Below are 57,671 nucleotides of genomic sequence, written 5' to 3'. Positions count from 1 at the left end.
GGAATTTGGGTTCGCCAGCGGCTGTACGTGCGCGGGAGACGACGTTGCCGATGACGAACATGTCCGGCTTGAGCTCGAGCTGTTCGGCCGAGAAGCCTTCGATGAGTTCGATGCCGAGGCCGCGCAACTGGTCGCTCATCGGCGGGTAGACGCCAGCATCGCAACCGGTGACGCGATGGCCGGCTTCCCGCGCCAGCGCCGCCAGGCCACCCATGAAGGTGCCGCAGATACCCAGGATATGAATGTGCATGCCGCGATTTTAGGGGCCGTGCCGATGGCAACCGGCGAGCCGCAAAGCGTGCAAAAATCCGGAAATGAATCCGTCTCCACGCTCATCGCTTCGCGTATCGCTGCCCCCCGAGGGGGCGCGGCAGTGGCTTCGGGCGGCCGGGCGCCACTGACATGGACACGCTCACATCAGAGATCGCCGCGACCGCGGCCCGCATGGTGGTCGAGGAGGGGCTGGAGTACGGCCCGGCCAAGCGGCGCGCCGTCAAGCAGATGGGCCTGCCCGCGCGCACCAAGCTGCCGGGCAACGACGTGGTCGAGGATGCCGTGCGCGAATATGTCGAATTGTTCTGCGCCGATACGCAGCCGGGCGAATTGCAGGCGTTGCGTGCGTTGGCGCTGACCTGGATGGAGCGCATGGCGGTGTTCCGCCCACACTTGGGCGGCTCGGTCTGGCACGGCACGGCCACGCGGCTTTCCGATATTTACATCCAGATGTTTTGCGATGATCCGAAATCCGCGGAGATCGCGCTGATCGACCGGCGAGTCGACTACCAGCCGACCACGGTGCAAGGCCTGCACGGCGAACCGGTGGAGGCGCTTAGCTTCAGCAGCCTGTGTCCGGCCCTGCGTGAACACGTGGGCGTGCACCTGATGGTGTACGATCTGGACGACCTGCGGGGCGCCTTGCGCGTCGACGCCAAAGGCCGCACGCCGCGCGGTGACATCGCCGCCGTGCGTCGCTTGCTGCATGATGCGCCCCCATGAATTCAACTTCAGCCATTTCAAGCGCCTCGCCTTTGCGCCGCCGTCTTCTGATCGGCGGGGTGGCCGTGGCCGCCGCCGCCGCCGGTGTGGCCTGGTACCGCCCGCGGCCTGCGTCGACGCAACTTGCCGAGCCCACCGGGCCGGAAGCGGCGCTGTGGGCGCTGAACCTGGAGTCACCGACCGGCGCGCCGGTGGCCATGACCGGGTTCCGGGGCAAGCCGCTGGCGGTGAATTTCTGGGCGACGTGGTGCCCGCCGTGCGTCGAGGAATTGCCGTTATTGGATCGCTTCTATCGTGAAAATGCTGCCAAAGGCTGGCAAGTCGTCGGCATGGCGATCGATCAGCCCAGCGCTGTACGCACCTTCCTGCAGAAGACGCCGGTGACTTTTCCGATCGCTATGGCCGGCCTGGGCGGCACCGACCTCGTCAAATCGCTCGGCAATCTGAGCGGCGGGCTGCCGTTCACGGTCGTGCTTGGATCGGACGGCACGGTGCGGCATCGTAAAATGGGGCAGATCAGCCCCACCGATCTGCAGATGTGGACCTCGCTGACTTGACAGCCACCGCACCTTGTTGCGCGTCGGATTTGTTACATTTGGACGCGCCGTTGAATTTAATTAGTCAAAATAAGCGGCCGTTTTGTGAAATTAGAGTAGATTTCACGTCTTTTCGTAAGACGTGGCGGGAGATTTTATGGATTTGCGCAAACTCAAGACCCTGATCGACCTGGTGTCCGATTCCAACGTGTCCGAGCTGGAAATCACCGAGGCCGAAGGCAAGGTTCGCATCGTCAAGGGCGGCACGGCCGTGTACCAGCAAGCCGTGCCGATGACCGTGGCCCAGCCGGCTGCGGCCGACGCGGCGCCACGTGCCGCTGTCGCCGCGCCGGCGGCCCCCGCCGTGGTGGAGGCCACGGGCCACACGGTGAAGTCGCCGATGGTCGGCACCTTCTACCGTTCTTCCAGCCCTGGCGCCAAGGCCTTCGTCGAGGTGGGCAGCCAGGTCAAGGAGGGAGAGACCATCTGCATCATCGAAGCCATGAAGATCCTCAATGAGATCGAAGCCGACAAGGCGGGCACGGTGACCCAGATCCTGACCGAGAACGGCCAGGCCGTTGAGTACGGGCAGCCGCTGTTCATCATCGAGTGACCGGAAAGGTCCCGGTTTGTCTATGTTTAAAAAGATATTGATCGCCAATCGCGGCGAGATCGCTCTCCGCATCCAGCGCGCCTGCCGCGAGATGGGCATCAAGGCGGTGATGGTCTATTCCGAAGCCGACCGCGAGGCCAAGTACGTGAAGCTGGCCGAGGAGGCGGTGTGCATCGGCCCCGCACCCTCGGGCCTGAGCTACCTCAACATGCCGGCCATCATCTCGGCCGCGGAGGTGACCGATGCCGAAGCCATCCATCCGGGCTACGGCTTCCTGAGCGAAAACGCCGACTTCGCCGAACGCGTGGAAAAGAGCGGCTTCCAGTTCATCGGCCCGACGCCGGAGAACATCCGCACCATGGGCGACAAGGTGTCCGCCAAGCAGGCGATGATCAAGGCCGGCGTGCCCTGCGTGCCGGGGTCCGAGGGCGAATTGCCCGATGACCCGGTGCAGATCCGGCGCATCGCCAAGGCGGTGGGCTATCCGGTCATCATCAAGGCCGCCGGCGGCGGCGGCGGGCGCGGCATGCGCGTGGTGCACACCGAGGCGGCGCTGGTCAATGCCGTGCAGATGACCAAGGCCGAGGCCGGGGCCGCGTTCAACAACGCCGCGGTCTACATGGAAAAATACCTGCAGAACCCGCGCCACATCGAAATCCAGGTGCTGGCCGACAAGTACAAGAACGCGGTCTACCTCGGCGAACGCGACTGCTCCATGCAGCGCCGCCACCAGAAGGTCATCGAGGAAGCGCCGGCGCCGGGCATTCCGCGCAAGCTGATCGAACGCATCGGCGAACGCTGCGTGGCCGCCTGCAAGAAGATCGGCTACCGCGGCGCGGGCACGTTTGAGTTCCTCTACGAGAACGGCGAGTTCTACTTCATCGAGATGAACACGCGGGTGCAGGTGGAGCATCCGGTGACCGAGATGATCACCGGCGTCGACGTGGTGCGCACGCAGATTATGGTCGCCGCCGGCGAGAAGCTGCCGTTTACGCAGCGCCAGATCGAGATCCGCGGCCACGCCATCGAGTGCCGCGTCAACGCGGAAGACCCGTACAAGTTCATTCCTTCGCCGGGCCGGGTCACCCTGTGGCACCCGCCGGGCGGGCCGGGCGTGCGGGTCGATTCGCACATCTACTCCAACTACTTCGTGCCGCCGAACTACGACTCCATGGTCGGCAAGATCATCGTGCACGGCGACACGCGCGAGCAGGCCCTGGCGCGCATGCGCACGGCCCTGCTGGAGACGGTGATCGAAGGCATCAACACCAACATCCCGCTGCACCGCGAGCTGATGGTGGACGCGAAATTCATGGCCGGCGGCACCAACATCCATTACCTGGAAGAGTGGCTGTCGCAGCACAAGCGCTGAGCGCCGGGCAACGCATGTTCGAGATCACCCTGCTGTGCCCGCAAGACCGGGTCGAGACCCTGAGTGACGCATTGGATGCGCTGGATGCGCTGAGCGTCAGCGTGGAAGACGCGGACGCGCAGACCGATGCCGAACGAGCCCTGTTCGGTGAGCCCGGCATGCCGCCGCCGCAGGACGGCTGGCAGCGTTCGCGCATCCAGGCCTTGTTTGCCGAGGAGGCGCAGGCGCGCGAGGCCGCGGCACTGCTGCAGGCGCAGGACTTCTTCAACGGCTGCAGGATTCTGGGCGTGGCCGCGGTGCCCGACCAGGACTGGGTGCGGCTCACGCAGGCGCAATTCGCGCCGGTGGAGATCACGCCGAGCTTCTGGATCGTGCCGACCTGGCACGAGCCGCCGGCCCAGGCGGAACGCTTGATCCGGCTCGATCCCGGATTGGCCTTCGGCACCGGCACGCATCCGACCACGCGCATGTGCCTGCGCTGGATCGCCCGCCAGGGCGAGAACGCATCGGCGGCCGATCCGCTGGGCCGCACACTCGACTACGGCTGCGGCTCGGGCATCCTGGCCATCGGCGCGGCCAAGCACGGCGCGGTGGACATCGACGCGGTGGACATCGACGACGCGGCGGTGCAATCCACCGTCCTGAACGCCGAAGCCAACCATGTGCAGCTCAACGCCGGCCTGCCCGAGCGGGCGCAGGGCCGTTACCAGACCGTGCTGGCCAACATCCTGGCCACGCCGCTGAAGGTGCTCGCGCCGCTGCTGTGTGCCTATGTTGCGCCGGGCGGCTCGCTCGTGCTGGCCGGCATCCTGGAGCGCCAGGAAGACGAGCTCAAGGCCGCCTATGCGCCCTATGCGGCGCTGCAGGTGGCCGACCGCGAGGACGGCTGGATCCTCATGACGGCACAGCGCTAGCCTGGACGAGGACCGGGTGTTTCGCTCCATGATCGGCTCCGCATGGCTTTGATCACGCGCTGCCCGGTCTGCGGCACCCGCTTCAAGGTGGTGCCGGATCAGCTTCGGATCTCGGACGGCTGGGTGCGTTGCGGCGAATGTGCCGAAGTCTTTGACGCTTCGATGGATCTCACGCAGAGCGAAGCCGAGCCGGTGCTGGCCAGGACATCCGGCGACGTCGGGCCATCGGGTGGGCTGCAGTCGGTGGACGCGCCCGCGCCGCCGGAAGAGCCGCCCATCGGCGGCACCGGATTCGGCACCGGCTATGTGTGGTCCGTGCCGCCCCCGCCGGAGCCCGTGGTGCAGCCACGCTTCGATGCCCCGTTCCAGCCGCCGCTGGCGAAACCCTCTCTCCCGTCCGTCGCCCCGCAGGTCTCGGTCGATGATCGCCCGGTGCCGGGTATCGAAGGTGCGACGCCGGTGGACGACCCGGGCCCCGCCCTGGCGCCGTGGGACCCCACGCTGGACGATCCTGTCGATGAAGTACCGGAGAAACCCGAGCCGACGGCGCTTGGTGACGGCGACGAAGAGGTTTCCCAGTCGCTGACCGAATTCCCCGCCGACATGTCAACCCTGCCCGAGGAGTCGGCCTACATCGCGCCACCCGCCGCGGCCGAGGTCGATGCGGCGCTGGAGGAGCCGCGCCCGGTGTCCTTCCTCAAGGTGCAGTCCGCACCCGAGAGGGACGTCTGGCAGCGGCCGTGGGTGCGGCGCAGCCTGGCCGCCATGGCCGGGTTGCTGGTGTTGACGCTTGGCGTCCAGGCCGCGGTGCAGCAGCGCGACCAGATCGCCGCCCGGCTGCCCGGCGCGACGCCGCTGCTGCGCGGGCTGTGCGTGCCGCTTGGCTGCACGGTGCAGGCGCTGCGCCAGATCGATGCCATCGTCATCGACAGCTCGACCTTCACCACGGTGCGCCACGGCGTGTACCGGCTGAACCTGGTGCTGAAAAACCGCGCCGCCACCGAGATCGCGCTGCCTGCGATCGAACTGGCGCTGACCGACACGCAGGAGCAACCCGTGCTGCGACGCGTGTTGCAGGCCGCGGACATGGTCCCCGTGTCGGGCAGCCTGGCAGCCGACACCATACCGCCCAACGCCGAATGGACCGCGTCGATGGAGCTTGCGGTGGTCGACGAGCCCAGCGTCGCGCGCATCGTCGGCTACCGGCTGCTGGCTTTTTATCCCTGACATCACCCACCCTAGAGAACATCACATGGCAAGCATCATTTGCGGCTCCCTGGCCTTCGACACCATCATGAACTTCGAGGGGCAGTTTTCCGACCAGATCCTGCCCACCCAGTTGCACAACCTCAACGTGTCGTTTCTCGTGCCGACGCTGCGCCGCGACTTCGGCGGTTGTGCCGGCAACATCGCCTACAGCCTGAACCTGCTCGGCGGCGTGGCGTTGCCGATGGCCACGGTGGGCAGCGATGGTGACGACTACCTGCAGCGGCTGCGCACGCTGGGCATCAGCACCGAATACGTGAAGAAGGTCGACGACACCTACACCGCCCAGGCGATGATCATGACCGACAAGGCCAACAATCAGATCACCGCCTTCCACCCCGGTGCGATGATGCAGGCGCACCTCACGCGGATCGAGGCGCGCACCGACGTCGGGCTCGGCATCATCTCGCCCGACGGCCGCGATGCCATGCTGCAGCACGCCGAGCAGTTCAACGCGGCGGGCATTCCCTTCGTCTTCGATCCCGGCCAGGGACTGCCGATGTTCGACGGCCAGGAACTTGCACGCTTCGTCGACCAGTCCACCTGGGTCACGGTGAACGATTACGAGGGCAAGATGCTCAGCGACCGGACCGGGCTGAGTTCGGAAGAGATCTCGCGCCGCGTCGAGGGGCTGGTGGTCACGCTCGGCAGCGAAGGCTGCGAGGTCTGGGTGGATGGCATCAAGACACTGGTCGCGCCCGAGCGAGCGGTGGAGGTGGTGGACCCGACCGGCTGCGGCGATGCCTTTCGCGGAGCCTTGTTGTTCGGCCTGGAGCAGGGCTGGCCGCTGGCACGCTGTGCGGCGCTAGGGAACCGCCTGGGCGCGCTCAAGATCGCGCAGCGCGGCCCGCAGAACTACCAGTTCGAGCGCGCCGAACTCGGGCTTTGAGCGGTCGGCTGCGGCCATGAAAAAACCCGGCATCTTGCGATGCCGGGTTGGTAGCGGCTGGTTTGAACCGTACCGAACTCAGGGCTTGGTGGCCGTCGGGAACGGCCAGGCTGCCTGCGGGTTCAGCGTGGTCTGAGCCGCTGCCGCAGCGGGTGCCGGGGCGGGAGCAGGCTTGGCAGCGGGTGTCTTCGCGGCTTTCTTCGCAGCTGTCTTAGCGGCTTTCTTGGCGGCGGGCTTCTTGGCAGCGGCAGCTTTCTTCGCTGGCGCAGCCTTCTTGGCGACGGCTGCCTTCTTGGCGGGTGCCGCCTTCTTCGCAGCGGCCTTCTTCGCCGGTGCAGCCTTCTTGGCCGGTGCCGCCTTCTTCGCCGGAGCCTTCACCGCGACCTTTTTCGCCGGTGCGGCCTTCTTGGCCGGAGCTGCCTTCTTCGCAGCAACCTTCTTCGCAGGCGCCTTCACGGCCGCCTTCTTAGCGGGTGCGGCCTTCTTGGCCGGCGCCTTCACGGCAGCCTTCTTGGCTGGTGCCGCCTTCTTCGCTGGAGCTGCCTTCACGGGTGCAGCTTTTTTCGCAGGGGCCTTTTTTGCGGCCGTTTTTTTTGCAGTTGCCATTATTTTCTCCTTGATCGATTTACAAAGAGCACTTCAAGCCGGTTGGGTGGCCGGAAGCGATGCATGGCGTTGGGCCACAAGGGCCCAGCGCCATGTACTCGGGAACACAAACCCGGCCGCGCTCTGCGGCGCCGTCCATGGTTTGTGGGAATCTGGTTTTCATTTTTCTAGTTTTTTACGACACGCAGTGCGCAACCTGGGGATGTTCCACATTCAATCCCAGGAAAGAGCGCCACCCGATTGGTACTCGATCACACGGGTCTCGAAGAAGTTGCGCTCCTTTTTCAGGTCGATCATCTCGCTCATCCACGGGAACGGGTTTTCCTCGTTCGGGAACAGCGTCTCCAGGCCGATCTGCGTGGCGCGGCGGTTGGCGATGTAGCGCAGGTAGCCCTTGAACATCGAGGCGTTCATGCCGAGCACGCCGCGCGGCATGGTGTCTTCGGCGTACTGGTATTCGAGTTCCACCGCATGCATGAACAGGTCCTTGATCTCGGCCTTGAACTCGGCATTCCACAGGTGTGGATTCTCGAGCTTCAACTGGTTGATCAGGTCGATGCCGAAATTGCAGTGCATCGATTCGTCGCGCAGGATGTACTGGTACTGCTCGGCCGCGCCGGTCATCTTGTTCTGCCGACCCAGCGCCAGGATCTGCGTGAAGCCGACGTAGAAGAACAGGCCTTCCATGAGGCAGGCGAACACGATGAGCGACTTGAGCAGCGTGCGGTCGTTCTCGGGCGTGCCGGTGTGGAAGTTCGGGTCCATGATCGCCTCGATGAAGGGGATCAGGAACTCGTCCTTGTTGCGGATCGACGGCACCTCGTTGTAGGCGTTGAAGATCTCGCTCTCGTCCAGGCCCAGCGACTCGACAATGTACTGGTAGGCGTGCGTGTGGATGGCTTCCTCGAAGGCCTGGCGCAGCAGGAACTGGCGGCATTCGGGAGCGGTGATGTGGCGGTACGTGCCGAGCACGATGTTGTTGGCGGCCAGCGAATCGGCGGTGACGAAGAAGCCGAGGTTGCGCTTGACGATGCGGCGTTCGTCTTCGGTCAGCCCGTTCGGGTCTTTCCAGAGCGCGATGTCGCGCGTCATGTTCACTTCCTGCGGCATCCAGTGGTTGGAGCAGGAGGCCAGGTACTTTTCCCAGGCCCACTTGTACTTGAACGGCACAAGCTGGTTGACGTCGGTCTGGCCGTTGATGATGCGCTTGTCGGCGGCGTTCACGCGGCGCGCAACCGGTGCCACAGGTGCAGAAGAGGACACTGCATTCGGCGTGGATGCGGCTGCAGATGGAGAGTGCTGCACCCCACGGTTGATGGCTAAACCGTTTTGCGCTGCAGGTGGCAGTGAGGGCTTGACTTCTTCGTCCCAGGTCAACATAGATTTTCCAATGTGCGGATTATGAAAGCGGCCGTGCGAAATGAAAAGGGTTCATTTTTTTCACGGCCGTTTTGTGTGGCTTGTGTTGCTCGATTGCATCGTGAAAGCCGAAGCCTTCGCGATGCCATGAAGCCCGGATGGAGCGTGTTGCCAATCCTTATTGGCAAGCCTCGCAACCCGGGTCGTCGATCGCGCAGAACTTGATGTCGGTGGCCGGCGTGGCCATCGTGGTCTGAGCTTCGATCTGCTGGCGTGCGGCGGCCGCGGCGGCTTCCACCGAGCGGCTCGCGGCGGCCGGTGCCATCGATGCCGAAGGCGCTGCGTTGCCCGAGGACACGGCATTCATGCGGCCTGCGGTCACGGTCGATTTCTCGGCGTGCGTGGCGCCGCGGGTGCGCAGGTAGTAGGTGGTCTTCAAGCCACGCGTCCAGGCCAGCTTGTAGGTGTCGTCGAGCTTTTTGCCCGAGGCGCCGGCCATGTAGATGTTCAGCGACTGTGCCTGGTCGATCCACTTCTGGCGACGGGCCGCGGCCTCGACAAGCCAGGTGGTTTCGATCTCGAATGCCGTGGCGTACAGCGCCTTGATCTCCTGCGGCACGCGGTCGATCGGTTGCAGCGAACCGTCGAAGTGCTTGAGGTCCATGACCATCACGTCGTCCCACAGGCCCAGGCGCTTCAGGTCGTTCACCAGGTAGCTGTTGATGACGGTGAATTCACCCGACAGGTTCGACTTGACCGAGAGGTTGCCGAAGCTCGGCTCGATGGATGCGTCCACGCCGATGATGTTGGAGATGGTGGCGGTCGGCGCGATGGCCACGCAATTCGAATTGCGCATGCCGTCGACGGCGATCTTCTTGCGCAGCGCGTCCCAGTCGAGCGTGGCCGAGCGGTCCACTTCCACGTAGCCACCGCGTGCTTCGGCCAGCAGGTTCAATGTGTCGAGCGGCAGCACGCCCTGGTCCCACAGCGAGCCCTTGTAGCTCGAATAGCGGCCGCGTTCCTTGGCCAGCTCGGTGGAGGCCCAGTAGGCGTGGTAGCAGATGGCTTCCATCGAGGTGTCGGCGAAGGCCACGGCGGCGTCGCTGCCGTAGGGAATGCGCAATTCGTACAGGCTGTCCTGGAAGCCCATCAAGCCCAGGCCCACCGGACGGTGGCGCAGGTTGGAGTCGCGCGCCTTCTTGACGGCGTAGTAGTTGATGTCGATCACGTTGTCGAGCATGCGCATCGCGGTCGAGATCGTCTTCTTGAGCTTGACCTGGTCGAGCTGGCCGTCCTTCAAGTGTTGCAGCAGGTTCACCGAGCCGAGGTTGCAGACGGCGGTTTCGGTGTCGCTGGTGTTCAGCGTGATCTCGGTGCACAGGTTGGACGAGTGCACCACGCCGCAATGCTGCTGCGGGGAGCGCACGTTGCAGGCATCCTTGAACGTGATCCAGGGGTGGCCGGTCTCGAACAGCATGGTCAGCATCTTGCGCCACAGGTCGGCCGCGGGCACGGTCTTGCTTGGCTTGATCTCGCCGCGGCTGGCCTTCTCTTCGTAGGCCACGTAGGCCTTCTCGAAGGCGGCGCCGAACAGGTCGTGCAGGTCAGGTGTGTTGGAGGGCGAGAACAGCGTCCACGAACCCTTCTCCATCACGCGGCGCATGAAAAGGTCGGGGATCCAGTTGGCGGTGTTCATGTCGTGCGTGCGGCGGCGGTCATCACCCGTGTTTTTACGGAGTTCCAGGAACTCTTCAATGTCCAGATGCCACGTTTCCAGGTAGGTGCAGACCGCGCCCTTGCGCTTGCCGCCCTGGTTCACGGCCACGGCCGTGTCGTTGACGACTTTCAGGAAGGGCACCACGCCCTGCGATTCGCCATTCGTGCCCTTGATGTGCGAGCCGAGCGCGCGCACGCGGGTCCAGTCGTTGCCCAGGCCGCCGGCGAACTTGGACAGCAGCGCGTTTTCCTTAATGGATTCGTAGATGCCGTCGAGGTCGTCGGGCACGGTGGTCAGGTAGCAGCTCGAGAGTTGCGGGCGCAGCGTGCCGGCGTTGAACAGCGTCGGCGTGCTCGACATGAAGTCGAACGAGGACAGCACTTCGTAGAACTCGATGGCCCGACTTTCGCGGTCGATTTCGTTCACGGCCAGGCCCATGGCCACCCGCATGAAGAAGGCCTGCGGCAGTTCGATGCGGGTCTTGCGCACGTGCAGGAAGTAGCGGTCGTACAGGGTCTGCAGGCCCAGGTAGTCGAACTGCAGGTCGCGCGATGCCTTGAGCGCGGCGCCGAGCTTCTTCAGGTCGTACTGCAGCAGCTTCTCGTCGAGCAACTCGTTCTCGACGCCCTTCTTCACGTACTGCGGGAAGTAATCGGCATACGCGTCGGCGAGTTCGGCCTGGGTGACTTCGGTGCCCAGCACTTCCTTGGCGATGGTCAGCAGCAGCAGGCGGGCGGTGGCATAGGTGTAGTCGGGGTCTTTTTCGATCAGCGTGCGGGCGGCCAGGATCGCGGCCTTGTACACCTCTTCGATCGGCACGCCGTCGTACAGGTTGCGCATGGTTTCGGCCACGATGGGATCGGGCAGCACGGTGGCGGAAAGGCCGGCGCAGGCTTCGGTGATGAGTTGCTTCAGACGTGCCACGTCGAGCGCGACGCGTTTGCCGCCGTCGATCACGTGCAGCGTCGGCATGGCGGGCGCGGCCTGCTCGACCTGCTTGGCACGCTCCTGCGTACGGCGCTCACGGTACAGCACATAGGCGCGCGCGATTTCATGGTGGCCGCCGCGCATGAGGCCGAGTTCGACCTGATCCTGCACGTCCTCGATGTGGAACGTGCCGCCGCCCGGACGCGAGCGCACCATGGCCCGGATCACGCCCTGGGTCAGCGCATCGACCACTTCGCGCACGCTGGCCGAAGCCGCGCCCTGGGTGCCGTGCACGGCCAGGAAGGCCTTCATCATCGCCACGGCGATCTTGTTCGGCTCGAAAGGCACGACGGCGCCGTTGCGACGGATGATCTGGTAGTGCGACAGCATGTCGGAGGCCGGGGAATGCGCCGGGGCCTGCGCCAGGCCGGTGGCGGCAGGCGCCAGGCCCGATGCAGCGGAAGAGGGGGCGTTCAAGACGGTTTGCATGATTTCCTTTTCTTTGACGTGATCGACTGAATCTGAACGGATCCGGTGGCTTCGAGGACGTGATCGGGTCTGTCGGGCCACCTGGAAAGAGCGAGGGAACGGTGTGTCGTACGGTGGGCCAAGGCGCTTCGCAAACCGGTGGCGCCAAGGCTGGAATCCAGCCACGAAACCATGGAGAAAAAGCGCCGAATCGACGATGGACCTTGTCGCGCCGACACACTATATATGGGGTCTGAATTGAATTCAACCCACTACCCGTAGTGTACCTTCCATCGAGGCCAGTTGCTTCAAGCGCGCCTTTTCGACACCACCGGCGGTGCGGTATTCGAGGCAGCCGAAAATCCCCGCCGAATCAAGCTGCAAAGATGCGCAGCCAGCAAACATGCGGCCTGCGGGCGCATTTGCGCCGCATGACGGCTTGGCGTCTGGCGCGTGCCGCCGTGGTCCGCTTCGATGCCGGCGCGAGACGCGCTGCAAATTTTTTTCAGGCGCCGTCGGGCGTGTGCGTCGCAGGCGGGAAAAAGGCCGCGCTCCAGCCCGTGCCGCGCTGCAGCACGGTCCAGTCGAAACCCGCGCCGGGATCATGCTTGCGTCCCGGTGCAATGTGTTCATGGCCCGCGACGAAGCGGATCGGACAGTCCTGCGCCAGCGCCGCGCACAGGCTGATCAGCGTCTCGTACTGCGCCGGCTCGAACGCGCCGCCTTCCAGGCCTTCGAGCTCGATGCCGACCGAGTCGTCATTGCAGTTGTCCAGGCCGCGCCAGCGGGACGCACCGGCATGCCAGGCGCGGTCGCGCGTGCTCACGAACTGCCACAGGGCGCCATCGCGTCGGACGTAGAAGTGCGACGACACCTTGAGTCCGCGGATGCCTTCGTAATATGGGTGGGCGTCCCAGTCGAGCCGGTTGCCGAACAGCGCCATCACCGCGTCGCCGCCGTAGACGCCCGGCGGCAGGCTGATCGAATGCACCACGATCAGGTCGGTGCGCGCATGCGCCGGCCGCGGGCCGAAGTTGGGCGAAGGCTCGTGCCGCGCGAAGCGGTACCAGCCGTCTTGCCACAGCGCCTGGGGTGGCGCTTCATTCGTCCTGGGCTTCATCGTCCTGCGGTGCGTTGATGTTGAGCCGCTCGATGCGGTAGCGGATCTGGCGCAGGCTCAGGCCCAACCGGGCCGCGGTGGCGGTTCGGTTGAAGTTGGTCTCGCGCAGCACCTTGATCAGGATTTCGCGCTCCTGCTGGTCGAGGTAAGCCTGCAGGTCGGTCGGGATCGGCGCGCGCGCCCGGGCCGGCGGCTGGGCCGATCCGGCGTCGCCGGCCGCGGTCGGCTGCCCCGGTTCCTCGGCCAGTGGGGCCAGCGCGGTCAGTGCTTGCGTCACCTCGAAGTCCACATGCAGGGCTTCGCCGTCGCTCATGGCCACGGCGCGGTGCAGCAGATTCTCGAGTTCGCGCACATTGCCGACCAGCGGATGGCCGGCGAGTTGCTCGAGCAGCGCCGGCGACAGCACGGGCACCGGCATGTGCGACTCCTGGGCGATGCGCTCAAGCAAGGCTTCGCACAGGGCCGGCAGGTCGCCGCGGCGCTCGCGCAGCGGCGGAATCGCGATCTCGATCACGTTGAGCCGGTAGTACAGGTCCTGCCGGAAGCGCCCGGCCTTGACCTCCGCGGCCAGGTCCTTGTGCGTGGCGCTGATGATGCGTACGTCCACCGATTCCTCGCTGGTCGAACCCAGCGAACGCACGCTGCGCTCCTGGATCGCGCGCAGCAGCTTGGACTGCATCGCCAGCGGCAGGTCGCCGATCTCGTCGAGGAACAGGCTGCCGCCGCGCGCCGCCTGGAAGTAGCCGAGCCGGTCCTGCAGCGCGCCGGTGTAGGAGCCCTTCTTCGCGCCGAAGAACTCGGCCTCCAGCAGCGCTTCGGGGATGGCGCTGCAGTTGACCGCCACCAGCGGGCCCATGGCGCGGTGGCTGTTGGCGTGCAGGGCCTGGGCCACCAGTTCCTTGCCGGTGCCGGACTCGCCGCGCACCAGCACCGGCGCCATGCTGCGTGCGACCTTGGTGATGCGTTGCTTCACCGCCAGCATCGCGTCGGAGTCGCCCACGAGCTTCTGCAATGCGTGGTGGCCGGCGGCAGAGCGGGGCGTGGCGGCTTCAGGCCTGGGCGCCGGGGCGGCTGGCGCGAGCGGGGCCTGCGTGGATGCGCCGGACAAGGCCGCGGGCGCGGTGGCGGCGCCCACCAGCGCAGAAGCCACCACGGCGCGGAACTGCTTCAGGTCCACGGGTTTCGTCAGGTAATCGAAGGCACCGGCCTTCAAGGCTTCCACGGCGTTCTCGGCCGAGCCATAGGCCGTCATCACGATGCAGCGCTCGGACCGCTGCTGCGCCTTCAGGTTCAGCAGCAGTTCCAGGCCCAGGCCGTCGGGCAGCCGCATGTCGGTGATCACCGCGTCGAAGCGCTTTTCCTGCAGCAACTGGCGCGCCTCGTGCAGGTCGGCCGCGGTATCGATGCGGTAGCCTTCGCGCAGTAGCGTGAGTTCGTAGAGCGTGCGCAGGTCCGGCTCGTCGTCGACGACCAGGATGGCTGCAGCGGTGGAAGTGGAGGCCATGCCCTTTTCTCTGTCTCTGTGTGTGTATCGGTGTCTGTCGGCGATCAGGTCTGCGCGGCGCCGAACAGGTCGCCGGTCACGGCGCTCGGTTTGGGCGGCCTGAAATTCACGTAGAACTCGTTGCCTTGTACCACGCGGCCGTCACGCTCACGCGTGGCGCGCTGGTAGCCGATCACCGCACGATGCCGCTCGCACAATTCGCGGCAGATGTACAGGCCCAGCCCGCTGGAGCGGCTTTCCGACGAGAAGAACGGTTCGAACAGGTGCTGCTCCACGGCCTGCTCCATCGGCGGCCCATCGCTCCAGACCTGCAGGCTCGACTGCCGCGAGGGTGCGAGCCGCGTCGACACCTGGATCGCGCCGGCCTCGTTGTTGACATACCGCAGGGCATTGTCGAGCAGGTTGATCAGTACGCGCTGCAGGTGGTCCGGGTCGAAATCCACCGGCAGGCCCAGCGTGCCCAGCGTCAGCACCAGTTGCCCATGGCGCGAGGCCGCATCCTGTGCCGACCAGTCCCGGCACACCGCGTCCACCGTTTCGTCGAGCACCAGTTGCACCGGCGATGAACGCTTCACACCGGGATGCTGCACACGCGCGATGCCGAGCACCTCGTCGACGATCTTCGACAGCCGCTGCGCGTTTTGCCGCACCATGCCGGTCAGGCGCTTGTGGCCTGCGTCGGTGAGGTCTTCCTCGAGCAGCGCATTGGCCTGCGAGATGGCCGCCAGCGGATTGCGTATTTCGTGCGCCACCGCGGCCGACATGCGGCCCATGGCGGCCATCTTCTCGGTGCGCAGCCGCGCCTCCATTTCGCGCAGGTCGTGCAGGAACATCACGCACAGGCTCTCGGCGCGGACTTCATGGGCGATGGTCAGCCGGGTGCGCGCCCGCACGCGGCGCGGGCTCTTGCCGGGGTGCACGATGGTGATGTCGGCCGCTTGCGCGCTCTCCTGCTCGAAGGTCTGCTGGGCGAGCTTGAGTAGCGGCTGCCAGGCCGGCCGGCTGGCCAGCACCAATGGCGTGCGGCTGTCGGACTCGCCCGAGCCCAGCAGCAGCCGCGCTGCGGGGTTGAGCGTGCGGGTGATGCCGCCGGCGTCGATCACCACCACGCCATCGGCCAGGGTCTCGATGACCAGCTCGTTCACGTGCGTCTGCAGCCGCGCCGTCATCTGGCTGCGTAGCGCGATCTGCTGCTCCCTCACCAGGCGCGCGGCGAGCTGGTTGACGAGGAAGGCGGCGACGAAGTAGCCCAGCCCGGTCAGGCCGCTCTGCAGCAGGCGCGAGGCGCCGTCGGGTGCGCCCTGCGTGTTCATCCACCAGGCTTCGAGCAGCAACAGCAACGTCATGCCGGCGGCCGTGCCCAGCGCCATCGCGCGCGAGCCCAGCACCGCTGCCAGCAGCACCGGCACGCCGAGCAGCGGTGCGTAGTTGATGTTGCCCGACTGCAGGATCTGCAGCGTGCAGAACACCACGGCATCGACGCCGATGGTCCAGCCCCAGAATGGCGCCAGCCTTTCGCTGGCCTGCTCGGGCCGTGCCAGGAAACGTACGCCGAGCGTGCTTGCGAAATAGGCGCCGCAGCCCAGCACCAGCCAGACCGGCACCGCCTGGCCCAGCGCGAACAGCGAGCCCTGCAGCGCCAGGATGGCCAGCGCGATGGTGACCCGCGCCGTCATGAAGCCGTACCAGACCCGCACCAGTGGCAGATGGTCGGGGTCGGCGCCGGTCATGGAGACCGGGGTGGTGCCTGATGCCGGGTCCGGTGCCATCGCAAAAGGCGAGCGAGCGTTCATTCCGCCTGGCGCTGGTGCTCGACGCTGCAGAAGCTGACGCGGCCATTGCTGACGGCTTCGGTGGCGGGCAGGTGCAAGCCACACACGGCGCAGCGCACCATTTCGTTGGGCAGCGCGGGTGGCTTGCGCGGCGTTGGTGGTTTTGTGTCGGCGCGGTCGGCCAAACGCCCCTGGCGCCACAGCCAGACGCCGAACAGCACCACCAGGAACACCACGAGCAGCTTCAACCCAGCCCCCGGCCAAGCACCACTTCGAGCACGAAGCGCGATCCGACATAGGCCAGCAGCAGCAGCCCCGCGCCCATGTAGAGCACCCGCACCGCCTTGCGGCCGCGCCAGCCGAAGCGCGCGCGGCCGAGCAGCAGCACCGCGAACGTGAGCCAGGCCAGCACCGAGAAGATCGTCTTGTGGCTCCAAGTCCAGCTCGAGCCGTACAGCTGTTCGCCGAACAGCCAGCCCGCGAGCAACGTGGCCGACAGCAGGACGAAACCCGCACTGACGAGCCGGAAGGTGATGCGTTCCAGCGTCAGCAGCGGCATGCCGCTGAACGAGCCCGCGGCCTGGCGCATCTGCTGCTCGGCGCGCGTCATGAGCCAGGCATGGACTACCGCCGCCGCGAAAAGCCCGTAGGAAGCGATGCCCAGCGCAGAATGCAGCGGCAGCCACGGCGAGGCACTCACATGCAGCGGGCTGCCCGGGAAGAAGAGCGCCAACAACACGGCCACCGCACCCAGGCCGGCCAAAGTCCAGCGCGCCTTGAGTTGCGGAAACAGGTGGCTCTCGACCGCGTAGACGGTGAGTACCAGCCAGGCCGTGACCGACAGCGCCGGCGCGAAGCCGAAGCGCGGCGTGCCGTCGAACAGGCTGCTGCACAGCACCACGCCGTGCAGCAGCCAGGCCACCAGCAGCGCGGCACGGGCCGCAGGCATGCTGAGCCGGGCCGCGCCGGCTGCGGGCACCGCGTAGGCCACGGCGGCGGCGGCGGACAGCAGCACACTCGCGACAGGCACACTCGTTAAAATCATGGGCACAGTTTAGCGGTTCGTACGCTCTACAAATCGCTCCCGATTCCCCTTTCACCAACCCTGGCACCGCACCCGCGGAATATCCCCATGGCCTCCGCCCTCACCGAAAAACTCTCCCGCCTCGTCAAAGAAATGCGCGGCCAGGCCCGCATCACCGAGGGCAACGTCGCCGACATGCTGCGTGAAGTGCGCATGGCCCTGCTCGAGGCCGACGTGGCGCTGCCGGTGGTGCGCGACTTCGTGGCCCGCGTCAAGGAAAAGGCGCTCGGCCAGGAAGTGATGGGCTCGCTGTCGCCGGGCCAGGCGCTGGTGGGCATCGTGAACCGTGAACTGGCCGCCACCATGGGCCAGGGTGTGAGCGACATCAACCTCGCCGCGCAGCCGCCGGCGGTGATCCTGATGGCCGGCCTGCAGGGCGCGGGCAAGACCACCACCACCGCCAAGCTGGCCAAGCTGCTCATCGAGAAGCGCAAGAAGAAGGTTCTCACCGTGTCGGGCGACGTGTACCGCCCGGCGGCTATCGAACAGCTCAAGACCGTGACCAAACAGGCTGGTGCCGAATGGTTCCCGAGCACGCCCGAGCAGAAGCCGGCCGACATCGCCCGCGCCGCCCTCGACTACGCGCGCAAACATTATTTCGACGTGTTGCTGGTCGACACCGCCGGCCGCCTGGCCATCGATGAAGCGCTGATGCGCGAAATCAAGGACCTGCACGCCATCCTGAACCCCGTGGAAACGCTGTTCGTGGTCGATGCGATGCAGGGCCAGGATGCGGTGAACACCGCCAAGGCGTTCTCCGATGCCCTGCCGCTGACGGGCATCGTACTGACCAAGACCGATGGCGACTCGCGCGGCGGCGCGGCGCTGTCGGTGCGGCACATCACGGGCGCACCGATCAAGTTCGCCGGCACCAGCGAAAAAATTGATGGCCTGGAGGTCTTCGACGCCGAACGGCATGCAGGGCGCGTGCTCGGCATGGGCGACATCGTGGCCCTGGTGGAGCAGGTCACGGCCGGTGTCGACATGGCCGCAGCGCAGAAGCTCGCCGCCAAGGTGAAGAGCGGCGAAACCTTCGACCTGAACGACTTCCTGGCCCAGATCCAGCAGATGAAGCAGATGGGCGGCCTCTCCAGCCTGATGGACAAGCTGCCCACGCAGATGGCCGCCAAGGCCGGCCAGATGGACATGGACAAGGCCGAACGTGACATCCGCAGGAAGGAAGGCATCATCCACAGCATGACCCCGCTGGAGCGCCGCAAGCCCGACCTGATCAAGGCCACGCGCAAGCGCCGCATCGCTGCCGGTGCCGGCGTTCAGGTGCAGGAGGTCAACCGCATGCTCAACGAGTTCGGGCAGATGCAGGACATGATGAAAAAGATGAAGGGCGGCGGCATGATGAAGATGCTCAAGCGCATGGGCGGCATGAAAGGCATGGGCGGTATGCCAAAAATGCCTTTCTGAGAAAAATTTCTCACGTGTACACAAAAATATTAGAATTGTTTACAATGTAACTTAGAATCCCGCTCGCGTCGTGAGGCGACGCGGCGTGATCGGGCCAACGGCCCGGCAGGGAGACTGCCTTCTCAGGCATGCGATGCATGCTGGCTCGCCGCGTCGAGCGGTGCGTGATGTCACACGCATCCAGACGGAGGAAGCCAGATCCATGTCATCGAGTTCATTCAGCCCCCTGCAGGCGCTGTCCTGCAGTTTCATTTTGCTCGGGCTGGTCTCCTGCGGCGGAGGCACGACCGAGGGGAACGCCTCGTCCGAGTTCGACCAGGCGCGCGCGGCCATCGTGCAACAAAAAGCCCAACAGGTTTCGCTGGCACGCTGGTCGCCCGTGGTGAAGTTGCCGCTGGTACCCGCCGCCGGGATGCAGCAGGCCGACGGCAAGCTGCTGCTCTGGGCCGCCAACGCCAATTACAGCTTCAACGTCAGCGGCTCCACCATGACGGCGGAGTTCGATCCGCTGACCCAGGGGGTCACCAGCCGCAGGGTGAGCGAGACTTCGCATGACATGTTCTGCCCTGGCACGGCGCGGTTGCCCGATGGCCGCCTGCTCGTGGTCGGCGGCTACGACAACACGCGAACCAGCGTTTTCGACCCGTCCAAGGGCACCTGGAGCGCGGCACCCTCCACACAGATCGCGCGCGGTTACACCGCCAGTACGCCGCTTGCCGATGGCTCGGTGCTGACGCTGGGCGGCTCCTGGGGTTTGGGCAGCGGCGGGCGCGACGCCGAAATCTTCACCGCGGCCAGCGGCTGGCGTCGCCTCACAGGAATCCCGGCGGCCCCGTTTCTGCTCGACGGCACCTATGGGGGCTGGCAGAGCGACGCGCATTTCAACATGCTGTCCACCGGCAATGGCAAGGTCCTGGTGGCCGGGCCCACGGTCGAGATGGGCTGGCTCGACACCGGTGGTGCGGGCAGCTACGTTTCTGCCGGTCCACGTGGGGACGACACGCCGAGCTTCGCTGGCAACACGGTGATGTACGACGCTGGCCTGATCCTGAAAGTGGGGGGCGCTACCTGGAACAACAACGCACCGGCAAACGCCAAGGCCTACCGCATCGACACGACGAGCGGGACGGCGCAGGTCACGAAGCTGCCGTCGATGGCTTATCCCCGGGTCTTTTCCAACAGCGTGGTGATGCCCGACGGGCAGGTGATGGTCCTTGGCGGCCAGACCACGTCCAAGGAGTTCTCCGATGACTTCGCCGTGCTGCCGCCCGAGTTGTACGACCCCAAGACAGAGACCTTCAGCGTGCTGCCGGCGATGGCGGTGCCGCGCAATTACCACAGCATCGCGTTGCTGCTGCCGGACGCCCGCATCGTATCCGCCGGCGGCGGCCTGTGTGCCTGCGCGGCCGACCATGCCGACTTGCAGATTCTTTCGCCGCCGTACCTGTTCAACGCGGACGGCAGCGCCGCCACCCGGCCGGTGATTTCCAGCGCGCCGACCAAGCTCGGCTATGGCGGCACCGCCGAGGTCCAGACCGACTCGGCCGTCACCGGCTTCGCGCTGGTACGCCTGGGCGCCGTGACGCACACCGTCAACAACGACCAGCGCCGCGTGGCGCTCGCCTTCGAGTCAATGGGCGCCAACCGCTACCGCCTCGCCATTCCTGCAAACCCAGGCATCCTGTTGCCGGGCCAATGGATGTTGTTCGCGTTGAATGCCCAGGGCACACCCTCGGTGGCGACCATGCTGACGGTGAATGCCGAAGAGGCACCGGCGATCGTGAACCCCGGCAGCCTGAGCGTGGTGGCTGGCCAAAACCTGGCGCAGCAGATCACGGGCACCTCGCCCACCGGTACGCTGGCTTACAGCGCGTCGGGCCTGCCGCCGGGCGTGAGCATCGACCGGGCCAGTGGCTTGATCAGCGGGGTGCCCAGTGCAGCGGGCAGCTACCTGGTCACCGTCAGCGTGTCCAACGGCACGCAGACCGTCGCCACCGACATGCTGATCGACGTGACCACGCTCGGCTCGGGCACGGGCTTGCTGGCGCAATACTTCGGCACCGTCCTGGGTGAAGGCAAGCCGGTGGTGCAGCGGACGGAAGTTCCCGACTTTGACTGGGGCGCCGCATCTCCAGCGGCCGGGGTGCCGGTCGACAATTTCTCGGTGCGTTGGAGCGGTGCCATCGAAGCCCCGGTGAGCGGCGGCGTGCAGTTGCGTACCTACAGCGATGACGGAGTGCGCCTGTGGATCGCAGGCCGGCTTGCCATCGACAACTGGCGGGCCCATGGGGCGACGTACGACACCGCCTCGGTGTCCATGGTGGCGGGCCAGCGCTATCCCGTCATGCTGGACTTCTATGAGGTCGGTGGCAGCGCCCGGATGAGGCTGGAGTGGAAGTTGCCCGGCGCGACCAACTGGACGACGGTGCCCGCCGCGCGTCTTTATCCTGCGTTGGTACCTTCGACCGTCAACCTGGCGCTGGGCCAACCCGCAACGCAGTCGTCTCAAGACGGGGCAAGACCCGCCTCCCGGGCCGTCGACGGCAATACGGTCGGCGCCGGCGAGCAGTTCGTGACCCATACGCTGCAGGAGGCCATGCCCTGGTGGCAGGTCGACCTCGGCCAGTCGAGTCGCATCGACTTCATCCAGTTGTGGAACCGCACCGATTGCTGCGGGGACCGCCTGCGCAATTTCACCGTCTTCATCTCGCCGACCGACATGACCGGCCGCACCATGGCCAATCTGGAAGCGGACCCGGCCGTGCTCAAGCGCAGCGTGGGCGCCACAGCGGCCGACCGCGTCATCGCCGTGCCGGTCGGCGGCGTGGGCCGCCATGTGCGGGTCCAACTGGCGGGTACGGGCATTCTTTCTCTTGCGGAGGTCTCGGTCTTCGGCGGGCCGGCGACGTATCCGACCCCCACATTGCAGGCCATCGCCGCGCAAAAGACCAACGTGGGCATGCCCACGAGCGTGACGCCTGTGGCCAGCGATCCGGGTGGCAACGCCTTGACATTCGGCGCCACCGGCCTGCCGCCGGGTTTGGCGGTGAACACCGACACCGGCGTCATCGCGGGCACCCCGACCACGGCAGGCAGCTACAGCGTGACGCTGACCGTGCGCAACGCGGGCGACAAGATGGCCAGCATCCAGTTCGCGTGGGACGTGTTGGCGACAGTGCCCAGCGTGACCTCATTGCCCGCGCCGGTGGCGAGCAGTGGCGCCATGGTGCAGTACGCGCCGAGCATCTCGGCCGGGGCTGCGGCGCAGTACAGCTGGAACTTCGGTGACGGCACGGGCGACAGCGCGCCGTCTTCCAGTGCCAACGTTCAACATCGCTATGCCGCTGCGGGCGTCTACGAGGTCACGCTCACCATCCAGGCGCTCGATGGCCGGACCGCGACCTACCGCTTCGTCCAGGCCGTGACCGGACCCGGTTCGGGCGGCCCCGGCACGAGCGCGCGCGCATCGTCCGCTTTGCTGGTGGAGCCTCGCGCGGGGGTGTCGTCCAGGCTGTGGATCGTCAACCCGGACGGCAACACGGTCAGCGTGTTCGACACGGCCACCAACGCGCGGGTGGCCGAGATCCCCGTCGGTGCGGCGCCGCGCAGCCTGACACGGGCGGCAGACGGCCGCATCTGGGTGGCCAACCGCGATAGCGCAACGCTCAGCGTCCTGAACCCCACCACGTTGAGCGTGGTCCAGACGGTGAACATGCCAAGGGCTTCGCAACCCTATGGCGTGGTTGCATCGCCGGTGGACGGCTCGCTTTTCGTCACGCTGGAAGCCAGCGGCGCGCTGCTCAAGCTCAATGGCAGCACCGGCGCGCAGATCTCCGCCCTGCAGCTCGGCGCCAACCCGCGCCATCTGGCCATCTCGGCGGATGGCACCCGGCTGCTGGTGTCGCGCTTCATCACGCCGCCGTTGCCCGGCGAGGGGACGGCCCAGGTCAGGACCACCAACGCGGCTGGCGCGCCGGTCGGGGGCGAGGTGCTGATGATCGATCCGGCGTCGCTCGCGCTGCAGCGCACCATCGTGCTGGCGCACAGTGACCGAACGGACAGCGAGAACCAGGGCCGTGGCATTCCGAACTACCTCGGCGCCGCGGCGATCGCACCGGATGGCCGCTCCGCCTGGGTGCCGTCCAAGCAGGACAACGTGCGCCGCGGCAAGTTGCGCGACGGCCTCGACTTGACGTTCGACAATACGGTGAGGGCCATCAGTTCCCGCATCGACCTGACCTCCGGCACGGAAGACCCGCGCTATCGGGTGGACCATGACAACGCCAGCCTCGCCAGTGCCGCCCTGTTCCATCCGGCCGGTGCGTACCTGTTCGTAGCGCTCGAGACCAGTCGCCAGGTGGCGGTGGTCGACGTCGCCGGGCGGCGGGAACTGATGCGCTATGAAGTGGGCATCGCGCCGCAGAGCCTGGCCCTGTCGGCCGACGGCCTGAAACTCTATGTGCACAACGCGATCGGGCGCACGCTCAGTGTGATCGATCTCGCGCCGCTGGTGAACCTCGGGCAGGCGTCGCCCACCGTCGCCTTGACCCTGGGCGGCATCGGGACGGAAAAACTGTCCGCCATCGTGCTCAAGGGCAAGCAGTTGTTCTACGACGCACGGGATCCTCGGCTGGCCCGCGACAACTACATGAGCTGCGCGAGTTGCCACAACGATGGCGGTGCGGATGGCCGCGTCTGGGATTTGACCGGCCTCGGCGAGGGCCTGCGCCGCACGATCATCCTGCGCGGGCCGCGCCGGCATGGGCCATGGTCCGCTGCACTGGAGCGGCAACTTCGACGAGGTTCAGGATTTCGAGGGCCAGATCCGGCGCCTGTCGGGCGGACTCGGGCTGATGGACGATGCCAGCTTCAACACCGGCACCCGCGCGCAGCCGTTGGGCCTGCCCAAGGCTGGCATCAGCGCCGACCTGGACGCGCTGGCCGCCTATGTGAGCTCGCTCAACACGTTCGATGCCAGCCCGTACCGGAACGCCGCCGGTGAGTTGACGGCGGCCGCGGCCAATGGCAAGACGCTGTTCATCGATCGCAATTGCGTGAGCTGCCACGCGGGCACGACGTTCGCGGGCACCATGCTGCAGAACATCGGCACCATCAAGCCGAGCAGCGGTTCACGGCTCGGGGGGGCGTTGACGGGCATCGACATTCCAACGCTGCGCGACGTCTGGCGCGCATCGAGCTACCTGCACGACGGCTCCGCCGCCACGCTGGATGTGGCCGTGCAGGCCCACGGCGCCAGCATCCCCGGTGCGGCGCTGACGGCCGGAGAGCTCGCCGATCTGAGCGCCTACCTGCAGCAGATCGGCAGCGAGGAACCGATGGCGCTCGGCAAGCTGATGGCATCGCCGCTCTTCGGCTCGGCCAATGGAACGGTCTTCGCCGACATGCTGCCGGCCGGATTCGTCCTGACGGGTGTGAACCTGCGCTCGGGCTGGTGGCTGGACGCGATCCAGGGCGTGGGCAGTCCGTCGAACCTCGCCTTCCATGGTGGCAACGGTGGCACCTTGCGTGCGATCACATGGCCGGCCGACGAGTACCTGGTTCGCGTCTACGGCAAGTCCGGCACCCGGGGCGCGGTGGCCCAACTCGGCTTCGTGACGAATACCGGGCGCAACTTCGGCCCCTACGGCACGGGCCAAGGCCAGGGCACGCTGACCAGCTTCGACTACACCGTGCCCGCAGGGCGCAAGGTCTACGGCTTCGTGGGGCGCAGCAGCGACGGGTTGAATGCCGTCGGCGTGCTGCACGGCCCGCTGTGATGCGGCGAGGGCGGTATCTGGTGGTGCTGGCCGTCGTCGCGGCGCTGGCGGCGGCGTGGCTGGCGATGCGCCAGGCAGGCAACGAGGCCGCGGTGAAGCGCGGGCAGGCGCTGTTCCTGGGCGAAGCGGGCCTGCCCGGGCGGCTGGCCGGACACGTCCGGACCCTGCCGGCCAGCACCACGCGGTGCGTCAATTGCCATGGCGCATCCATCGACGAGGCGGCTACGGCCCGCGCCGCCGGCAACACCGGTTGGTCTGGCGCCTTGACACGTTCGGCCCCGATCCTCGGACACGCCAATCTGGCGCTGCCGCGAGGCCGGCGCGGCGGCCCGGCCACCGCCTACGACGCCCGGGCCCTGTGCACCTTGCTGCGTACCGGCGTCGATCCCGCACGGATCGTCATCTCGGGCGCGATGCCGCGTTATGAACCCAGCGACGCGCAATGCGCAGAGCTCTGGGCTTACCTCTCGATCCAGAATTGAGGCTGCCTCGATGCAACAACTTCCTGAAACCTCTGCGCGTTCAATCCAGGCGCCCTTCATGCCGCGGCGTCGTCTGATGGGCGTCGCACTCGGCTGGACGGCGATGGTCGCTACCTCGGCGATCGCCAAGTCCTCCGCCGCCCTCGGCCCCTCGACGCCAGCGCCGGCTTCGGCCGCGGGCGGAGCGGCGCATTTTCCTTTCGGGGCGGTGCAGCCGCCGCGGCCGATACCGGCGGCCAAGGTCAGCACGCACCTGGGGCAGGCCACCGATCTGCGCACGTTGCTGGCCGGCAAGATCACCGCGGTCCAGTTGATGTTCACCGGCTGCAGCGCCATCTGCCCGATCCAGGGCGCCCTGTTCGGCCAGTTGCAACAAGCCCTGAACCAGCGCAAGCTGCCGGTGCAGTTGTTGTCCCTCAGCATCGACCCGCTGGGTGACAGCCCGGCCGCCCTGGCCGGCTGGCTCCGCAAGTTCGAGGCCGGCCCAGGCTGGCTGGCCGTGGCGCCGCAAGTGGCGGATGTGGCGCGGCTGTCGCAGTTGCTCGCCGGTGACGGCGAAGATCCACGGCAGAGCGCGGACGTCCATACCGCCCAGGTATTCGTGATCAATCGCAGCGCTGCCATGTCCTACCGCACGGCGACGATGCCGGCGGTCGAACCGCTGGTGGACACGCTGACCCGGATCGTCCAGGAAGCCTGAACCGGCGTACTTGCTTCAGCCATGAAAAAAGCCGGCGACGGCCGGCTTTTCGGAGGACGGCGGCTCGCCTTATGCGGCAGCCAGCGCGGGGCGCGACAGGCGCCGTGCATGCAGCCAGGCGCGGCGCAGTACGGCGGGCGACCAGCTCTCTTCGGGGATCAGCAGGAAGCGGCGGTTGCGGAAGGCGGTGCCGAGTTCGATCTGGCTGGTCAGCACGGCCATCGGGATGGCCAGCAGCAACGGCAAACCGACGGGGATCAGCCAGATCAGCGCACGGGCGTCGATGGCCGCGATACCGAGGGCCAGTGCGGCGATGACGGCGGTCATTGGGGCCAGGCTGCGTGCCGTGTCCTTCCAGCCCAGGGCAATGGCCTCACGCGGAGGCGACTTCCAGTCGAGCTTGATGCCGGTGATGGCGACCAGCACGAACAGCGAGTGGGCCAGCATGCGCACAGGGGACTGCAGCAGGGCCAGCGCGCTTTCCAGCAGCGAGCTCTTCAAGAGGCTGAGCGTGCCGCCGTATTGGCGTTGTTCGCCCTTCATCAGCACTGCGGTGATGCCGAGGATGCGCGGCAGGAACAGCATGCTGAGGGTCCAGGCCCACAGGCCCAGCAATTCGGCAGGCAGCACATTCCACTCGCCAGCAGCGAGCAACTGGGTCGTGGCGGCGCTTTGCGCACCGGACAGCCACAGGGCCGTGCCCAGCGTCAGGAAGGCCAGCCACAGCGGGGCCGACAGGTAGGACAGAGTGCCGGTCACGAACATGGCGCGGTGCACGGGGTGGATGCCAGGCTCGGCCATCAGGCGGGCGTTCTGCAGGTTGCCCTGGCACCAGCGGCGGTCACGCGTGAGTTCGGACAGGAGGTCCGGCGGTTGTTGTTCGTAGCTGCCGACCAGGTCGGACACCAGCCATACGTGGTAGCCGGCACGGCGCATCAGCGCGGCCTCGACGAAGTCGTGCGACATGATGCCGCCGGACATGCCGCCGGTGCCCTTGATCGGTGCCAGCGCGCAATGGTCCATGAAAGGCTTGACGCGGATGATGGCGTTGTGGCCCCAGTAGTGCGATTCGCCGAGCTGCCAGAACTGCATGCCCAGGGTGAACAGACGGCCGGTCATGCGCGAGGCGAATTGCTGGGCGCGGGCGTGCAGGGTCACGTGGCCGATGGCTTGCGTGGCGGTCTGGATCACACCGGCTTGAGGATGCTTTTCCATCAGCTTGACCATGGAGGTCAGGCAGTCGCCGCTCATCACGGAATCGGCGTCGAGCACGACCATGTAACGGTAGTCCTTGCCCCAGCGGCGGCAAAAGTCGGCCACGTTGCCGGCCTTGCGGTGGCTGCGGCGGGTGCGCAAGCGGTAGTAGACCTCGACCTGTACCTGGTCGGTGTGCGATGCCAGCGCGGCGCGCAGTTCTTCCCAGGCGGCGCGTTCGGCGCGGATGGTGGCCGGGTCGTAGCTGTCGGACAGCACGAACACGTCGAAGGCCTTGCTGTGGCCGGTGGAAGCGACCGATTCGCAGGTGGCGCGCAGGCCGGCGAACACGGTGGAGACGTCTTCGTTGCAGATCGGCATGATGATCGCGGTGCGCGCATCGGCCGATGTCGGCATCGCCTCGTTCACGACTTCCTTGACGGACAAGGCGTGCTTGTCGCCCTTGAGCGTGACGTAGAAGCCCATGAGCGCGGTGACGAAACCGGTGACGACCCAGGCCGACAGCAGCGCAAACAGGCCCATCTGGCCGTATTCGAGCCAGGCGTTGTCGTAGTCGGGCTGTACGCCCGCGAACAAGGCGGTGGCCATGGCCGTGCTCAGCACGGTGATCAAAAGGAAGACCTGCCGGCGACGGCTGGCGGCGAGCTGCCAGGCTTCGGGCGCGTCCGGGCCTTCGGCGGCACGGATCGCCTTGCGGCCCGATGCCTTCATCAGCACGCTGGTGAACAGGCTGTTCCAGAAACCGCGCCATGGCAGCGGCGTCATGCTGCCGCGGTGTACTGGAGGCGCCGTGACGGCGTTGGGATGGCGTTCTTCGCGCACGGTGCTGCGCAGGCTGACCACCTTGCCGCGGTTGGCGCGGGGTGGGTTGGCCGGGATCTGGCGGCCGATGCGGGCGAAATGCTGTTGTGGCATGGTGGACTCGCTGTTGGGTTGCCGGGATTCGGTGATGCTGGAAATGGAGGCGGGCGAAGCCGTTGTCGCCGTTTTCGCGCCGCGGCCCCAGGGGCCGGCGTTGGCGCTATCGGCCAGCGTGCGCCGGTCGGTGGCGCGCGCCTGCCGCCGCCGTGCAGGCACGGTGGAAACAGGGGCCGAGGCGCCCGTGGGAGGCAGGAAGGAGGAGTGCGACGAGGGCTTCATATGCACTGACTAGTGCAAACCCTGTGCCACATGGGAAATGTCTTTTTAAATCAAAGACTTAGAGTGAAATTTTGGGTGTTTTCCAGCCGGTTTGGCCCGAAGGCGGAGGAAACCCGCCGTTTTTGTCGCTATCCGGCGACAACACCTCGGTGCGAGAGGTGCCATTCCATATGAATCAAGGACTTAGGCCTGTCGCTAGTCGGCGACAGGCTCCGCGGCGGTCGTTCCGCCGTCGGCCTTGAAGTGGCCGGGCGTGAGTTCGTGCTTCTGCAGCAGCCGGTAGAACTCGGTGCGGTTGCGGTCGGCGAGGCGGGCCGCGTCGGCCACGTTGCCGTCGGTCAACTTGAGCAGGCCGACCAGGTATTCGCGTTCGAAACGCTGCTTGGCATCGGCGTAGTTCAGCACCTCGACCGAGGGCGAGCGCAATGCGCGCTGCACCAGTGCCAGCGGGATCAGCGGCGTGGAAGACAGGGCGCACACCTGTTCCACCACGTTGTAGAGCTGTCGCACATTGCCCGGCCAGGCGGCGATGGTCAGCGCCTTCAGCGCCTCGGGCGCGAAACCGCTCAAGCGCTTGCCGTATTTGCCGGCCAGCTTGGTGAGGAAATGGTTGGCCAGCAGCGGGATGTCTTCGCGGCGTTCGCCCAGCGTGGGCAGCGTGAGCGTGACGACGTTGAGCCGGTAATAGAGGTCTTCCCGGAACTGGCCGGTGGCCATGGCCGCGTCCAGGTCGCGGTGCGTGGCGGAGATGATGCGCACGTCCACCGGGATCGACTGGCTCGAGCCCAGCGGCCGCACCGCGCGCTCCTGCAGCACGCGCAGCAGCTTGACCTGCAGCGCCGGCGGCATGTCGCCGATTTCGTCGAGCAGCAGGCTGCCGCCGTCGGCCGCCTGGAACAGGCCCTTGTGGTTGGCCACGGCGTCGGTGAACGCGCCCTTCATGTGGCCGAACAGTTCGGACTCGAGCAAGGCTTCGGGAATCGCGCCGCAGTTCACCGCCACGAAAGGCTTCTTGGCGCGCGGGCTGGCGCGGTGGATGGCGCGGGCCAGCAGTTCCTTGCCGGCGCCGCTGTCGCCGCGCAGCAGCACGCTCGCGTCCGACTGCGCCACCATGCGTGCCTCGGCCAGGATCTCGGCCATGCGGCTGGAGCGGCTCACGATCTCGTCGCGCCAGGCCTCGTCGCCGCGCGCGGCCGGTAGCGCCGGGGCGCTCAGCGACAGCGCCTGGGCGATCTTGTCGAGCAACTCCTTGCCTTCGAACGGCTTCGTCAGGTAGGTGAACACGCCGCGCGCGGTGGCTTCCACCGCATCGGGAATCGTGCCGTGGGCGGTCAGCAGGATGACCGGCAGGGAAGGGTGGCGCAGCCGCACTTCGTCGAACAGCGCCAGGCCGTCGCGGCCGGGCAATTGCACGTCGCTCAGGACGAGTTGCGGACGTTCGATGTCGAGTTGGTTCAGCGCGGCTTCGGCGGAAGTGACGGCGCTCACGCGGTAGCCGGCGCCGGTCAGCCGCATCGACAGCAGGCGCAGCATGTCGGCATCGTCGTCGACGACCAGGATATGGGTCTTGCCAGCGGTGCTCATCGTGTGATCATGGCGCCGGCACGCGCAGGCCATTGGCGGCACCGCCGGTGCCGCCACCGTTGTGCGCCGCGCCGGGTGTGCGCGAGGTCAGGCTGCGTTCGATGGCGCGCATGGCTTCCAGCCGGTCGTTGAGCTGGTCGATGCGGCGCTGGCTGTCACGCAGTTGCTGGTTCTGCTTTTCCAGCAGGTCCTCGACCCGCTTCTGCTCGGCATAACGCGCCGACAGCAGGCGCGCCAGCGGCTGCAACTGGCGCATTTCTTCCTGTGGATTGCTGAGCACGCGCTGCAGCAGGGTCTGGGCCCTGGCCAGGTCCGCCGGCACGCGGGTCTGGCCGAGGGCCATGGCCAGTTGCAGGTCCGCCGCCGGCGGCCGCGAGGCGTCCGCCGGGTCGCCCAGGCGCGCGATTTCCTGCATCAGATCAGGTGTGGACAGGCTGCGCAGCCTGTCGGCATAGGCCAGCAGGGTGATATTGGTTTGGCGCTGGGGAATGTCGGTGGCCGGCGCCGTGCCGACGTTGACCGGGCTCACCACCACGGCGTGCGTGTCGAGCGGCGGCGGCAGTTCCGTGGCCTCCGAAGCGGCTGGCTTCGGCAAAGGCGCGGCCGGCGGATTGCCCAGCGGCGTGGTCTGGCGCTGCGGCTGGTCTTGCGTCGCCGCGCAGGCGCACAGCAACAACGCGGCGAGCGTTGGCAGACCGGCCCGCCAAGTGGGGCGCGCGCAAGCGAGGAAATCGGTGAGGAGATTCGGTCGGATGGACATGGACGAGAAGGTCAACCCGGTATTTCAACCTGGAAGTGGGCGCCGGGGTTGTCGGACAGCAGCCTGATCTGGCCGCCATGCGCAGAGATGTATTCTTGCACGATGGACAGGCCGATGCCGGTGCCGCGCACCGCGTCGCTCGGCTGGCGCTGGCCGCGGTAGAACGGTTCGAACACGCGCGCGCGGTCGGCGCCGGCGATGCCCGGGCCGTGGTCACGGATGTCGATGCGCACCAGACCGTCTTCGGCCGAGAGCTTCAGCACGATGCTGCCGCCCTCCGGCGAAAACCGTATTGCGTTGGACAACAGGTTGGCCACCACCGTGCCGATCTTGGCCGCATCCACGCGCGCCGTGACCGGCTCGCCCTCGATGCGCACCTTGAGGTTGTGCGCGCGCCATTGCAGTTGCTGGGCGTCCACCTGTTCCTCGAGCAACTGCAGCAGGTCGGTCTTTTCGCGGCGCAACTGGCGCGCCTCGAAGGCTGCGGCATTGAAGCGCAGCAGCGCCTCGATCTGGTTCTGCAGCGAGATCGTGTTCTGGTGCAGGATGCGCGCGACCTCCATCTGATTGCTGTTGAGCTCGCCCGTCACGCCGTCTTCCAGCAGCGACACGCCCTCGCGCAGCGCGGCCAGCGGTGTCTTGAGTTCGTGCGAGATGTGGCGCAGGAAGCGTGCCTTGTCCGCGTCGAGCTCGGTGAGCCGCAGGCGCAGCCATTCGAGTTGCTGGCCCACACGGTGCACGTCGCTCGGACCCTGGATGTCGATCACGTCCTCGAGCCGGTTTTCGCCCAGGCCCACGATCGCCTTTTCCAGGCGCTTGAACGGCCGGGCCAGCCAGATGCCGAAGGCGATGGCCAGTGCCACGGCCAGCGCGATGGTGCCGATCACTTGGCGCGTGAGGTTGTTGCGGCTGGTCTCGAGCTGGGCGGTGAGTTCCAGGTTGCGTTTGGCGATGGCCTGCTGAACCTGCTGAGCCACGGTGGAGTTGATGGCTTCCAGTTCGCGGAATTCGGCGGCCAGCGTGCGTTCACGCTCGAGCACGGTCTCCGGCGGGCCGTCCATCAGGCCGCGCAGCACCTTGTATTGCGCGCGCCAGCGGTCGGCCACGGGTGTGGGCAGGTCGGCCGGCAGCAGGCCGTCGAGGATGGCGCGTGCCTCGCGGCTCGATTCCTCGAAGCGCTGGCGCAGCGGCGCGTCGTTCAGGATCAGCGACTGGCGCGAGGCGCGTTCCATGTTGGCGCTGCGTTCGGCCAGCGACTGCACGGCGGCGGTGAGCTGTAACGCGCGCGCCTGGAAACCCGCGCTCTGCGCCATCAGGTGGTCGAAGGTGAACACCGCCCGCAGCGCGATGCCGCCGAGCAGCGCGGCGATCAGCAGGAAGCCGACCAGCAGCAACTGCTGGAAGGAGCCGCGGCGCCGCTTCATGGTGTCTCCCGGTAGTGGACAGGCCTGGAGGCGGCGAAAACTGCTTCGACAGGCTCAGCCCGAACGGAGAGGGGTGAAATTCCGTTCGCCCTGAGCTTGTCGAAGGGCTTGGTGATGGAGCCCGGGGCTTCGACAGGCTCAGCCCGAACGGTATTCGACTCAGCCCGAATGGTATTCGGCTCGGTCCGAGCGGTATTCGGCTCGGCCCGATCGGAGGTGGGCAGGCCGCCGTTCACGCCGAGACCGCAGCGCCGGCCGTCACCACTTCGCCGCGCAGCGAATACGACTTGGCTTCGGTGATCGTCACGTCGATCATCTGGCCGATGAGCCGCGGCTGACCGGGGAAGTTGACCACGCGGTTGCATTCCGTGCGGCCCATCAGTTCCAGGCCACCGTCCGCGTGGTCCTGGCCGGCGCGTTTGCTCGGGCCTTCGACCAGGATGCGCTGCACCGTGCCCAGCCGCTGCGAGGCGATCGCGCGCACGTTGGCGTCGATCACGCCCTGCAGGTGCTGCAGCCGTGCGAGCTTGACTTCGTGCGGCGTGTCGTCATGCAGGTTCGCCGCCGGCGTGCCGGGGCGCGGGCTGAAGATGAAGCTGAAGCTGTTGTCGAAGCCCACGTCATGGATCAGCTTCATCATCTTGTCGAAGTCATCCTGTGTTTCGCCGGGGAAGCCGACAATGAAGTCGCTGCTCATCGCCATGTCGGGCCGGATGGCGCGCAGCTTCCTCACCGTGCTCTTGTATTCCATGGCCGTGTAGCCGCGCTTCATGGCCATCAGGATCCGGTCGGAACCGTGCTGCACCGGCAGGTGCAGGTGGCTCACGAGCTTGGGCTGCGTCGCATACACGTCGATCAGCCGCTGCGTGAATTCGTTGGGATGGCTGGTGGTGTAGCGGATGCGCTCGATGCCCGGGATCTCGGCCACGTATTCGATGAGCATCGCGAAGTCGGCGATCTCGGCCGTATCTCCCATGGCGCCACGGTACGCGTTCACGTTCTGGCCGAGCAGCGTGACTTCCTTGACGCCCTGGTCGGCCAGGCCCGCCACCTCGACCAGCACGTCGTCGAACGGCCGCGACACTTCTTCGCCGCGCGTGTACGGTACGACGCAATAACTGCAGTATTTGGAGCAGCCTTCCATGATGCTCACGAAGGCCGAAGCGCCTTCGACCCGCGCCGGCGGCAGGTGGTCGAACTTCTCGATCTCGGGGAAACTGATGTCGACCTGCGGCCGGTCGAGCCGCGCGCGGGTCTTCAGCATGTCGGGCAGGCGGTGCAGCGTCTGCGGGCCGAACACCACGTCCACGTAGGGCGCACGCTGGATGATGGCCGCGCCCTCCTGGCTTGCCACGCAGCCGCCCACGCCGATCTGCACGCCCTTTTTCTTCAGGTGCTTGATGCGGCCCAGGTCGGAGAACACCTTCTCCTGCGCCTTCTCGCGCACCGAGCAGGTGTTGAACAGGATGAGGTCGGCCTCGTCCACGTTCTGCGTGGCCTCGTAGCCTTCGGCGGCATGCAGGACATCGACCATCTTGTCCGAGTCGTACTCGTTCATCTGGCAGCCGAAGGTTTTGATGAAGACTTTTTTGCTCATGGGGATGCTTGGTTGGGCGGTAGGGGGGCTCGCCGCCGGCGCCTGGCGCCATGCTGGGGAGTCGGTCCATGCGTTTCGAGCCCGCACAGGCTGGGGCCGGGCGGCCTACTTCGGCGTGACTTCTTCCGTGTCGCCGAAGAAGAAGTTGTACCAGGGCCGTTCGCTGCCGGGTCGGCGCAGCGCGGCTTCGGCATCGGTCAGGACCCACACTTCCTGCAGCATGCCGGTGGTGGTCTCGCGGGTGTAGTTCACGCGCACCTCCTGCCCCACCAGTGCCGCAGAGGTCACCAACATGTTCTGCGTGTTGCGGATGCGGGCGCCGGGCGCGAGCACGTCGGCCTTGCCGTCGAGCTGCACCTGCGGTGGTGTGGTCACGAGCAGGCGGCCGCGCATCGCCGCCGGCGGGAAGTTGCGGATTTCCTGGGCCTGGACCGGCCCGCCCGCCAGGGCCAGCCACGCCCATGCGCAGAGCCAAGCCGCGGCCAGGGCAGGGCGCCATCGGGAGGAGGAAGGGGAATGGGTGGCGGTGTTCATGCAGCGGTTCGTGGTATCGATCCAGAGGCTGGTCGGCATCGATTTTATAGGACGGCGGCCCTATGCCGCAGCCAGGGCTGCCAGCCGTGCTACAGGTTGCAGAATCTGCGCAGATAACCCGAGGGATGCCGCATCATGAAATATCTCGACAGTAAGAGTCGACCTACGTCAGCTTAGGTGCGAATACTCTGCTTGACCTGTACATAAAACGTTCACAATGACACTCAACTACAGGCGAGCACCATCTTGGCGATTTCACCCGACGATCGTCTTCTACGTCGCGGTCCCATCGGACTGCCGCCGGTGGCGTCGCGCACGGTGCCGGAGGCCGACGGCCATTTCGGCCTCCTGTGGGGCCGCTCGGCGCCGATGCGCCGGGTGTACGAGCAGATCACGCGGGTGTCCGACACGGCGGTCACGGTGTTCGTCACCGGCGAAAGCGGCACGGGCAAGGAACTCGTGGCGCGCACCGTGCATGACCTGAGCCGGCGCCGTGGCCAACCCTTCCTGGCCGTCAACTGCGGTGCGATCTCGCCGCACCTCATGGAAAGCGAAATCTTCGGGCATGAGAAAGGCAGCTTCACCGGTGCCGAGCGCCAGCACCAGGGCTTTTTCGAGCGGGCCAGCGGCGGCACGCTGTTCCTCGATGAGGTCACCGAGATGCCGCTGGACCTGCAGGTCAAGCTGCTGCGCGTGCTCGAGACCGGCAGCTTCATGCGCGTCGGGGCAACCCAGCAGCAGCAGGCCGATGTGCGTCTGATTGCCGCTTCCAACCGTGATCCGTTGCAGGCCGTGGCCACCGGCGGCCTGCGTGAAGACCTGCTGTACCGACTCAACGTGTTTCCGATCCACATGCCGCCGCTGCGCGAGCGCGCCGAGGACATTGCGCTGCTGGCGACCCACTTCCTGGCCGAAATCGCGCGCCGCGAAGGGCTGACAAAACGTTTCGCGCCTGTGGCGCTGGAGCGGCTGGCCGACTACCGCTGGCCAGGAAACGTGCGCGAACTGCGCAACATCGTGCAGCGGGCCTACGTGATGGCCCAGGATGAAATCGTGTTCGACGAATGCCTGCCGGTCGGCCAGGCTTGGCGGGAAGCGCCCCGGGCCGGGCGGGGCGTCGCAACGGCGCTCACCTTCCGCATCGGCACGCCGCTGGCCGAGGTCGAACGCCAGCTGATCCTGGCCACGCTCGAACACTACGGCCGGCACAAGGAGCGCACCGCCGCCGCGCTCGGCCTGAGCCTGAAGACGCTGTACAACCGGCTCAAGGAATATTCGTCCACGCCTGCGCGCGACGAATTCGGGCTGGACATCTCAGGCTTCGACCAGCTTCCCTGAGATCGTCGTTTCAGCGACCGCTGAACGCGGCGCGCAGCCGCTCGCCTGCATACGCCTGGGCTTCGCGTGCCTTCTCCAGCACGGCCGCCGCACCGAAGAACTCATGCGCCACGCCTTCGTAGCTCCGGCGTTCCACCGGCACGCCGGCGTCGCGCAGCGCGTCTTCGAGCTTGGCGCCGTCGCTGCGCAGCGGGTCGAGCCTGGCGTTGATGATGGTGACCGGCGGCAGGCCGGCAAGATCGGCGTCGACCAGGCTCAGGCGGGGATCCTTCAGGTCTTCCTCGCTGCGGATCAGCTTGTCGACGAACCAGGCCACCATGGCGCGGTTCAGCGGCTTGGCGATGGCATTTTCCAGATACGACTCGGTGTTCAGGCTGGTCTGGGCCACCGGATAGACGCTGAGCACGTGCCGTGGCGCGGGCAGGCCCGCGTCACGTGCGGCGATGGCGGTGGCGACGGCCAGGTTGCCGCCGGCACTCTCGCCCGCCAGCGCGATGCGGTTTGGATCGCCGTTCACCGTGGCGACCTGAGTCGTAACCCAACGGTAGGCGGCGAGTGCGTCATCCCATGCGGCGGGAAACTTGAACTCCGGTGCCTGGCGGTAATCGACCGACACCACCACCGCATGCGCCTGCTTGGACAGGCCACGGGCGCCGCCGTCGTAGACGTCCTTGTCGGCGATGACCCATCCGCCGCCGTGGAAGTAGAGGATCACGGGGAACGGCCCTGCGCCTTCCGGCGTGTAGATGCGGGCCGGCAGCGGCCCCGTGGCGCCGTCCACCAGGGTGTCCCTGCTCGTCACGCCGGGCACCAGGGCCTCGGGCGAGCCATTGCGGCCCTGCTCGCGCAGTAAGGCCTGCACGGCATCGGCCGCCGTCGGCTGCGCGCGGGCCGTGGCCACATCGAGTTTTTCGATGGCCTTCGGCCCGAGGCTTTCATGGGCCTTGGCCAGTGCGATCTGGTCGTCGTCGGCGCGGATGGCGGCCACTGCATTCGACATGGCATTGATCACCGGGTTCGGCTTGCCGTCTTCATCGTCGCGTTTTTCAAAAGAGTCACTCATCACGTTTCCTTTTCAAATGGGCATCAAGTCGTGCCTGGGGAAAGTACGCGAGCGAACTTCATGCGGATTGTCGGACGCCGCCTTGTTCCTCCGTGGGCGACAGCGGGATGGCGACGCTTTTCCGGTCGTCCCCCACAGCCGGTGCGCTGCGCTATTTTTTCGGGCGGGCGCGGCGCGCTGCCGGGGGCTTGGCCTTGGCCTCGACCGGCATCGGCTTCTGGCCCTGCTGGTCGAGCCACAGCAGCGTGTCCACATGCGACAGAAAGCGCCGCAGGTAACTCGGCGAGAGGGTTCGCATCAGCGCCAGCGAATTCAGCACCAGCATGTGCGAGTTCAGCGGCCCCGCCTTTTCGGGGCCGCGGCCCACGGCCTGTTCCACCTGGTCGACGGCCGCCATTCTGGACCACACCTCGAAGAAGCGGCGCACGCTTTTCATCTCGGCATCCGCGTCCTGGCCGGTGACGCCGCGGATGTGGCGGTTGAGTTCGGCCATCGGCCGCGGTGCGCTCGGGCGCAGCTTGCCCAGCGCCTTGAAGTCGCCTGCCTTGAACAGCCGGCGCAGTTCCCGCGCGAGCTCGGGGCGGGCGGCGAACAGTTCGGCCACCTGGCCGCGTGCGGCATCGGCCGCCTGGGCGAAGCGCGCTTCGTATTCGGCCACGGCCTCCTGGAGTTTGTCTTCGAGCGTCGGCCTCACGCGCTCGGGTGCCTCAGGCAGCCGGCTGGCCAGCACCTCCAGGTAATGGAAGCGCGTGGGATCGAGACGCTGCGCGCCTTGCTCCCGCAGCGCCTGAAGCCGGTCGCTCATGGCTTCGCAGGCTTGGCGTCCGACGACCTCGGCACCGGCGCCATCTCCACGCGCCGGTTCAGCGCGCGGCCGTTCTCGCTGGTGTTGGCCGCCACCGGCTGCTCGGCACCGAAGGCCGCCGCGAACACGCGGTAGGAGGGCATGCCTTCCTCGATGAGGGCGCGCGTCACGGTGAGGGCGCGCTGGGCCGACAGGTCGAGGTTGTCGGCGAAACGCTGGTTGCCCGGCTGGATCGCGCGGTCGTCGGTGAAGCCGCTGACCATCAGCATGTCGTCGCGTTCGCCCAGATACACCTGCAGGGGCGGCACCAGGCTTTTCAGCAACTGCCGGCCGTCGGGCCGCAACTGGTCGGAATTCAGCGGGAACAGCACGTTGCCGCTGATGCCGATGCGGCCGTTGTTGAGCGTGACGCGGCCCGCTGCCAGCGGACCGGCCAGCGCCTTCTCCAGGGCCACGCGGCGCTGTTCCTCCACCTGGCGCTTGCCCACCTCGGCCTGCAGATTCGCCACCAGGTCCATCTGCACCACCATCACGCCGACCAGGATCAGCACGAAGGCGCCGAGCAGGCCCGACATCAGGTCGCCGAACACGGCCCATACCGGTGCGGTCTGCTCCAGGCCATCGTCCAGGCCGTCCACCTGGCTGTCCAGGCCCGTCATTCCGCGCTGTCCTCGGCCACCGCGCGCTGGGCGCCACGCAGCCGGCGCAGGTCTTCCACGATCTGCTGCTGCGAGCTCATGCTCAGGTCGATGACCTCGCGCGCCTGCGCCACGTAGTAGGCCAGCTGTTCGTCGCTGCGCGCGGCGGATTGCCCGAGTGCGGCTTCCATGCGCTGCAGGCCGTCCATGAGCTTCTCGTTGCTGCTGCTGAACAGGGTCACGCCATGGTTGAAGGCCTCGCCCAGTGCCGCGAGTTCGATCGCGCTGCCGCCGACCTGTGCCGCCACGTCGGAGGCCGCGCCGGCCTGCGCTTGCAGCGTGGCCGAGAAGCGGCTCGCCGCCTGGTCGAGCACCGTGGTGGCGGAGGCCACCAGCGACTCGATGGCGGCGCGTTGCTCGCCCGAGGCCTGGTTCAGCGTCTGCAGCAAGCCGCCGATCTTCTCGACCAGCACCGCATGTTCTTCGACCGCCCGGTTGTCGCGTTCGCCGAGCCGCGCCATCTCCTCGCGCAGCTGGGTGATGACGCCGGCTGCGGCCTGTGGCACCTCGGCGGCGGTCTGCATGAGCCGCGTCATCGGCGCCTCGAGCGCATTGCCGAGTGTGGCCAGGTGATCGGCGAGGGCGGCCTGCAGTTCGGCGAGGCGGTCCAGGGCAGCCTGGCCGCGTGCGGCTTCGTCGCTGCGCAGGGTGCCGATTTCGCTGCCCCACAGGCCGGCGAGCTGCTCCATGCGTTCGCCGTGCTGTTGCACCCAGCCGGCTTCGGCGGCGATGCGCGCGCTGATCAGTTCCTCGGACTGCGCGAGCAGCCGGGCCGTGTCGTGGAGCGTGCGTTCGGCCTGCTGGCTGGCGCGTTCGGTAATGTCGCCGATGGTCTTCTCCAGCTTGGCCCACACGGCATGCTGTTGCGCCAGGTTCTGGGCGCCGGCCTCGCGCCAGTCGTCGCGCAGCGTGGCCGCCATGGCTTCGAGGCTGCGCGTCCAGCCCTGCAGCCGCTGCTGGTCGGCGGCGGCCTGGTCGGATTGCGACCGTGCCGCTGTCTCTTCGACCCGGGCCAGCAGTGCGGCCGAGCGTTGTTCGAAGGCGTGGTTGAACGCGAGCAGGGCGCGGTCCAGTTGCGCCACCTGCGCCGCGCTGGTGTCGGCATGGGTCTGCAGCGCCGTGGCCCAGCCATCGGAGACGCCGCGCGCGGTGCTGCCGAATGCGTCTGACAGGCCGGTCAACTGCGCCTGGGTGGCATCGAACAGCCGCTGGTGCAGGCGCTGCGATTCGGCGGCGACGCCGGCCATCGCGGCCTCGACCACCGGCTTGATGCTCTCGCCCGCGGCGCGTGCACCGGCCGCGAGGCTGTCCTTCAGCGAAGCGCCCACGCTGTCGGCCAGGCCGGTGTAGGCGATGCCCACGTCACGGTGGAACTGGTCCTGCCGCGCGAGCAGCTGCGCATCGAGTTGCTGGCTGCGGCGCTCAAGGCCTTCGATCATGGCCTGCAGCCGGTCGACGACTTGCGGCAGCGCCTGCGCCTGCACCTCGAGCGCCTTGAAGGCCCGCTGGCGCTGATGGCCGAGCGAGAAGGGCCGGAACACCGTGGCCACCAGGCTGTCGAGCTGGCGCGCGACGGCCAGCCGTTCGCGCCGGCACAGCGCCGAGAGCAGGCCGAGCATCGCCGAGGCCGCCACACCGGCCACCGAGGTGCCGAACGACAGGCCCAGGCCCTTGATCGGTGCGGCCAGCGCCGCGCGCATGGCTTGCAGGTCGGTCGAGCCTTCGAGCGCGAACACCGCACCCTTGAAGGTGACGATCATGCCGAGGAAGGTGCCCAGCATGCCCAGCATCACCAGCAGGCCGACCAGGTAGGGCGTGAGCGCCGGGCCGGGCAGGGCGACACGTTCACCCTCGATTCGCAGGCGCACCGGGTTCTGCAGCGAGGCCGGCACACGGGCCAGCCAGGCGCCGGTGTCGCCAAGCGGCTGCGGCACCTCGGCCAGCGCGGTGGCCAGCGCCGTGGTGGCCGCGCGGAACTGCCTGAGCTCGAACGCGCCGAGCAGGTACACCGCGGCGATCACCGCCGTCATCAGCAGGGCCAGTGCATTCACGCCCGCGAAACCCACGCCGACCCAGGCCACGGTCAACAGACCGATGGCGAAGGCGGCGGCAAAGACAATCCTGTTCATGGGTGCTTCTCAACCTCTTTATTGCTGTGGCGGCTTGCGCCGCTGTTCCATGCTTCCATCAGGCCCATCACCGGTTGCAGCCGGGCGTCGAGCTCGGCCAGCAGCACTTCCTGCAGCGTCCGGTCGAACACGTCGAGCCAGCCGCCGGGCCGTCGCCACGCGGCTGGGTCGTCCTGCGCGTGGTCGTTGCGCAGTTGCTGGAAGCGCCGCTCCAGGAACCCCGGCATGGTGGGCAGCAACCTTCTTTCGTGCGGCTCGAGCATCTGCTCCCACACCGCGTCGAGCGCGGCAAGTTGCCGCAGCCGCGGCGAGGCCGCCGCTAGTGCTTCGCGCAAATTGGCCCGGAGCGGGCCGATCATCAGGTCCATGTTGCGCTGCTGGTCGAGGTAGCGCTGGCGCTGCGGCGCGAAGTCGGCCTGTTCTTCCGGCGTCGGTTCGACCGGCCCGGCCGCATGCCGGCTGCGTCGGTCGCCGCCGGCTTCCACCTCGTTGGTGGTGATCGCCTTCTCCAGTACCGAGCGCACGCGGTGCACCTGCTCTTGCAACGCCAGCGCGCGGGCGGAGGGCGGCTCGGCGCGGTCGGCGGATACGACCGCGCGGATCGACTGGTGCGCCGCGTGCAGCGTCACGGAGTCGAACACGCCGACCCAGGCGCTCAGCCGTTCGGCGATGTCCTGCCGGCTCGTGTCGGCGTCGACCGCAGAGGCATCGCCGAGCAAACGAACCAGCTTCGAACTGTTGAAATTCCTGCGCAAATACATTCCTTTGCGCCCAAGGGCGCAAACACAATCGGTCACTCATGGTGGGGCGCGGCGACGAACCATTCGCGTCATCCGCAGGGCGGGCACCGGGGTGCACACGGCCTCTGCCTCGGGCGCCTGCAGCGGGTGCGGGCGGCGCCAAAACCGGCGGTTTCGAGGGGCCGGATGGCAGGGTGAGATTAGAACCGATCTCGGAAGGCGCCAAAAACCAGGTTTGTAACAGCGTCAACGGTTGTTTTTTGCCGCCAGCAGGGCCTGGGCGTGCCTGGCCAACATCAATTCCTCGTTGGTGGGTATCACCCAGGCCGAGACCCGGCTGCCCGGCGTGCTGATGCGCGCCGCATGGGCCTGGTTGGCCGCTTCGTCCAGTTCGAGGCCGAGCCAGGCCGCGCCCTCACACACGCGCTGGCGCACGGTGCGGCTGTGTTCGCCGATGCCCGCGGTGAACACCAGCGCGTCGATGCCGCCGAGCGCCGCCGCCAGGCTGCCGAGCTCGCGGCCGATGCGGTGCACGAACAGGTCGATGGCCGCCGCGGCGCGGGGGTCGGCGCTGTCCTCCAGCGTGCGCATGTCCGAGGAAATTTCGGAGACGCCGAGCAGCCCCGACTCCTGGTACAGCAGCTTCTCGATCCCGGCCGGGCTCAGGTGCATCTCGCGGGCCAGGTAGAGCACGACGCCCGGATCGAGGCTGCCGCAGCGCGTGCCCATGACGAGGCCGTCCAGCGCGGTGAAGCCCATCGTCGTGGCCACGCTGCGGCGCGCGCGTAGCGCGCACAGGCTGGCGCCGTTGCCCAGGTGCGCGACCACGATCCGCCCTTCGGCCTGGGGGCCGAGCCGGGCCGGCAATGCGCCTGCGATGTACTCGTACGACAGGCCGTGGAAGCCGTAGCGCCGCACCCCCGCATCGCGAATATGCCGCGGCAGTGCATACGCCTGGGCCACCCAGTCTTGCCCGGCATGGAAGGCCGTGTCGAAACACGCGATCTGGGGCAAGGCCGGGGCCATCTGGGCGATGGCCCGGATCGCGGCCAGGTTGTGCGGCTGGTGCAACGGCGCCAAGGGAACGAGCGCCTCGAGCTGCGCGAGCACCTCCGGCGTCACGCGCACGGGGCGCGTGAAGCGCTCGCCGCCGTGCACGACGCGGTGCGCCACGCCGCGCACGCGATGGTCCGGCAGTTGCCGCTTCAGCCAGCCGAACAGCAGGCCGAGCGCGTGCGCGTCGTGCCCGGCCTTCGCCTCCGCCGCCATCAGATCCTCGCCCGACAGCGGCGTTCCATCGTCCTTCCAGGCGACCAGCTTCGCCGATGCGCCGGTACCGTCGATCTCGCCATGCAGCAGCCTTTCGGCGACCTCCGCCGCGTCCGGCTCGCAGGCGAATGCGGCGAACTTGACGCTGGACGAGCCGGCATTGAGAACGACGATCGCGCCATGCTTGGCGCGGGCGGGCATTGTCATGGGCGGCCCCTCAACGGCCGGCAGGCCAGGTCCAGCCCGAGATGTCGGGCATGTCCACGCCGTGGCGATTGACGTAGGCGCGGTGCGCCAGCAACCGGTCGCGCAGATGCTGTTGCAGGTGGCCAGCCACGTTGCGCACACGGTCGACGCGGTCGATGGCGGCCGCCGCCAGGTGGAAGCGGTCGAGTTCGTTGAGTACCGTCATGTCGAACGGCGTGGTCGTCGTGCCTTCCTCGCGGTAGCCGTGCACGTGGAAATTGCGGTGGTTGGCCCGCTTGTAGGTGAGCCTGTGCACCAGCGACGGGTAGCCGTGGAAGGCGAAGATCACCGGTGTGTCGGTCGTGAAGATGGAATCGAACGCCGCGTCGGACAGGCCGTGCGGATGCGATGCCGGCGACTCCAGCGCCATCAGGTCGACGACGTTCACCACCCGTACCCGGAGCTCGGGCAGCCGGTGGCGGAGCAGGTCGACGGCAGCCAGGGTCTCGAGCGTCGGCACGTCGCCGGCGCAGGCCATCACCACGTCCGGCGTGGTGCCCGCGTCGTTGCTGGCCCAGTCCCAGATGCCCAGTCCGGCGCTGCAATGGCGGGCTGCGCTTTCGACGTCGAGCCACTGCAGCGCCGGCGCCTTGCCGGCCACGATCACGTTGACGTAGTTGCGGCTGCGCAGGCAGTGGTCGGTGACGCAGAGCAGGGTGTTGGCGTCCGGCGGCAGGTACACACGCACCACCTCGGCCTTCTTGTTGACGACGTGGTCCAGGAAGCCCGGATCCTGGTGGCTGAAGCCGTTGTGGTCCTGCTGCCAGACGTGGCTGGTGAGCAGGTAGTTCAGCGAGGCGATGGGCCGCCGCCAGGGAATGTGGCGCGTCACTTTCAGCCACTTGGCATGCTGGTTGAACATCGAGTCGATGATGTGGATGAAGGCCTCGTAGCAGGAGAAGAATCCGTGCCGCCCGGTCAGCAGGTACCCCTCGAGCCAACCCTGGCAGAGGTGCTCGCTCAGCACCTCCATGACGCGGCCCGTGGGCGCGACGTGATCGTCGCCGGGCAGGATCTCGGCCGTGGACATGCGGTCGGTGACATCGAACAGCGCACCGAGCCGGTTCGATGCGGTTTCGTCCGGGCCCATCACGCGGAAGTTGGCATGCGCGGCGTTCAGCCGCATCACCTCGCGCAGGAAGGTGCCGCAGGTGCGTGTGGCCTCGCCGCGCACCTGCCCGGGCAGCGGCACCGCGAGCGCGTGGTCGCGGAAGTCGGGCAGCGCCAGGTCCTTGAGCAGGAGACCGCCGTTCGCATGGGGATTGGCGCTCATGCGCCGCGTCGGGAGCGGTGCCTGGGCGGCGATGTCCGCGCGCAGCGCGCCCTGGGCATCGAACAGCTCTTCGGGCCGGTAGCTGCGCATCCACGCCTCGAGCAGCGCGACGTGCGCGGGATGTTCGTCGAAACCGGTCAGCGGCACCTGGTGCGCGCGGAAGCTGCCTTCGATCGGGACGCCGTCGACCGCCTTCGGGCCCGTCCATCCCTTGGGCGAGCGCAACACGATCATGGGCCAGAGTGGCCGCTGTCGAAAGCCGCTGGCCCGCGCCTCACGCTGCTGCGCACGGATCTCGTCGAGCGCGGCGTCGAGTGCCTCGGACATTGCGACGTGCATGGCGAAAGGCTCGTCGCCGGTCACGTAGCGCGGCTCGTAGCCATAACCACGCATGAGCTGCGTCAACTGTTCTTCGCCGATGCGGGCGAGCACGGTCGGACCGGCGATCTTGTAGCCGTTGAGGTGCAGGATGGGCAGCACCGCACCGTCGCGCGCCGGGTTCAGGAACTTGTTGGAATGCCAGCTTGCCGCCAGCGCGCCGGTCTCGGCCTCGCCGTCGCCGATCACGCAGCACGCCAGCAGGTCGGGGTTGTCGAACACCGCGCCGAAGGCGTGCAGCAGCGCATAGCCGAGTTCGCCGCCTTCGTGGATCGAGCCCGGCGTCTCGGGCGCCACGTGGCTCGGGATGCCGCCGGGAAACGAGAACTGCGTGAACAGCCGCCGCAGGCCTTCCGCATCCGGCGTGACATGGGGGTAGACCTCGCTGTAGGTACCTTCCAGGTAGGTATTGGCCACGATGCCGGGCCCGCCGTGCCCTGGTCCCGCGATGAAGATCGTGTCCAGGTCGCGCGCCCGGATGGCGCGGTTCATGTGCGCGTAGATGAAGTTGAGTCCGGGCGTCGTGCCCCAGTGGCCGAGCAGGCGCGGCTTGATGTGCGCGCGGGTCAGCGGCTCGCGCAGCAGCGGGTTGTCCATCAGGTAGATCTGGCCGACGGACAGGTAGTTGGCGGCGCGCCACCAGGCGTCGAGCAGCGCGAAGTCTTCATGGCGCGAGGTGGTTTCCGACAGGGCTGGCGAAGCGGTCATCAAAGGCATCCTCGGAGGTACAAAGACGCAGTCTAGTCCCGTGCGCGCGCGTGGACTTGCGTTGGATCATGCCTTGTCCCGACCGGACTCCGCAAACGAAGCGGCGACGGGCTGCCGCTATCATGCAGCTGCCGCATGGCACCCGAAGGAGCATCGATGACAGCCGAGCGCAAGCAGGAGAGTGCGACGACGCGTGTTTTCAAGGGGCTGCGCCAGATCGGGCCCGGCCTCATCACCGGCGCGGCCGACGATGACCCCAGCGGCATCGCCACCTATTCCCAGGCGGGCGCCCAGTTTGGCTTCTCGATGCTGTGGACAGTGGTCTTCACCTTGCCGCTGATGGTGGCCATTCAGATCGTCAGCGCCCGCATCGGCTACGTCACCCGGCAGGGGCTGGCGGCCAACATCAAGTCGAGCTTTCCGCGCTGGGTACTGCTGGTCGTGGTCGGCATGCTGCTGGTGGCCAACACGCTCAACGTCGCGGCCGACATCGCCGCCATGGCCGAAGCGCTGCGCCTGCTGGCGGGCGGATCAAGGCATGTGTATGCCGTCACCTTCGGCCTCCTGTCGCTGGTGCTACAGGTCTTCCTGCCCTACCACACCTATGTGCGCTGGCTGAAATGGCTGACGCTGGCGCTGTTGTCGTATGTGGCGGTGGTCTTCACCGTGCATCTGCACTGGGGGGCGGTCGCCGGTGCCGTGTTCCGGCCGCAACTCGCGTTCAACCACGACATGCTGCTGATGGTGGTGGCGGTCTTCGGCACCACCATCAGCCCCTACCTGTTCTTCTGGCAGGCCGCGCAGGAGATGGAGGACACCGGCGGCCGCGGTCCGCCCACCCCCGGCGACGTGCGACGTCACCTGCGAAGCATCAAGATCGACACGCTGATCGGCATGACGTTCTCGAACCTGATCGCCTTCTTCATCATCCTCAGCACGGGCGCGACGCTGCACGCGGCCGGCGTCACCGACATCCAGACCTCCGCGCAGGCCGCGGAAGCCTTGCGCCCGGTGGCCGGAGAGTTCACCTTCCTGATCTTCAGCCTGGGCATCATCGGGACCGGCCTGCTCGCCGTGCCCGTGCTCGCCGGATCCGCGGGCTACGCGGTGGCCGAGGCCGCGGGCTGGCCTGGCAGCCTCGACGCGCGGCTGGACCGGGGTGAGGGTCGCGGCTTCTACGGCGTGATCGCCGCCGCCACGGTGGGCGGGGTGATCCTGTGCTTCACCCCCGTGGACCCCGTGAAGGAATTGTTCTGGTCGGCGGTGCTCAACGGCGTGATCGCCGTGCCGATCATGGTGGTGATGATGTTGCTGGCATCGCGCAGCAGCACCATGGGTGCCAACGTGATCGGCCCGGGGCTGCGTTGGCTGGGTTGGCTGGCCACCGGCGCGATGGCCGCGACCGTGGCGGCCATGCTGGTTTCGCTCTGACCGGGGCGTCCCGGCCTGGTCGCCCAGCACGAGGCGTAAAATATCAGGGCATATCCATCGCCCGAGACAAGCCTTGCCCCGCACTGCCAAGACCCGCCCCAAACTCGTGGCCGTCGCCGCTTCCAAAGTCTCCCAAGCCGAAGCCCAGGACGAGGGGCTCGGGCGGGGGCGCCATCCGCAGAATTTGTACGAGCAGGCTTACGAGGCGATCGAGGAGCGACTGGTGACTTGCCAGCTGCCCCCCGGGCGCCACCTGGCGCTGCTGGAGTTGCAGGACATCGTGCAACTGGGGCGCACGCCTGTGCACCAGGCCGTGACGCGGCTCGCCGAAGACACCTTGCTGCGCGTGCACGCGCGGCGCGGCTTGCAGGTGGCTCCGATCGATCTGGCGCGGGAGCGGATGCTGCTGCGCTTGAGGCGTGACCTGGAGCGTTTCGTCATCCGCCTGGCCGCCGAGAAGTCGAGTTCCTCGCACCGCAACCAGATGCTCCACCTCAAGCGGCAGCTGCGCGAGAACCAGTCCGGCATGACGATCGACGCGTTCAACGTGATCGACCGCCGGCTCGACAGGCTGTTCCTGGCCGCGGCGGGCGAGCCCTTTGTCGAAAACACGCTGCGCCCTTTGCACACCGTGTTCCGCCGCATCGGCTGGCTGTACCACACCAAGGTGTCGCCCGACGACGGCCTGGCCAGGACGATCGAGGTGCACCTGGTCCTGCTCGATGCCGTGGCCAATTGCCATGTGGAGCAGGCGATCAAGGCTTCGGACGAATTGATCGACTTTGTCGACCGCATGTTCGATGTGCTGGAGCGGGAAATCGATCCCGTGTTGCTCGACTGCACCCTGCAGGATTTCGACCGGCTGTAGTTTGTTCGGTGCTCGGCGATCCCCTGATATGTCAGGGCGGATGGGCCACTTGCCCCGCGTCTTCACTCTCTCGTAGCGGCGCCTTGCATAGACGAATTGGCTACTGGAAAACCCTGTTATTTCAGCTGAAATATCACCATATACTAGTTTTGACGAGTGCCAGATCGCGTGGCGGTGCCCAGCATGGGTGCGGCCCTGTGCGCATCCATTCGCAGTTCATCCACAAGCCAGGAGACAACCATGCAAGCCTTTCGCAACCTGCCCCGTCGCCACGCCCTGAGTTGGTGTGTTGCCGCCACCGTGACCGCGATGGGCCTGTGCCAGTCGATGCCGGCCCGGGCACAGTCGAAGGAGGTCATCACGTTCGCGGGCGTGACGTTCAGCGAGGCCGGGCGTGGCGACCGGCTGAAGGCCTGGGTGGAAAAATTCAACAAGAGCCAGGCCGCGATCGAGGTGCAGCCGATCGCCATTCCGTTCGCGAGCTTCGCCAAGACCGTGTTCACCCAGATGGGTGGCGGGGCGGGGCCGGACCTGGTGCGCATGGACTTGATCGACTACTACGCCGCCGTGCAAAGCAAGCGCATCCTGCCGCTGGACGATCTGCTCAAGGGTGGCACCTACCGCTTCTCGGCCCCGGACAAGTACATGCATGTCGAAGGCGTGCGCTACGGGGTGCCGTTCGAGATCAGCAACTACGTGATGCTCTACAACCCCGCGTTGCTCAAGGGGGGCAAGCCGCCCGCGACCTTCGACGAGCTGGTCGAAGCCACCAAGGCTGCAACGGGCAACGGCGTCTTTGGCTACGCCTACCGCGCGACCATGGCCGAAGGCAATGGGTTCTGGCAGGACCTGTGCAACTTCGTCTACGGCTTCGGCGGGCGCTGGAGCGATGCCAGCGGCAATCTGACGCTGAACGATCCCAAGGTGGTCGACGGTGTGACCGCCTACAAGCGCATCTACGACGCCGGCGTGACGCCGAAAGGCGCCGATGCCGCCACCTACCGGCGCATGTTCTGGGAGCGCAAGGTGGCGATCGAGGTGGACAACGGCGGCGTGGCCGGCATCTTCACCCAGCAGGCGCCGGATCTGCCTTTCGCGGCGGCCCCGTCGCCGTTTCCGACGCGGGCGCAGGGCATGGTCCTCGCGCCATTGACGATCAATGCCAACACCAAGCACAAGGCGGCGGCCGAGACTTTCTTCAAGTGGACGTTGCAGCCCGAGAACCAGGCGGAGCTGCAGGAGTTGCTCGGTGCGAGCAACGTGGCCACTGTGATCGAGCGCAGTCCCGAGCTGGTGGCCAAGCGCCCCTGGCTGAAGGTCTACGACGACCAGGCAGCGAACAGCGTGCCGCAACTGGTGCAGGGGCTGGAGGTCAAGACGCCGGAGATCCAGCAGATCGTGCTGGAGCAGGTCCTCAAGGTGCTGCAGGGCGGCATGGAGCCGAAGAAGGCGATGGATGACGCACAGCGCCTGGCTTCCTCCCGCGTGCTGCGCAAGTAAACCAGCCCTTCGGAGCCCGCATGCAAGCCACCTCCAAAGCGGCGCGCCCCCTGGCGCCGCGCCAGCCTGGGCGCGACTGGACACCGTACTGGTTCGCCGCGCCAGTGGCGATCTACCTGCTGCTGTTCCAGGGCTATCCCCTGGCGCAGGAGCTCTACCTGAGCTTCACGTCGACCTCCCTGCTGTCGCCCGATCAGCACACCTACGTTGGCCTGCAGAACTACGTCGATCTGGTGACACAGGATGAGTTTCGCCATGTGCTGCTGATCACCGCCGTCTACACCGTCGTCTGCGTGGTGCTGGCGATCGGCCTGGGCCTGGGCGCCGCCCTGCTGCTCGATGCGCCTTTCCGGGGGCGCGGGCTGGCACGGGCGCTGGTGACCATTCCATGGGCGGCACCGCCGGTGGCGGTGGCGCTGATCTTCATCTGGATCTACAACGGACAGTACGGCGTGTTCAACCACCTGCTGGCGGTGTTCGGCTGGAAGGGTGGCATGGAGAGCTGGCTCGACAGCCCCGCGCTGGCCCTGCCCGCGGTGCTGCTCACCACCGTGTGGCAGATCTTTCCCTTCGCCTCGGTGGTGATCCTGGCGGCCCTCCAGGGTGTCTCGTCGGAGTTGCGCGAGGTCGCCATCATCGATGGTGCCGACCGTCTCAGCGTGTTCCGCGCGGTCGTCTGGCCGACCATCCAGCCCTCGGTCGCCTTGTTGTCGCTGTTCCTGACGATCTGGTCGCTGCGGCGCTTCGACCTGATCTGGTTGATGACCCAGGGCGGGCCCATCGGCTCCACGAACACCCTGGTGATCGAGCTTTACCGCCGGGCTTTCGTCTACCGGGACCTGGGGCAGGGCGCCGCCGTGGGCATGGTGGGCCTGTCGATCGCCTTGGTCATCACCGTCTTCTATTTCCGCTACAACCAGCGCGCCGAACGCGCCAAAGGGCAGCGATGAACCAGACCTTGTCCTGGTCCCACGGCCTGCGCATTGCACTGGTGCTGGCGCTGCTGGGCGTGGCGGCCTTCCCGATCTACTGGATGCTGGTGACTTCGCTCACATCGTCGCCCGACCTGTTCGCCGCGAAGCCGCATCTGCTGCCGGATTTCGCGCAGTGGTCGGTCTACGGGCATGCCTTCAGCACCACGGCCGTGGGCACCTGGCTGAAGAACAGCGCCATCGTCGCCTTCGGCACGGCGGCGCTCAGCATCGTCCTGGCGATATTTCCGGCGTACGTGCTGTCGCGCTACCGCCTGCCCGCCGTCGCCATCCTGGGTGTGGCGTTGTTCGTGACGCAGATGCTGCCCGAGGCCATGCTGGTCGTTCCGCTCTACGCGATCTTCGGCGAGCTGGGCCTGCTCAACAGCCTGACGGGCCTGATCCTGGCGAACACCGCGTTCACCGTGCCTGTCATCACCCTGATCCTCAAGGGCGCGGTGGACGGGGTGCCGATCGACATCGAAGAGGCCGCCTGCATCGATGGCTGCACCCGACTGGGCATCGTGCTGACGGTGGTGCTGCCCCTGGTGGCGCCGAGCCTGGCGGCGGCCGCGGTGATCGCGTTCTTCCACGGCTGGAACGAATACGTGTTCGCGCAGACGCTGATCAGCGACCAGGGCCTGCAGACCGCCTCCGTGGGCCTGGCCGGCTTCGTGGGTGAGCTCAGCACGCCCATGCATACGGTGATGGCCATTGGCCTCATGTACACCTTGCCGGCCGTCGTTTTCTATCTTTTTGTTCAGCGCTACGTGGTGTCCGGCATGACCGCCGGCAGCGTCAAAGGCTGATCCGTTCGCGAGCATTGCACCATGGCATCCATCTCTCTTCAGGGCGTGACCAAGATCTTCGGCGGCAAGAAGGCCGCCAACGAGATTTCCTTCGACGTCGCCGACCGCGAATTCCTCGTGCTGCTCGGCCCCTCGGGTTGCGGCAAATCCACGCTGCTGCGCATGCTGGCGGGCCTGGAGCAAGTCACCAGCGGCGAGATCCATGTCGGCCCGCGGCGCGTGGACACCCTGCCGCCCAGCGACCGCGACATGGCCTTCGTGTTCCAGTCGTACGCGCTCTACCCGCACATGACGGTGCGCCGCAACATCACGTTTCCGCTGATCATGCGCGAGCATCGTTGGTGGTTCCACCTGCCGCTGGTGGGCGGCCTGGCCAAGCGGCGCATTGAAAGATCGGCCGCCGTGCAGGACCTGGTGGCGCGCACCGCCAAGACCCTGGCGCTGACCGAGATGCTGGACCAGTATCCGCGCACGCTCTCGGGCGGCCAGCGGCAGCGGGTGGCGCTTGGGCGGGCGATGGTGCGCCAGCCCGACGTGTTCCTGATGGACGAGCCGCTGTCCAACCTGGACGCCAAGCTGCGCACCTCGATGCGCGCCGAGATCATCAAGCTGCACCGCGAGGTGGGCGGCACTTTCGTCTACGTGACCCACGACCAGATCGAGGCCATGACCATGGGCACCCGGATCGCGTTGATGCGCGACGGCGTGGTGCAGCAGTTCGGCACGCCGCGCGAGATCTACGCGGACCCGGCCAACACCTTCGTCGCGCGCTTCATCGGCACGCCGCCGATGAACCTGATCGAGGCGCGCATCGAGCCGCAACGCGGCCTGGTGCTCGGGAACACCGTGCTGCCGCTGCCGGCGCACCTGGCCGCTTTGGGCGGGCAGGCGCGCGATGTGCTGCTGGGCGTGCGGCCCCACACCATGCAGCTCGGCGCGGGCGGGCTGGCCGGCAAGGTGGCGCTGGTGGAACACGTCGGCGCGGAGTCGATCGTCAGCGTGCAGCTCGAGCATGCCAGGACGGCCCACAACGAGGACGGCGGCAGCGGCTCCGACGTGATGATCGTGGTGCCCGGCTACAGCGACCTGCGCACCGGCCAGCCGGTGCAGGTCGTCTTGGACCTGGCCGAGGCGGTGCTATTCGAGCGCGGCGGACAGCGCCTGCGCGCGCCCGCATTGCCGCTGGCCGCCTGAACGAAGGGCCACCCCGGTCTTCGCCATCCTTCAACCCGCCAAGAACATGAAAACCATCAAGATCGCATTCCACGGCGAAAACGCCGCCAACTTCCGCCAGGGCTTCGAGCACCTGGTCGATGCCCGCCACCAGATCGTCGACCTGAGCGACGCGTTGACGGCGCCGGGCGAGAGCGACCACTACGCCACGGCCGACGTGATCGTGGGCATCCAGCTCAATCGCAGCCTGCCGGAGCCTGCCGAAGTCAAGCTCTTCCACGCGCCGTCGGCCGGCACGGACGCCATCGACACCAGCCTGTTGCCGTCCGGCGCGGTGCTGTGCAATTGCTTCGGGCATGAAGACGCCATCGCCGAATACGTGATGACCGCACTGCTGCAGCGCCACGTGCCGCTCGCCCAGGCGGATGCGGACCTGCGCCAGCAGCGCTGGACTTTCTGGGCCGGCCGCCCGAGCGCATTGCGCAGCGAACTCGGTGCGCAGACGCTGGGCCTGCTCGGCTTCGGCCACATCTCGCAGGCCATCCTGGCCCGCGCCAAGGCGTTCGGCATGCGCGTGACGGTGGCCAACCGCAGCCCGGTGCACGATGCCCGTGTCGCCCGGCAGTACGGCCTGGACCAGTTGCCGGAATTCATGGCCTCGGCGGACGCGATCGTGGTGTCGCTGCCGCTGACGTCGCAGACCAAGGGCATCGTCGGTGCCGAAGCGCTGGCCGCGATGCGTTCGGACGCCGTGCTCCTGAATGTTGGCCGCGGCCCGGTGATCGACGAGCAGGCGCTGTTCGACGTGCTGGCCCAGCGCCGCATTGGCGGCGCCATCATCGACACCTGGTACCAATACCCGACCCCGACACAGCCGGAATGCCCGCCTTCGCGCCTGGATTTCGCCTCCTTGCCCAACCTGTTGATGACGCCGCACATGTCGGGCTGGACGTCGGGCACCGTCCGACGCCGCCAGGAAACGATGGCGGACAACATCCGCCGCTGGCTGGACGGACAGGCCCTGGTCAATGTGCTGCACGGGGCATCGAAGTGAGGCGCGCGGCGCGCCATCAACCGAACACAGGAAAAGGAACGTCATGAGCGAGCGTTATCTGGCCTTGGTGCTCCACGCACCCACCGACCTGCGCCTGGACGAGCGCGAAGTCGGCCCCATCGGCCCCGGGCAGGTGATGGTGCGCGTGGGCATGGGCGGCATCTGCGGCTCCGACCTGCACTACTTCCACCACGGCGGCTTCGGCGCCATCCGCGTGAAGGAGCCGATGGCGCTCGGGCACGAGGTGGCCGGCACGGTGAGTGCCGTGGCCGCGGATGTCACCACGCTGAAGGTGGGCGACCGGGTGGCCGTGAACCCGAGCCTGCCCTGCGGGCGTTGCCAGTATTGCCTGGAAGGCCTGCCCAACCAGTGCACGGACATGCGCTACTTCGGCAGCGCCATGCGCACGCCGCACGTCCAGGGCGCATTTCGCAACCTGCTGGTCTGCGAGGCCATCCAGTGCGAGCCCATCGGTGCGGACACGCCGATGGCGCTGGCTTCGCTGGCCGAACCGTTTGCCGTCGGACTGCACGCGGTGTCGCGTGCGGGCTCGCTGCTGGGCAAACGCGTGCTGGTCTCCGGCTGCGGTCCCATCGGCGCGATGGTGGTGGCCGCGGCGCGGCTGCATGGTGCGGCCGAGATCATCGCCACGGACGTGGTCGACGCGCCGCTGAAAGTGGTGCGGGCCATGGGGGCCGACAAGACGCACAACGTCGCCAGCGAACCGGACTGGACGCAGCCCTATGCGCGCAACAAGGGCCAGATCGACGTGATGTTCGAATGCTCGGGCAACGAGCGGGCGCTGCGCAGCGGCCTGGACGCCATGCGCCCGCGCGGCGTCGTGGTGCAGCTCGGCCTGGGCGGCGATGTCAGCGTTCCGCAGAACGTGATCGTGGCCAAGGAGCTGCTGATGATGGGCTCCTTCCGCTTCCATGCCGAATTCGCACTGGCGGTGCGTTTGATCAACGACAAGCGCGTGGACCTGGCGCCGGTCATCACGCGCGCCTTCGGCATGAAGCACGCGGTCGAGGCCTTCGAGCTGGCCAGCGACCGCCAGCGGGCCATGAAGGTACTGATCGACTTTGGCAGCGATGTCTGAGAAACACATGCACACCCTGATCTCGGAATGCCAGGACGATGCGGCCGTCCAACGTGTGGCGCAGGTCCTGGTCGGCGCACGCCGCAGTGGCCAGCCTGTTACCTCGTCCGGTCTGGAACAAGCCTTGCACAAGGAGGAGCAAGCCTATGCCGTGCAGGCGCTCGTGGCGCAAGCGCTGGGATGGTTCGACGAAGGTGCGGCGTACTGGAAGTCCGGCGGGGCGTCGCGGGCGTCGCCTCTGGCGCACGCCGCCTTGCCTGCGGCCGGGGTGCGCCATGCAGGAGCGTCGCTCGACGAGCTGCGCTGGCACACGCCGGCGCTGGAGGCCGAGATCGTCTTGCGTCTCGGCCAGCCGGTGACGCCCGCCCGGGCGCAGCAACTGACGCACGAGGACGCGGCCGGACTGGTGGCGTCCATGGCGGTGGCCATCGAAATCGCGGATTCGCGGTGGGTGGAGGGATTGTCGGCGCCGGCCTGGTTGCGCCTCGCCGACCAGGGCTCCCACGGCGCGTTGCTGATCGGGGAATGGCTGCCGTGGTCGGACCACGATTGGGCGAACCAGGTCTGCGAAGTCGACCTGGATGCGCAGCCGGTGGTGGCCGGCGCGGGACCGCATTCCCTGGGCGACCCGTCGTGGTTGCTGCCCATCTGGCTGCGCCACGCCACGCGCGACGGCCGGACCGTCGCTGCCGGCACGGTGGTCACCACCGGCTCCTGGGTCGGTGCCATTCCCATGCGGCGCTTGCCTTCCGTGGTCGATGTCCAGGTCCGCTTCCCCGGGCTGGGCGAGATCGGCCTTCGCGACGGTGTGGTGCAGGCGCGCCGGTGATGAAGCGCACCCGCGCCAGGCTGGCGCTCCCGATTCGATTTGATCCTTGGAAGAGAACGACATGAACACACTATTTGATTTGACGGGACGCACGGCGCTGATCACCGGCTCCGCCCGAGGCCTCGGTTCTGCATTCGCGCTCGGCCTGGCCGAAGCCGGCGCCAGGGTGATCCTCAACGCCCGCAACGGCGAACAGGTGGCGAAGGCGGTCGAGCAGTTGCGGGCCGCCGGGCACGACGCACAGGGCATGGCATTCGACGTCACGGACGAAGCGGCGGTCGACGCCGGGTTCGACGCCCTGGACGCGCAAGGCGTCGGCGTCGACATCCTGATCAACAATGCCGGTATCCAGCACCGCATGCCCATGGTCGATCTGGCGCTGGCGGACTGGCAGCGTGTCATCGACACCAACCTGACGAGTGCCTTCATCGTCGGCAAGCAGGCGGCCAAGCGCATGATCGCGCGCGGCGGCGGGGGCAAGATCATCAACATCGGCTCGCTCACCAGCGAGGCCGCGCGCGCCACCGTCGCGCCCTACACGGCGGCCAAGGGCGGCATCAAGATGCTGTCGCGCGCCATGGCGGCGGAGTGGGCGGCCCACGGCATCCAGGTGAACACCATCGGCCCGGGTTACATCGAAACCGACATGAACACCGCGCTGATCAACAACCCGGAGTTCGACGCCTGGGTCCGGGCCAGCAACCCCGCCAAGCGCTGGGGCAAGCCCGAGGAACTGATCGGCACGGCCGTCTTCCTTTCATCGCGTGCTTCGGACTACGTCAACGGCCAGATCATCTACGTGGACGGTGGCTGGCTGTCGGTGCTGTAGGCCGGCCCAGCGCGCCGCTACCTCCGGTGCCGGCATTCCTCGATCGATCCATTCCACCCGATTCCACCCCAATTCACAGGCAGCGTTCCCATGGCCACCCTCATCACCGACGTCAAAGTCATCCTCACCGCCCCGGAAGGCATCAACCTGCTCGTGGTCAAGGTGGTCACCAACCAGCCTGGCCTGGTCGGCCTTGGCTGCGCGACCTTCGCCTACCGGCATCTCGCCGTCAAATGCCTGATCGAGGAGTACCTTCGGCCCCTGCTGATCGGCCGTGACGCCGACGCCATCGAGGAACTGTGGCAACTCATGCACCAGAACGCCTACTGGCGCAACGGCCCGATCGAGAACAACGCCATTTCCGGGATCGACATGGCCCTGTGGGACATCAAGGGCAAGCAGGCCAACATGCCGCTGTACCAACTCTTCGGCGGTGCCTGCCGCCAGGGCGTGCCCATCTACCGCCACGCGGATGGCCGGGACATGGAAGAGCTGTGCGACAACATCGCCAAGTACCGCGCGCAAGGCATCACGCACATTCGCTGCCAGAGCGGCGGCTATGGGGGTGGCAAGTTCGGTGCGGCGCCCGCGCTGGCACCCCAGGGCTCGTCCGACGGGATCTACCTGGACAGCCGCAAGTACATGCGGGAGACGCTGAAGATGTTCGATGCGCTGCGCAGCCGCCTGGGCTTCGACGTCGAGCTGTGCCACGACGTGCACGAGCGGCTCAAACCCATCGACGCCATCCGCTTCGCCTGCGAGCTCGAGCCTTACGAACTGTTCTTCCTGGAGGATGCGATTCCCCTGGAAGAGGGCGACTGGCTGCGGCAGATGCGCGCCAAGACCACCACGCCGCTGGCGCAGGGCGAACTCTTCAACCATCCGTTCGAATGGCGGGCGCTGATCGCCGAGCGCCTGATCGACTACATCCGGGTCCACCTCAGCCAGATCGGCGGCATCACGCCCGGGCGCAAGCTGCAGCTCTTCGCCGAGCAATACGGCGTGCGCACGGCATGGCACGGCCCGGGGGACATGTCGCCGCTGGCCCATGCGGCTAACATCCACATCGACCTGGCCGCACGCAATTTCGGCGTCCAGGAATGGTCGGGCACCGAGCCGCCGAACTTTGTGATCCAGGACCTCAAGGGCCCGAAGGAGGCCTTGCTCGACGTGTTCCCCGGCCTGCCCGAATTCCGCAACGGCTTCGTCTACGCCAACGGGAAGCCCGGCCTTGGCGTGGACCTCGACGAAGCCGAGGCCGCCAAATACCCCTGCGAGAACACCGTCACGACCTGGACCCAGACCCGGCTGATGGACGGAACGCTGCAGACGCCGTGAGCGCGTGTGGGCGTTGCTGTGCCCAGGGGCGCGATCAGGCCTGGCCGTGGAACAGCTGCTGGACCAGGCCGCGCAGCCAGACATTGGCCGCGTCCTTCTGAAACCGGCGGTGCCAGAACTGGTGCACCTCGACCACGGGTGACTTGAACGGCGGCTCCACGATGCGGATCTCGCCATGCCGCGCGCAGATGTTGGCCAGGTCCCTCGGCACGGTGGCGATCAGGTCGGAGCTCTCGATGATGGGCAGCAGGCTCATGAAGTGCGACAGCCCCACCGTCACCCGCCTTTCCACACCGCGCTTCTGAAGCGCCTGTTCCAGCAGGTGTTCGCGGCCGTCGGGGCTGACCACCGCATGCGAAGCCGCCAGGTAGGACTTGAGCGTGAGGCGCTCGCCCACCTGCGGATGGTGGGTGCGCACGATGCACACGTAGTCGTTGCGAAACAGCTTCTGCAGGAAGAACCCCGCCTTCTGCAGGTCCGGCAGATAACCGATGGCGAGCTCGGCGGCGCCCGAGGACAGGGCGTCCGCCGCGGCGTGGCGCGACATGGACAGCGTCTGCAGCGTGCAGGACGGCGCCGCCTCGGCGAAGTGGGCCAGGATCCGCGGCAGGAAATGGACTTCCGCAATGTCCGGGGTCACGATGGCGAAACGCTTCTTCGCGGTCGCCGGGTCGAACGCCGAGGCCGGCAGGATGTCCGCCTTGATGGCCTCCACGACGCGCCGCACCGGCTCGGACAGCGCCACGGCGCGCGGCGTGGGCTGCATTCCCGCGGCGGTCTTCACGAAGAGGGGATCGTCGAACAGCAACCGCAACCGTCCCACCGCGGCACTCATCGCCGGCTGGCTCAGGCCGACGGACTCCGCGGCCCGCGTGACGCTGCGTTGCTCGGCCATGGCCGCGAACGCCACCAGCAGGTTCAGATCCACGTCTTTGATATCCATGCCGTGGATTCTATGTATATCGAAAATCCACTTCATAAATCGATCAGGCCTGCCTAAACTGCGCCAACAAGAGCCGGGGCACCGACCCGGATCGACGAGGAGACAAGATGGCTGGTCAGGCGGACGACGGCGCGATGCGCCAGGGCGAAGCACGGTTGCGTGCCCGTTGCGCATGCGGCATCGACGTGCATGCGCATGTCGTGCCCGAGCATTTCCCGCCCTACCTCGGCCGCAAGATGCCGGCGGACTGGCCCGCCACTGCAGCGGCGCCGGCCGTCAACGGACTCTGCCACCGCCATGTGATGATTTCGGGCAGGAATTACCGCACGGTGTCGGAGAAATGCTGGAGCGCCACGCGCCGCCTCGATGACTTCGCCGGCATGGGCCTGTCGCAGCAGGCGA

48 protein-coding genes (2 of these 48 cut by a window edge) are annotated in these 57,671 nt (G+C 67.1%); 25 read left to right on the top strand and 23 right to left on the bottom strand.

Annotated elements, in window-relative coordinates; genetic code table 11:
* A protein-coding gene (gene mpl, locus RD110_RS23025; protein WP_076202277.1) for a UDP-N-acetylmuramate:L-alanyl-gamma-D-glutamyl-meso-diaminopimelate ligase crosses the window boundary here: on the bottom strand, positions 1–250 show its start. The gene continues 1,142 nt to the left of window position 1, outside the view; only the first 250 of its 1,392 coding nucleotides appear in the window; it begins with the start codon at positions 248–250; the stop codon falls past the left edge of the window.
* 152 nt (positions 251–402) lie between these two features.
* Here mpl and RD110_RS23020 point away from each other — a divergent pair, with 152 nt between their 5' ends.
* From RD110_RS23020 to RD110_RS22990, 7 genes are all read left to right on the top strand, one after another.
* Positions 403–996, top strand: coding sequence for a hypothetical protein (locus tag RD110_RS23020; RefSeq protein ID WP_076202275.1), 594 nt, complete (start codon positions 403–405; stop codon positions 994–996).
* Positions 993–1,553: a TlpA disulfide reductase family protein gene (locus RD110_RS23015; protein WP_076202274.1), complete on the top strand. Its 561-nt coding sequence runs from the start codon at positions 993–995 to the stop codon at positions 1,551–1,553. The genes RD110_RS23020 and RD110_RS23015 overlap by 4 nt, the downstream gene beginning before the upstream one ends.
* A gap of 136 nt (positions 1,554–1,689) precedes the next feature.
* Positions 1,690–2,145 (top strand): acetyl-CoA carboxylase biotin carboxyl carrier protein, encoded by a 456-nt coding sequence (gene accB, locus RD110_RS23010; RefSeq protein WP_076202272.1) that lies wholly within the window; start codon positions 1,690–1,692, stop codon positions 2,143–2,145.
* A gap of 22 nt (positions 2,146–2,167) precedes the next feature.
* Positions 2,168–3,517: an acetyl-CoA carboxylase biotin carboxylase subunit gene (gene accC, locus RD110_RS23005; protein ID WP_076202271.1), complete on the top strand. Its 1,350-nt coding sequence runs from the start codon at positions 2,168–2,170 to the stop codon at positions 3,515–3,517.
* 14 nt (positions 3,518–3,531) lie between these two features.
* A complete protein-coding gene (gene prmA, locus RD110_RS23000; RefSeq protein WP_076202269.1) occupies positions 3,532–4,431 on the top strand; it encodes a 50S ribosomal protein L11 methyltransferase in 900 nt (299 codons plus the stop codon).
* A 42-nt stretch (positions 4,432–4,473) separates the two neighbouring features.
* A complete protein-coding gene (locus RD110_RS22995) occupies positions 4,474–5,658 on the top strand; it encodes a zinc-ribbon and DUF3426 domain-containing protein (protein WP_076202268.1) in 1,185 nt (394 codons plus the stop codon).
* A gap of 25 nt (positions 5,659–5,683) precedes the next feature.
* On the top strand, positions 5,684–6,586 hold the full coding sequence (locus RD110_RS22990; protein ID WP_076202266.1) for a carbohydrate kinase family protein: 903 nt from the start codon (positions 5,684–5,686) through the stop codon (positions 6,584–6,586).
* A 78-nt stretch (positions 6,587–6,664) separates the two neighbouring features.
* Here the strand turns inward: RD110_RS22990 and RD110_RS22985 are convergent, their stop codons facing one another.
* The 8 genes from RD110_RS22985 to RD110_RS22950 all read right to left on the bottom strand — a co-directional run bounded on the left by RD110_RS22985 (position 6,665) and on the right by RD110_RS22950 (position 17,104).
* Positions 6,665–7,192: a histone gene (locus RD110_RS22985; protein WP_076202264.1), complete on the bottom strand. Its 528-nt coding sequence runs from the start codon at positions 7,190–7,192 to the stop codon at positions 6,665–6,667.
* Positions 7,193–7,405: 213 nt separating this feature from the next.
* Positions 7,406–8,572, bottom strand: a complete 1,167-nt coding sequence (locus RD110_RS22980; protein ID WP_076202263.1) for a ribonucleotide-diphosphate reductase subunit beta — start codon at positions 8,570–8,572, stop codon at positions 7,406–7,408.
* 157 nt (positions 8,573–8,729) lie between these two features.
* Entirely contained in the window at positions 8,730–11,684 is a 2,955-nt protein-coding gene (locus tag RD110_RS22975) for a ribonucleoside-diphosphate reductase subunit alpha (protein WP_076202261.1), read from the bottom strand.
* A gap of 484 nt (positions 11,685–12,168) precedes the next feature.
* Positions 12,169–12,783, bottom strand: coding sequence for a 1,6-anhydro-N-acetylmuramyl-L-alanine amidase AmpD (gene ampD / locus RD110_RS22970; protein ID WP_076202260.1), 615 nt, complete (start codon positions 12,781–12,783; stop codon positions 12,169–12,171).
* Entirely contained in the window at positions 12,764–14,287 is a 1,524-nt protein-coding gene (locus tag RD110_RS22965; RefSeq protein ID WP_076202258.1) for a sigma-54-dependent transcriptional regulator, read from the bottom strand. Before RD110_RS22965 ends, ampD begins: the two co-directional genes overlap by 20 nt.
* Positions 14,288–14,331: 44 nt before the next feature.
* Positions 14,332–16,017, bottom strand: a complete 1,686-nt coding sequence (locus tag RD110_RS22960; RefSeq protein WP_076205531.1) for a two-component system sensor histidine kinase NtrB — start codon at positions 16,015–16,017, stop codon at positions 14,332–14,334.
* A gap of 59 nt (positions 16,018–16,076) precedes the next feature.
* Positions 16,077–16,307 (bottom strand): PP0621 family protein, encoded by a 231-nt coding sequence (locus RD110_RS22955; protein WP_076202257.1) that lies wholly within the window; start codon positions 16,305–16,307, stop codon positions 16,077–16,079.
* Entirely contained in the window at positions 16,304–17,104 is an 801-nt protein-coding gene (locus RD110_RS22950; protein WP_076202255.1) for a cytochrome C assembly family protein, read from the bottom strand. The genes RD110_RS22955 and RD110_RS22950 overlap by 4 nt, the downstream gene beginning before the upstream one ends.
* Before the next feature lie 87 nt (positions 17,105–17,191).
* On the opposite strand from RD110_RS22950, the gene ffh reads away from it, so the two are divergent.
* The 5 genes from ffh (at position 17,192) to RD110_RS22925 (ending at position 25,524) form a co-directional block, all read left to right on the top strand.
* A complete protein-coding gene (ffh, locus tag RD110_RS22945; RefSeq protein ID WP_076202253.1) occupies positions 17,192–18,565 on the top strand; it encodes a signal recognition particle protein in 1,374 nt (457 codons plus the stop codon).
* A gap of 202 nt (positions 18,566–18,767) precedes the next feature.
* Complete coding sequence (locus RD110_RS28700; protein ID WP_076202252.1) at positions 18,768–23,567, top strand: galactose oxidase-like domain-containing protein; 4,800 nt, start codon at positions 18,768–18,770, stop codon at positions 23,565–23,567.
* Positions 23,515–24,342: a jacalin-like lectin gene (locus RD110_RS22935; RefSeq protein WP_239467309.1), complete on the top strand. Its 828-nt coding sequence runs from the start codon at positions 23,515–23,517 to the stop codon at positions 24,340–24,342. Before RD110_RS28700 ends, RD110_RS22935 begins: the two co-directional genes overlap by 53 nt.
* The gene (locus tag RD110_RS22930) at positions 24,342–24,824 is read left to right on the top strand and encodes a hypothetical protein (protein WP_076202248.1); all 483 of its coding nucleotides are present in this window, start codon (positions 24,342–24,344) and stop codon (positions 24,822–24,824) included. Before RD110_RS22935 ends, RD110_RS22930 begins: the two co-directional genes overlap by 1 nt.
* Before the next feature lie 58 nt (positions 24,825–24,882).
* On the top strand, positions 24,883–25,524 hold the full coding sequence (locus tag RD110_RS22925) for an SCO family protein (RefSeq protein WP_157900310.1): 642 nt from the start codon (positions 24,883–24,885) through the stop codon (positions 25,522–25,524).
* Positions 25,525–25,593: 69 nt separating this feature from the next.
* Here RD110_RS22925 and mdoH read toward each other — a convergent pair whose 3' ends face one another.
* The 6 genes from mdoH to RD110_RS22895 all read right to left on the bottom strand — a co-directional run bounded on the left by mdoH (position 25,594) and on the right by RD110_RS22895 (position 33,778).
* Positions 25,594–27,879, bottom strand: a complete 2,286-nt coding sequence (mdoH, locus tag RD110_RS22920) for a glucans biosynthesis glucosyltransferase MdoH (RefSeq protein WP_239467105.1) — start codon at positions 27,877–27,879, stop codon at positions 25,594–25,596.
* A gap of 195 nt (positions 27,880–28,074) precedes the next feature.
* Positions 28,075–29,463 carry a sigma 54-interacting transcriptional regulator gene (locus RD110_RS22915; protein WP_076202246.1) on the bottom strand — a complete coding sequence of 463 codons (1,389 nt, stop codon included), beginning with the start codon at positions 29,461–29,463 and terminating at the stop codon, positions 28,075–28,077.
* A 7-nt stretch (positions 29,464–29,470) separates the two neighbouring features.
* Positions 29,471–30,223 (bottom strand): hypothetical protein, encoded by a 753-nt coding sequence (locus RD110_RS22910; RefSeq protein ID WP_204249999.1) that lies wholly within the window; start codon positions 30,221–30,223, stop codon positions 29,471–29,473.
* Positions 30,224–30,234: 11 nt separating this feature from the next.
* Positions 30,235–31,647 (bottom strand): sensor histidine kinase, encoded by a 1,413-nt coding sequence (locus RD110_RS22905; protein ID WP_076202245.1) that lies wholly within the window; start codon positions 31,645–31,647, stop codon positions 30,235–30,237.
* A gap of 232 nt (positions 31,648–31,879) precedes the next feature.
* Positions 31,880–33,244 (bottom strand): tRNA (N6-isopentenyl adenosine(37)-C2)-methylthiotransferase MiaB, encoded by a 1,365-nt coding sequence (gene miaB, locus RD110_RS22900; RefSeq protein WP_076202243.1) that lies wholly within the window; start codon positions 33,242–33,244, stop codon positions 31,880–31,882.
* A 105-nt stretch (positions 33,245–33,349) separates the two neighbouring features.
* Complete coding sequence (locus RD110_RS22895; RefSeq protein WP_157900309.1) at positions 33,350–33,778, bottom strand: hypothetical protein; 429 nt, start codon at positions 33,776–33,778, stop codon at positions 33,350–33,352.
* Between the two features lie 246 nt (positions 33,779–34,024).
* Between RD110_RS22895 and RD110_RS22890 the strand changes: the two genes are divergently transcribed.
* Positions 34,025–35,116 (top strand): sigma-54 interaction domain-containing protein, encoded by a 1,092-nt coding sequence (locus RD110_RS22890; RefSeq protein ID WP_394329424.1) that lies wholly within the window; start codon positions 34,025–34,027, stop codon positions 35,114–35,116.
* A 10-nt stretch (positions 35,117–35,126) separates the two neighbouring features.
* Here the strand turns inward: RD110_RS22890 and RD110_RS22885 are convergent, their stop codons facing one another.
* From RD110_RS22885 to RD110_RS22855, 7 genes are all read right to left on the bottom strand, one after another.
* Positions 35,127–36,179, bottom strand: a complete 1,053-nt coding sequence (locus tag RD110_RS22885) for an alpha/beta hydrolase (RefSeq protein ID WP_076202242.1) — start codon at positions 36,177–36,179, stop codon at positions 35,127–35,129.
* A gap of 151 nt (positions 36,180–36,330) precedes the next feature.
* A complete protein-coding gene (locus RD110_RS22880; protein ID WP_076202240.1) occupies positions 36,331–36,984 on the bottom strand; it encodes a DUF2894 domain-containing protein in 654 nt (217 codons plus the stop codon).
* Complete coding sequence (locus RD110_RS22875; RefSeq protein ID WP_076202238.1) at positions 36,981–37,643, bottom strand: OmpA family protein; 663 nt, start codon at positions 37,641–37,643, stop codon at positions 36,981–36,983. Before RD110_RS22875 ends, RD110_RS22880 begins: the two co-directional genes overlap by 4 nt.
* Complete coding sequence (locus tag RD110_RS22870; protein ID WP_076202237.1) at positions 37,640–39,811, bottom strand: DUF802 domain-containing protein; 2,172 nt, start codon at positions 39,809–39,811, stop codon at positions 37,640–37,642. Before RD110_RS22870 ends, RD110_RS22875 begins: the two co-directional genes overlap by 4 nt.
* Entirely contained in the window at positions 39,808–40,566 is a 759-nt protein-coding gene (locus RD110_RS22865) for a DUF3348 domain-containing protein (RefSeq protein ID WP_157900308.1), read from the bottom strand. The genes RD110_RS22870 and RD110_RS22865 overlap by 4 nt, the downstream gene beginning before the upstream one ends.
* 231 nt (positions 40,567–40,797) lie before the next feature.
* Positions 40,798–42,027, bottom strand: coding sequence for an acetate/propionate family kinase (locus RD110_RS22860; RefSeq protein ID WP_239467104.1), 1,230 nt, complete (start codon positions 42,025–42,027; stop codon positions 40,798–40,800).
* A gap of 10 nt (positions 42,028–42,037) precedes the next feature.
* Positions 42,038–44,425: a phosphoketolase family protein gene (locus RD110_RS22855; RefSeq protein WP_076202232.1), complete on the bottom strand. Its 2,388-nt coding sequence runs from the start codon at positions 44,423–44,425 to the stop codon at positions 42,038–42,040.
* A gap of 156 nt (positions 44,426–44,581) precedes the next feature.
* Between RD110_RS22855 and RD110_RS22850 the strand changes: the two genes are divergently transcribed.
* The 11 genes from RD110_RS22850 (at position 44,582) to RD110_RS22800 (ending at position 56,326) form a co-directional block, all read left to right on the top strand.
* Positions 44,582–45,856, top strand: coding sequence for an NRAMP family divalent metal transporter (locus RD110_RS22850; RefSeq protein ID WP_076202231.1), 1,275 nt, complete (start codon positions 44,582–44,584; stop codon positions 45,854–45,856).
* A gap of 73 nt (positions 45,857–45,929) precedes the next feature.
* The gene (locus tag RD110_RS22845; protein ID WP_083686489.1) at positions 45,930–46,724 is read left to right on the top strand and encodes a GntR family transcriptional regulator; all 795 of its coding nucleotides are present in this window, start codon (positions 45,930–45,932) and stop codon (positions 46,722–46,724) included.
* 240 nt (positions 46,725–46,964) lie between these two features.
* Positions 46,965–48,224 (top strand): ABC transporter substrate-binding protein, encoded by a 1,260-nt coding sequence (locus tag RD110_RS22840; protein ID WP_076202229.1) that lies wholly within the window; start codon positions 46,965–46,967, stop codon positions 48,222–48,224.
* Positions 48,225–48,244: 20 nt separating this feature from the next.
* On the top strand, positions 48,245–49,174 hold the full coding sequence (locus tag RD110_RS22835) for a carbohydrate ABC transporter permease (RefSeq protein ID WP_076202228.1): 930 nt from the start codon (positions 48,245–48,247) through the stop codon (positions 49,172–49,174).
* A complete protein-coding gene (locus RD110_RS22830) occupies positions 49,171–50,004 on the top strand; it encodes a carbohydrate ABC transporter permease (RefSeq protein ID WP_076202226.1) in 834 nt (277 codons plus the stop codon). The genes RD110_RS22835 and RD110_RS22830 overlap by 4 nt, the downstream gene beginning before the upstream one ends.
* Before the next feature lie 21 nt (positions 50,005–50,025).
* Positions 50,026–51,198, top strand: coding sequence for an ABC transporter ATP-binding protein (locus RD110_RS22825; protein ID WP_076202225.1), 1,173 nt, complete (start codon positions 50,026–50,028; stop codon positions 51,196–51,198).
* Positions 51,199–51,244: 46 nt separating this feature from the next.
* Positions 51,245–52,231 (top strand): 2-hydroxyacid dehydrogenase, encoded by a 987-nt coding sequence (locus RD110_RS22820; protein ID WP_076202223.1) that lies wholly within the window; start codon positions 51,245–51,247, stop codon positions 52,229–52,231.
* A 43-nt stretch (positions 52,232–52,274) separates the two neighbouring features.
* Positions 52,275–53,330, top strand: a complete 1,056-nt coding sequence (locus tag RD110_RS22815; protein ID WP_076202222.1) for an L-idonate 5-dehydrogenase — start codon at positions 52,275–52,277, stop codon at positions 53,328–53,330.
* On the top strand, positions 53,323–54,159 hold the full coding sequence (locus RD110_RS22810; RefSeq protein WP_239467103.1) for a fumarylacetoacetate hydrolase family protein: 837 nt from the start codon (positions 53,323–53,325) through the stop codon (positions 54,157–54,159). Before RD110_RS22815 ends, RD110_RS22810 begins: the two co-directional genes overlap by 8 nt.
* Positions 54,160–54,220: 61 nt before the next feature.
* On the top strand, positions 54,221–54,988 hold the full coding sequence (locus RD110_RS22805; RefSeq protein ID WP_076205515.1) for an SDR family oxidoreductase: 768 nt from the start codon (positions 54,221–54,223) through the stop codon (positions 54,986–54,988).
* A gap of 90 nt (positions 54,989–55,078) precedes the next feature.
* On the top strand, positions 55,079–56,326 hold the full coding sequence (locus tag RD110_RS22800; protein ID WP_076202219.1) for an enolase C-terminal domain-like protein: 1,248 nt from the start codon (positions 55,079–55,081) through the stop codon (positions 56,324–56,326).
* Between the two features lie 34 nt (positions 56,327–56,360).
* Here RD110_RS22800 and RD110_RS22795 read toward each other — a convergent pair whose 3' ends face one another.
* Complete coding sequence (locus RD110_RS22795) at positions 56,361–57,269, bottom strand: LysR family transcriptional regulator (protein ID WP_076202217.1); 909 nt, start codon at positions 57,267–57,269, stop codon at positions 56,361–56,363.
* A gap of 107 nt (positions 57,270–57,376) precedes the next feature.
* On the opposite strand from RD110_RS22795, the gene RD110_RS22790 reads away from it, so the two are divergent.
* Positions 57,377–57,671: the start of an amidohydrolase family protein gene (locus tag RD110_RS22790; RefSeq protein WP_239467102.1), read on the top strand. Its footprint extends 803 nt past the window's final position; 295 of the gene's 1,098 nt are visible here — the first part of the coding sequence; the start codon lies at positions 57,377–57,379; its stop codon lies off the right edge, out of view.

The sequence above is a fragment of the Rhodoferax koreense genome (assembly GCF_001955695.1).
Lineage (GTDB): Bacteria > Pseudomonadota > Gammaproteobacteria > Burkholderiales > Burkholderiaceae_C > Rhodoferax_B > Rhodoferax_B koreensis.
The sequence above is the reverse complement of the archived record's forward strand: the minus strand, read 5'-3'. Positions and strand labels throughout refer to the sequence as shown.

Coding starts and splice junctions, on each gene's coding strand:
- RD110_RS23020 (WP_076202275.1), top strand. CDS start 403: ATGGACACGCTCACATCAGAGATCGCCGCGACCGCGGCCCGCATGGTG.
- RD110_RS23015 (WP_076202274.1), top strand. CDS start 993: ATGAATTCAACTTCAGCCATTTCAAGCGCCTCGCCTTTGCGCCGCCGT.
- accB (WP_076202272.1), top strand. CDS start 1,690: ATGGATTTGCGCAAACTCAAGACCCTGATCGACCTGGTGTCCGATTCC.
- accC (WP_076202271.1), top strand. CDS start 2,168: ATGTTTAAAAAGATATTGATCGCCAATCGCGGCGAGATCGCTCTCCGC.
- prmA (WP_076202269.1), top strand. CDS start 3,532: ATGTTCGAGATCACCCTGCTGTGCCCGCAAGACCGGGTCGAGACCCTG.
- RD110_RS22995 (WP_076202268.1), top strand. CDS start 4,474: ATGGCTTTGATCACGCGCTGCCCGGTCTGCGGCACCCGCTTCAAGGTG.
- RD110_RS22990 (WP_076202266.1), top strand. CDS start 5,684: ATGGCAAGCATCATTTGCGGCTCCCTGGCCTTCGACACCATCATGAAC.
- RD110_RS22985 (WP_076202264.1), bottom strand. CDS start 7,192: ATGGCAACTGCAAAAAAAACGGCCGCAAAAAAGGCCCCTGCGAAAAAA.
- RD110_RS22980 (WP_076202263.1), bottom strand. CDS start 8,572: ATGTTGACCTGGGACGAAGAAGTCAAGCCCTCACTGCCACCTGCAGCG.
- RD110_RS22975 (WP_076202261.1), bottom strand. CDS start 11,684: ATGCAAACCGTCTTGAACGCCCCCTCTTCCGCTGCATCGGGCCTGGCG.
- ampD (WP_076202260.1), bottom strand. CDS start 12,783: ATGAAGCCCAGGACGAATGAAGCGCCACCCCAGGCGCTGTGGCAAGAC.
- RD110_RS22965 (WP_076202258.1), bottom strand. CDS start 14,287: ATGGCCTCCACTTCCACCGCTGCAGCCATCCTGGTCGTCGACGACGAG.
- RD110_RS22960 (WP_076205531.1), bottom strand. CDS start 16,017: ATGACCGGCGCCGACCCCGACCATCTGCCACTGGTGCGGGTCTGGTAC.
- RD110_RS22950 (WP_076202255.1), bottom strand. CDS start 17,104: ATGATTTTAACGAGTGTGCCTGTCGCGAGTGTGCTGCTGTCCGCCGCC.
- ffh (WP_076202253.1), top strand. CDS start 17,192: ATGGCCTCCGCCCTCACCGAAAAACTCTCCCGCCTCGTCAAAGAAATG.
- RD110_RS28700 (WP_076202252.1), top strand. CDS start 18,768: ATGTCATCGAGTTCATTCAGCCCCCTGCAGGCGCTGTCCTGCAGTTTC.
- RD110_RS22930 (WP_076202248.1), top strand. CDS start 24,342: ATGCGGCGAGGGCGGTATCTGGTGGTGCTGGCCGTCGTCGCGGCGCTG.
- RD110_RS22925 (WP_157900310.1), top strand. CDS start 24,883: ATGCCGCGGCGTCGTCTGATGGGCGTCGCACTCGGCTGGACGGCGATG.
- mdoH (WP_239467105.1), bottom strand. CDS start 27,879: ATGAAGCCCTCGTCGCACTCCTCCTTCCTGCCTCCCACGGGCGCCTCG.
- RD110_RS22915 (WP_076202246.1), bottom strand. CDS start 29,463: ATGAGCACCGCTGGCAAGACCCATATCCTGGTCGTCGACGACGATGCC.
- RD110_RS22910 (WP_204249999.1), bottom strand. CDS start 30,223: ATGTCCATCCGACCGAATCTCCTCACCGATTTCCTCGCTTGCGCGCGC.
- RD110_RS22905 (WP_076202245.1), bottom strand. CDS start 31,647: ATGAAGCGGCGCCGCGGCTCCTTCCAGCAGTTGCTGCTGGTCGGCTTC.
- miaB (WP_076202243.1), bottom strand. CDS start 33,244: ATGAGCAAAAAAGTCTTCATCAAAACCTTCGGCTGCCAGATGAACGAG.
- RD110_RS22895 (WP_157900309.1), bottom strand. CDS start 33,778: ATGAACACCGCCACCCATTCCCCTTCCTCCTCCCGATGGCGCCCTGCC.
- RD110_RS22885 (WP_076202242.1), bottom strand. CDS start 36,179: ATGAGTGACTCTTTTGAAAAACGCGACGATGAAGACGGCAAGCCGAAC.
- RD110_RS22880 (WP_076202240.1), bottom strand. CDS start 36,984: ATGAGCGACCGGCTTCAGGCGCTGCGGGAGCAAGGCGCGCAGCGTCTC.
- RD110_RS22875 (WP_076202238.1), bottom strand. CDS start 37,643: ATGACGGGCCTGGACAGCCAGGTGGACGGCCTGGACGATGGCCTGGAG.
- RD110_RS22870 (WP_076202237.1), bottom strand. CDS start 39,811: ATGAACAGGATTGTCTTTGCCGCCGCCTTCGCCATCGGTCTGTTGACC.
- RD110_RS22860 (WP_239467104.1), bottom strand. CDS start 42,027: ATGACAATGCCCGCCCGCGCCAAGCATGGCGCGATCGTCGTTCTCAAT.
- RD110_RS22855 (WP_076202232.1), bottom strand. CDS start 44,425: ATGACCGCTTCGCCAGCCCTGTCGGAAACCACCTCGCGCCATGAAGAC.
- RD110_RS22850 (WP_076202231.1), top strand. CDS start 44,582: ATGACAGCCGAGCGCAAGCAGGAGAGTGCGACGACGCGTGTTTTCAAG.
- RD110_RS22840 (WP_076202229.1), top strand. CDS start 46,965: ATGCAAGCCTTTCGCAACCTGCCCCGTCGCCACGCCCTGAGTTGGTGT.
- RD110_RS22835 (WP_076202228.1), top strand. CDS start 48,245: ATGCAAGCCACCTCCAAAGCGGCGCGCCCCCTGGCGCCGCGCCAGCCT.
- RD110_RS22830 (WP_076202226.1), top strand. CDS start 49,171: ATGAACCAGACCTTGTCCTGGTCCCACGGCCTGCGCATTGCACTGGTG.
- RD110_RS22825 (WP_076202225.1), top strand. CDS start 50,026: ATGGCATCCATCTCTCTTCAGGGCGTGACCAAGATCTTCGGCGGCAAG.
- RD110_RS22820 (WP_076202223.1), top strand. CDS start 51,245: ATGAAAACCATCAAGATCGCATTCCACGGCGAAAACGCCGCCAACTTC.
- RD110_RS22815 (WP_076202222.1), top strand. CDS start 52,275: ATGAGCGAGCGTTATCTGGCCTTGGTGCTCCACGCACCCACCGACCTG.
- RD110_RS22810 (WP_239467103.1), top strand. CDS start 53,323: ATGTCTGAGAAACACATGCACACCCTGATCTCGGAATGCCAGGACGAT.
- RD110_RS22805 (WP_076205515.1), top strand. CDS start 54,221: ATGAACACACTATTTGATTTGACGGGACGCACGGCGCTGATCACCGGC.
- RD110_RS22800 (WP_076202219.1), top strand. CDS start 55,079: ATGGCCACCCTCATCACCGACGTCAAAGTCATCCTCACCGCCCCGGAA.
- RD110_RS22795 (WP_076202217.1), bottom strand. CDS start 57,269: ATGGATATCAAAGACGTGGATCTGAACCTGCTGGTGGCGTTCGCGGCC.